Source organism: Vibrio alfacsensis, assembly GCF_019670485.1.
GTDB lineage: Bacteria > Pseudomonadota > Gammaproteobacteria > Enterobacterales > Vibrionaceae > Vibrio > Vibrio alfacsensis.
In genome coordinates this window covers 228,070-285,740 of record NZ_AP024167.1, presented here as the reverse complement: position 1 = coordinate 285,740, position 57,671 = coordinate 228,070, and the positions used below count along the sequence as shown (strand labels likewise).

Annotated in this window: 53 protein-coding genes and 2 pseudogenes (2 of these 55 only partly in view); 32 read left to right on the top strand and 23 right to left on the bottom strand. The window is 41.0% G+C overall.

Translation table 11 applies throughout. From position 1 onward, the window contains the following. A protein-coding gene (locus VA249_RS22930; protein ID WP_221072336.1) for an ERCC4 domain-containing protein crosses the window boundary here: on the top strand, window positions 1-1,122 show its 3' portion. It extends 30 nt beyond the left edge of the window; the window shows 1,122 of its 1,152 coding nt (coding positions 31-1,152); the start codon falls outside the window, past its left edge; the stop codon is at window positions 1,120-1,122. Window positions 1,123-1,175: 53 nt separating this feature from the next. Here the strand turns inward: VA249_RS22930 and VA249_RS22925 are convergent, their stop codons facing one another. The 4 genes from VA249_RS22925 to VA249_RS22910 form a co-directional block, all read right to left on the bottom strand. Further along, window positions 1,176-1,976 (bottom strand): hypothetical protein, encoded by an 801-nt coding sequence (locus VA249_RS22925; protein WP_221072331.1) that lies wholly within the window; start codon window positions 1,974-1,976, stop codon window positions 1,176-1,178. 4 nt (window positions 1,977-1,980) lie between these two features. Then, window positions 1,981-2,874, bottom strand: coding sequence for a hypothetical protein (locus VA249_RS22920; RefSeq protein ID WP_176703879.1), 894 nt, complete (start codon window positions 2,872-2,874; stop codon window positions 1,981-1,983). An 88-nt stretch (window positions 2,875-2,962) separates the two neighbouring features. Continuing rightward, on the bottom strand, window positions 2,963-4,093 hold the full coding sequence (locus tag VA249_RS22915) for a phosphoadenosine phosphosulfate reductase domain-containing protein (protein ID WP_176703880.1): 1,131 nt from the start codon (window positions 4,091-4,093) through the stop codon (window positions 2,963-2,965). Continuing rightward, window positions 4,086-4,286: a hypothetical protein gene (locus tag VA249_RS22910; RefSeq protein WP_176703881.1), complete on the bottom strand. Its 201-nt coding sequence runs from the start codon at window positions 4,284-4,286 to the stop codon at window positions 4,086-4,088. Before VA249_RS22910 ends, VA249_RS22915 begins: the two co-directional genes overlap by 8 nt. 116 nt (window positions 4,287-4,402) lie before the next feature. Here VA249_RS22910 and VA249_RS22905 point away from each other — a divergent pair, with 116 nt between their 5' ends. The 5 genes from VA249_RS22905 (at window position 4,403) to VA249_RS22885 (ending at window position 10,332) form a co-directional block, all read left to right on the top strand. Next, window positions 4,403-6,565 carry a hypothetical protein gene (locus VA249_RS22905; RefSeq protein ID WP_176703882.1) on the top strand — a complete coding sequence of 721 codons (2,163 nt, stop codon included), beginning with the start codon at window positions 4,403-4,405 and terminating at the stop codon, window positions 6,563-6,565. Window positions 6,566-6,649: 84 nt separating this feature from the next. Then, window positions 6,650-8,092, top strand: coding sequence for a GlyGly-CTERM sorting domain-containing protein (locus VA249_RS22900; RefSeq protein ID WP_176703883.1), 1,443 nt, complete (start codon window positions 6,650-6,652; stop codon window positions 8,090-8,092). Beyond that, entirely contained in the window at window positions 8,085-8,468 is a 384-nt protein-coding gene (locus VA249_RS22895; protein ID WP_176703884.1) for a hypothetical protein, read from the top strand. Before VA249_RS22900 ends, VA249_RS22895 begins: the two co-directional genes overlap by 8 nt. Window positions 8,469-8,526: 58 nt before the next feature. Beyond that, the gene (locus VA249_RS22890; protein WP_176703885.1) at window positions 8,527-8,988 is read left to right on the top strand and encodes a hypothetical protein; all 462 of its coding nucleotides are present in this window, start codon (window positions 8,527-8,529) and stop codon (window positions 8,986-8,988) included. Between the two features lie 495 nt (window positions 8,989-9,483). Further along, a complete protein-coding gene (locus VA249_RS22885) occupies window positions 9,484-10,332 on the top strand; it encodes a GMA family class A beta-lactamase GMA-1 (RefSeq protein ID WP_012774820.1) in 849 nt (282 codons plus the stop codon). Window positions 10,333-10,489: 157 nt separating this feature from the next. Here the strand turns inward: VA249_RS22885 and VA249_RS22880 are convergent, their stop codons facing one another. The 4 genes from VA249_RS22880 to VA249_RS22865 are packed head-to-tail and all read right to left on the bottom strand — an operon-like array spanning window position 10,490 to window position 16,030. Next, a complete protein-coding gene (locus VA249_RS22880) occupies window positions 10,490-10,897 on the bottom strand; it encodes a hypothetical protein (protein WP_176703886.1) in 408 nt (135 codons plus the stop codon). After that, on the bottom strand, window positions 10,897-13,059 hold the full coding sequence (locus VA249_RS22875) for a site-specific integrase (protein WP_176703887.1): 2,163 nt from the start codon (window positions 13,057-13,059) through the stop codon (window positions 10,897-10,899). The genes VA249_RS22880 and VA249_RS22875 overlap by 1 nt, the downstream gene beginning before the upstream one ends. A gap of 2 nt (window positions 13,060-13,061) precedes the next feature. Next, a complete protein-coding gene (locus tag VA249_RS22870) occupies window positions 13,062-14,807 on the bottom strand; it encodes a hypothetical protein (RefSeq protein WP_176703888.1) in 1,746 nt (581 codons plus the stop codon). Beyond that, window positions 14,804-16,030 (bottom strand): site-specific integrase, encoded by a 1,227-nt coding sequence (locus VA249_RS22865; RefSeq protein ID WP_176703889.1) that lies wholly within the window; start codon window positions 16,028-16,030, stop codon window positions 14,804-14,806. Before VA249_RS22865 ends, VA249_RS22870 begins: the two co-directional genes overlap by 4 nt. A gap of 234 nt (window positions 16,031-16,264) precedes the next feature. Here VA249_RS22865 and VA249_RS22860 point away from each other — a divergent pair, with 234 nt between their 5' ends. The 7 genes from VA249_RS22860 (at window position 16,265) to VA249_RS22830 (ending at window position 24,859) form a co-directional block, all read left to right on the top strand. Further along, complete coding sequence (locus tag VA249_RS22860; protein ID WP_176703890.1) at window positions 16,265-16,882, top strand: hypothetical protein; 618 nt, start codon at window positions 16,265-16,267, stop codon at window positions 16,880-16,882. Between the two features lie 84 nt (window positions 16,883-16,966). Then, window positions 16,967-17,563 carry a hypothetical protein gene (locus VA249_RS22855; RefSeq protein ID WP_176703891.1) on the top strand — a complete coding sequence of 199 codons (597 nt, stop codon included), beginning with the start codon at window positions 16,967-16,969 and terminating at the stop codon, window positions 17,561-17,563. A 29-nt stretch (window positions 17,564-17,592) separates the two neighbouring features. Further along, entirely contained in the window at window positions 17,593-17,925 is a 333-nt protein-coding gene (locus VA249_RS22850; RefSeq protein ID WP_176703892.1) for a hypothetical protein, read from the top strand. A gap of 275 nt (window positions 17,926-18,200) precedes the next feature. Continuing rightward, window positions 18,201-20,873 (top strand): DNA methyltransferase, encoded by a 2,673-nt coding sequence (locus tag VA249_RS22845; protein ID WP_176703893.1) that lies wholly within the window; start codon window positions 18,201-18,203, stop codon window positions 20,871-20,873. A gap of 28 nt (window positions 20,874-20,901) precedes the next feature. Further along, the gene (locus VA249_RS22840; RefSeq protein WP_176703894.1) at window positions 20,902-22,926 is read left to right on the top strand and encodes a DEAD/DEAH box helicase; all 2,025 of its coding nucleotides are present in this window, start codon (window positions 20,902-20,904) and stop codon (window positions 22,924-22,926) included. 4 nt (window positions 22,927-22,930) lie between these two features. Next, window positions 22,931-24,178, top strand: a complete 1,248-nt coding sequence (locus VA249_RS22835; RefSeq protein ID WP_176703895.1) for a GIY-YIG nuclease family protein — start codon at window positions 22,931-22,933, stop codon at window positions 24,176-24,178. A gap of 141 nt (window positions 24,179-24,319) precedes the next feature. Beyond that, a complete protein-coding gene (locus tag VA249_RS22830) occupies window positions 24,320-24,859 on the top strand; it encodes a hypothetical protein (RefSeq protein WP_176703896.1) in 540 nt (179 codons plus the stop codon). A 176-nt stretch (window positions 24,860-25,035) separates the two neighbouring features. Here the strand turns inward: VA249_RS22830 and VA249_RS22825 are convergent. Then, window positions 25,036-26,213, bottom strand: a protein-coding gene (locus VA249_RS22825) for an IS3 family transposase (RefSeq protein ID WP_176703897.1) whose coding sequence is annotated in 2 segments (ribosomal slippage) — window positions 25,036-25,946 and window positions 25,946-26,213 — 1,179 coding nt in all. Because the reading frame shifts where the segments join, the coding sequence is not laid out codon by codon here. 101 nt (window positions 26,214-26,314) lie between these two features. On the opposite strand from VA249_RS22825, the gene VA249_RS22820 reads away from it, so the two are divergent. Further along, window positions 26,315-26,752 carry a hypothetical protein gene (locus tag VA249_RS22820; protein WP_221072330.1) on the top strand — a complete coding sequence of 146 codons (438 nt, stop codon included), beginning with the start codon at window positions 26,315-26,317 and terminating at the stop codon, window positions 26,750-26,752. An 18-nt stretch (window positions 26,753-26,770) separates the two neighbouring features. Here the strand turns inward: VA249_RS22820 and VA249_RS22815 are convergent, their stop codons facing one another. Both VA249_RS22815 and VA249_RS22810 read right to left on the bottom strand, forming a co-directional pair. Further along, window positions 26,771-28,051 (bottom strand): Y-family DNA polymerase, encoded by a 1,281-nt coding sequence (locus VA249_RS22815; protein WP_176703899.1) that lies wholly within the window; start codon window positions 28,049-28,051, stop codon window positions 26,771-26,773. Next, entirely contained in the window at window positions 28,045-28,749 is a 705-nt protein-coding gene (locus VA249_RS22810) for a S24 family peptidase (RefSeq protein WP_176703900.1), read from the bottom strand. Before VA249_RS22810 ends, VA249_RS22815 begins: the two co-directional genes overlap by 7 nt. 279 nt (window positions 28,750-29,028) lie before the next feature. Here VA249_RS22810 and VA249_RS22805 point away from each other — a divergent pair, with 279 nt between their 5' ends. Continuing rightward, a complete protein-coding gene (locus VA249_RS22805; protein ID WP_221072329.1) occupies window positions 29,029-29,550 on the top strand; it encodes a hypothetical protein in 522 nt (173 codons plus the stop codon). A gap of 757 nt (window positions 29,551-30,307) precedes the next feature. Here the strand turns inward: VA249_RS22805 and VA249_RS22800 are convergent. The 6 genes from VA249_RS22800 to VA249_RS22775 all read right to left on the bottom strand — a co-directional run bounded on the left by VA249_RS22800 (window position 30,308) and on the right by VA249_RS22775 (window position 35,960). Continuing rightward, window positions 30,308-30,613 (bottom strand): hypothetical protein, encoded by a 306-nt coding sequence (locus tag VA249_RS22800; protein ID WP_176703902.1) that lies wholly within the window; start codon window positions 30,611-30,613, stop codon window positions 30,308-30,310. Window positions 30,614-31,118: 505 nt separating this feature from the next. After that, a complete protein-coding gene (locus tag VA249_RS22795) occupies window positions 31,119-32,762 on the bottom strand; it encodes an ankyrin repeat domain-containing protein (protein ID WP_221072328.1) in 1,644 nt (547 codons plus the stop codon). A 240-nt stretch (window positions 32,763-33,002) separates the two neighbouring features. Next, window positions 33,003-33,455 (bottom strand): hypothetical protein, encoded by a 453-nt coding sequence (locus VA249_RS22790; protein WP_221072326.1) that lies wholly within the window; start codon window positions 33,453-33,455, stop codon window positions 33,003-33,005. Beyond that, the gene (locus tag VA249_RS22785; protein ID WP_176703905.1) at window positions 33,442-34,437 is read right to left on the bottom strand and encodes a DNA replication terminus site-binding protein; all 996 of its coding nucleotides are present in this window, start codon (window positions 34,435-34,437) and stop codon (window positions 33,442-33,444) included. Before VA249_RS22785 ends, VA249_RS22790 begins: the two co-directional genes overlap by 14 nt. Before the next feature lie 84 nt (window positions 34,438-34,521). Next, window positions 34,522-34,719 (bottom strand): hypothetical protein, encoded by a 198-nt coding sequence (locus VA249_RS22780; protein ID WP_176703906.1) that lies wholly within the window; start codon window positions 34,717-34,719, stop codon window positions 34,522-34,524. A gap of 455 nt (window positions 34,720-35,174) precedes the next feature. Continuing rightward, window positions 35,175-35,960 carry a tyrosine-type recombinase/integrase gene (locus tag VA249_RS22775; protein WP_176703907.1) on the bottom strand — a complete coding sequence of 262 codons (786 nt, stop codon included), beginning with the start codon at window positions 35,958-35,960 and terminating at the stop codon, window positions 35,175-35,177. Window positions 35,961-36,270: 310 nt separating this feature from the next. Between VA249_RS22775 and VA249_RS22770 the strand changes: the two genes are divergently transcribed. The 7 genes from VA249_RS22770 (at window position 36,271) to bcp (ending at window position 44,786) form a co-directional block, all read left to right on the top strand. Further along, complete coding sequence (locus VA249_RS22770) at window positions 36,271-37,098, top strand: regulatory protein RecX (protein WP_176703908.1); 828 nt, start codon at window positions 36,271-36,273, stop codon at window positions 37,096-37,098. Window positions 37,099-37,225: 127 nt separating this feature from the next. After that, window positions 37,226-37,696, top strand: a complete 471-nt coding sequence (locus tag VA249_RS22765) for a porin (protein ID WP_176703909.1) — start codon at window positions 37,226-37,228, stop codon at window positions 37,694-37,696. Between the two features lie 70 nt (window positions 37,697-37,766). Continuing rightward, window positions 37,767-39,170 (top strand): tyrosine-type recombinase/integrase, encoded by a 1,404-nt coding sequence (locus VA249_RS22760; protein WP_176703594.1) that lies wholly within the window; start codon window positions 37,767-37,769, stop codon window positions 39,168-39,170. Beyond that, window positions 39,170-41,491 (top strand): hypothetical protein, encoded by a 2,322-nt coding sequence (locus VA249_RS22755; protein WP_176703595.1) that lies wholly within the window; start codon window positions 39,170-39,172, stop codon window positions 41,489-41,491. The genes VA249_RS22760 and VA249_RS22755 overlap by 1 nt, the downstream gene beginning before the upstream one ends. A 14-nt stretch (window positions 41,492-41,505) precedes the next feature. Next, on the top strand, window positions 41,506-43,701 hold the full coding sequence (locus VA249_RS22750; protein ID WP_176703596.1) for a site-specific integrase: 2,196 nt from the start codon (window positions 41,506-41,508) through the stop codon (window positions 43,699-43,701). Further along, window positions 43,701-44,198 carry a bacterioferritin comigratory protein gene (locus tag VA249_RS22745; RefSeq protein ID WP_176703597.1) on the top strand — a complete coding sequence of 166 codons (498 nt, stop codon included), beginning with the start codon at window positions 43,701-43,703 and terminating at the stop codon, window positions 44,196-44,198. Before VA249_RS22750 ends, VA249_RS22745 begins: the two co-directional genes overlap by 1 nt. Window positions 44,199-44,312: 114 nt before the next feature. Continuing rightward, on the top strand, window positions 44,313-44,786 hold the full coding sequence (bcp, locus tag VA249_RS22740) for a thioredoxin-dependent thiol peroxidase (protein ID WP_176703599.1): 474 nt from the start codon (window positions 44,313-44,315) through the stop codon (window positions 44,784-44,786). Window positions 44,787-44,829: 43 nt separating this feature from the next. On the opposite strand, the gene VA249_RS22735 is transcribed toward bcp, so the two are convergent. Then, on the bottom strand, window positions 44,830-45,390 hold the full coding sequence (locus VA249_RS22735; protein ID WP_176703601.1) for a hypothetical protein: 561 nt from the start codon (window positions 45,388-45,390) through the stop codon (window positions 44,830-44,832). Window positions 45,391-45,473: 83 nt separating this feature from the next. Here VA249_RS22735 and VA249_RS22730 point away from each other — a divergent pair, with 83 nt between their 5' ends. Further along, on the top strand, window positions 45,474-45,704 hold the full coding sequence (locus VA249_RS22730) for a helix-turn-helix domain-containing protein (protein ID WP_176703603.1): 231 nt from the start codon (window positions 45,474-45,476) through the stop codon (window positions 45,702-45,704). 219 nt (window positions 45,705-45,923) lie between these two features. On the opposite strand, the gene VA249_RS22725 is transcribed toward VA249_RS22730, so the two are convergent. The 4 genes and pseudogenes from VA249_RS22725 to VA249_RS22715 all read right to left on the bottom strand — a co-directional run bounded on the left by VA249_RS22725 (window position 45,924) and on the right by VA249_RS22715 (window position 47,636). Beyond that, window positions 45,924-46,319 carry a hypothetical protein gene (locus VA249_RS22725; RefSeq protein ID WP_176703605.1) on the bottom strand — a complete coding sequence of 132 codons (396 nt, stop codon included), beginning with the start codon at window positions 46,317-46,319 and terminating at the stop codon, window positions 45,924-45,926. A 376-nt stretch (window positions 46,320-46,695) separates the two neighbouring features. Further along, entirely contained in the window at window positions 46,696-47,067 is a 372-nt protein-coding gene (locus VA249_RS22720; RefSeq protein ID WP_176703606.1) for a hypothetical protein, read from the bottom strand. A gap of 125 nt (window positions 47,068-47,192) precedes the next feature. Then, a pseudogene (locus VA249_RS24180) lies at window positions 47,193-47,375 on the bottom strand (hypothetical protein); the annotation flags it as partial. 24 nt (window positions 47,376-47,399) lie between these two features. Beyond that, complete coding sequence (locus VA249_RS22715) at window positions 47,400-47,636, bottom strand: hypothetical protein (RefSeq protein ID WP_176703608.1); 237 nt, start codon at window positions 47,634-47,636, stop codon at window positions 47,400-47,402. 235 nt (window positions 47,637-47,871) lie between these two features. Between VA249_RS22715 and VA249_RS22710 the strand changes: the two are divergent. The 5 genes and pseudogenes from VA249_RS22710 to VA249_RS22690 all read left to right on the top strand — a co-directional run. Next, window positions 47,872-48,087 (top strand): annotated as a pseudogene (locus tag VA249_RS22710) (transposase); the annotation flags it as partial. 593 nt (window positions 48,088-48,680) lie between these two features. After that, window positions 48,681-50,153 (top strand): group II intron reverse transcriptase/maturase, encoded by a 1,473-nt coding sequence (ltrA, locus tag VA249_RS22705; RefSeq protein WP_176703910.1) that lies wholly within the window; start codon window positions 48,681-48,683, stop codon window positions 50,151-50,153. A gap of 192 nt (window positions 50,154-50,345) precedes the next feature. Continuing rightward, a complete protein-coding gene (locus VA249_RS22700; protein ID WP_176703610.1) occupies window positions 50,346-50,972 on the top strand; it encodes a hypothetical protein in 627 nt (208 codons plus the stop codon). A 588-nt stretch (window positions 50,973-51,560) separates the two neighbouring features. Beyond that, entirely contained in the window at window positions 51,561-52,025 is a 465-nt protein-coding gene (locus tag VA249_RS22695; protein ID WP_176703611.1) for a porin, read from the top strand. A 155-nt stretch (window positions 52,026-52,180) separates the two neighbouring features. Then, window positions 52,181-52,411, top strand: a complete 231-nt coding sequence (locus tag VA249_RS22690) for a hypothetical protein (protein ID WP_176703613.1) — start codon at window positions 52,181-52,183, stop codon at window positions 52,409-52,411. 60 nt (window positions 52,412-52,471) lie between these two features. Here the strand turns inward: VA249_RS22690 and VA249_RS22685 are convergent, their stop codons facing one another. After that, window positions 52,472-53,287 (bottom strand): SPFH domain-containing protein, encoded by an 816-nt coding sequence (locus VA249_RS22685; RefSeq protein WP_176703615.1) that lies wholly within the window; start codon window positions 53,285-53,287, stop codon window positions 52,472-52,474. 353 nt (window positions 53,288-53,640) lie between these two features. Between VA249_RS22685 and VA249_RS22680 the strand changes: the two genes are divergently transcribed. The 4 genes from VA249_RS22680 to VA249_RS22665 all read left to right on the top strand — a co-directional run. Further along, window positions 53,641-55,140 (top strand): hypothetical protein, encoded by a 1,500-nt coding sequence (locus VA249_RS22680; protein WP_221072323.1) that lies wholly within the window; start codon window positions 53,641-53,643, stop codon window positions 55,138-55,140. Between the two features lie 276 nt (window positions 55,141-55,416). After that, window positions 55,417-57,138 (top strand): hypothetical protein, encoded by a 1,722-nt coding sequence (locus VA249_RS22675; RefSeq protein ID WP_176703621.1) that lies wholly within the window; start codon window positions 55,417-55,419, stop codon window positions 57,136-57,138. A gap of 226 nt (window positions 57,139-57,364) precedes the next feature. Continuing rightward, complete coding sequence (locus VA249_RS22670) at window positions 57,365-57,637, top strand: hypothetical protein (protein WP_176703622.1); 273 nt, start codon at window positions 57,365-57,367, stop codon at window positions 57,635-57,637. After that, window positions 57,637-57,671: the beginning of a hypothetical protein gene (locus VA249_RS22665; RefSeq protein WP_221072321.1), read on the top strand. Its footprint extends 193 nt past the window's final position; only the first 35 of its 228 coding nucleotides appear in the window; it begins with the start codon at window positions 57,637-57,639; the stop codon falls past the right edge of the window. Before VA249_RS22670 ends, VA249_RS22665 begins: the two co-directional genes overlap by 1 nt.

Sequence of the window (57,671 nt, the reverse complement as noted above, 5' to 3'; positions counted from 1 at the left end):
AGCAAAGGTCAAACGTTCAGAGTTTATGTGAAAGGCGGACAGCAACCAGCTGTGCTTACGATTGGTCGAGACAAAAAGCTAAAGTGTGACTGTGATGATGATCTGTTTGCGAAGCGAGTCTTGATGGAATTAGAGCAGGGAGGAGTTGACGTTGCCGAGTCAGTAACTACGACGCAACTCATTGAGCGATTTAAGTCATCCTCTTTGCAGTATCAGTTTTCCGGTGACTTGAAAGACGTTCATTCTTCACCAAAGAAACGAGCCATCCAACCGGAAGTAAGATTTGATGGGGTCGAGTTTAAGACGCCCAAACAACTTCACGATGAATCTTTGTTTTACGACCTCTACAAGATCCCTTACCGAGATAGAAAGCTGCTCGCTGATCTTGAACTGATATGTGATAGCCGAGAGCCTGAATCGCTACAGGAGATGTTGCAGAACTGCATTATCGACAATGTAAAAGTGAGCGCCCTTGAAATTGGGGATGTGATGATCTCGAACCCCGGTAATAACGACACCATCATTTTTGAAAGAAAGACTGCAACTGACTTAGTTAACTCCATTAAGAGCGGTCATCTACACGACCAAGCGGAGCGACTTTTTGATTACCAACATGCATTGATGAGCAATGGAATCCGATGTCGGGTTATTTGGATAATTGAGGCGGATCACAATGGCAACCACAGTTATTACAACTCATTACCAGATTTGGTCAACCTAGATGGCGTCAGCAATTACCTGATAGGCATTCTCAATCAACATATCCTCCATACGTTTTCGACAAAGCACACAGCTTACGCCATCAACAAAATTGCTTCAGGGTTCTTCGAACAAGCCCTGTTTTATCGAGTGAACACGGCTCGAACTAAAACTCAAAGACCATCTGAAGTGTTGCAAGCCACAACAACCAAATCAGAGCATGGTGTGAGTGTATCAAAGCGAGAGGGTGCAGGGCTCTTATCTCAGATTAATGGCATTAATCAAACAGTAGCGGAGGCTTTAGCCAATCAAGGCGTCACGATTGCGAAGCTGTGCAAAATGAGCCACAAAGAGTTATGCGGCATCAACGGGGTGGGGCCTAAAGGCGCAGACAAAATCATGTTGGCTTTAGGATCTAATTAGGGCGATTTCCATAATCGCCTATACTAGGAAAGTGATGAATAACAATAATGGGCTTATAGGTATATCCACGGAGATGACAGATACTGTGAGTGAACTTTAATATCTTTGACTGCATTATTCGCAGATTCTACACTGTATTCAGCCTCGTCACTCGCTATATCAAATCGATACAGGTTTTTGTTTTCTTTCCACATACTCTCAATCTTCTGATTTATCCAGTCGAGGTTTGGCAAGTTATCATAAGAACCCCACTGATCGTTTTCTGGATCGGATTTGTCTAAACCATTCCACCAATCATCACATTGCTGGTTACTCATTGTTGCTCCTCCAACGTCATAGTGCCACTCATTCAACTCAAGAATGCTACAAAGGTTCAAAAGTACTTTTAAGTCATCTGAGTACGTTAGAGTATAATATTTACTAGGGGATCTTTTGAGTTCATGCAATATTTCAGAATCAGTCAATTCAATAAGCGATTTGAATATGTCTCTGCGATGCTCAGCCTGTAAAGTTTCCCCGTGCAGATAGCGATCGCAAAACCAACCGGTCATTAATGCGTTGTTTTTGGTATCAAGCAGAACCACACCTGACACTTCAATGTTTGTGTCACTCAAATCTTCATCTGTTGGGAGCGATAGCGTTATGGGTAAAATTTTCTCTTTTGCTAGAGCCAGTTTTGCGAAGATTTCAATCGGAAACCTGGAAATAAACCGATAGCGACCCGTTCTTGCGCCATCGTAGATATCCGTAAAATCGACTATGCCTAAGTTGCTAAGAGCTAACTTGGTTAGCTTTTTACCATCAACTTCAAGTGTGGTTACTGTTACTTGAGAATCTGAAGTTTCTATATCCATTTTATTACTCATTTACTAACTTGCCATCTTCAATCGATTTTCGTTCTTTTGCATACCTTTCGACGTCTTCAGTGAAAGTTGTCGGTTCAGCGATTTCCACTTTTATGCTCGGGAGTGTCGTGACCATAAGCTGCTTATCAGTACGCTTATTTATGCACTCAACGAGTGATTGGATGGTATTGGCATCTGCAACTACTTTTAATGGCTCAGGCGTAGGACAAATAAAACCATATTCATCAGGTCCATTTGAAATTTGCTGGATATCAAGCTCTCGTATTTGATGACAGTTCCGAGTCATACGAATCGTAGATAGGACGTTAAGCTCGCCCCTAAAGTCGATGGCGATGCTACCCTCTCCATAACTAAAGAGCATCATATCAACTGGTAAGCGGCCATTATCAGACATAATGGCTTGTTGAGCTTGAGCAATACTCATGCCTCTGAGTGGATAGATGGTGCAGCCGCCGAAGATGCATGGATTCATCTCGTTAAATTGAAAATTCGCATCTGACAGCAGAAACAATATCATCGTGTAAGGCAGTTCAATACCCTCGAGCAGTAACTTGTCTAAGCTGGATTCATTATATACATCCCGCAGCATTCCTTGAGCGATAGGGTGCTCTACCTTACCACCTTTGCTCGTGTAACTTAGAAAATCGCTTACATCTTGCTTATATAAATACTCGACCGAACTGTTAAGCATGCGAGCTTCGTTCTCTACGATTTCAAGCAGTGTAGAGGCTATTGGATCATCATCAATGCAATACCAATCGTCGTGAGGCTGTGTTGCCAAAAAAGCGGCTCTAAGTGTTTTGTAATCAAGTGACAGTATTTCTTCTTGCTCAACCCACTCATCATTGCACTTTGTAACATACTCGTGTCTGTATCGATGTTCCATGGTTTTCTCCAGTGCCCGTTCGATAGTAGCACTTTAAACTATAACCAACTCAAACAGTTTTAGTTAAAAGTGCCTCGATTTATGTGACTTATATTGCGCCTGCGCTTTCACTTGCGAACGCCCCGGGCGGCAGTTCCCAGTTCTCTTCTGGCTTATTGAACAATGGAAGCTTGTACTCAGTATCCATAGCCTGCGCCAACGCCTCACTGTCATCGATCTCAAGTGGACTGGTTGATAAAGCGCGCTCTAATATATTTTGACCTGTTCTGCAGATGGTCACGCCAAACTCTTTCTCGTATTCGGCTATTTCATGCACTCTGTCTGGCCAGTGGTGGTATATCGTTGACCAAATTTTAGGCCCGTTGAAAATACAAGTCATGCATGACGACCTTGGCCAAGAAAGGCGGTATGGTACTGGACTGATAAATCGCCAATCAGCCAATATTTGCCACACATCTTCTTCGCTTAAATGCAGGATAGGACGCCATTGGTCAACGATTCGCGGCTTACGTGGATTCTTTGATCCTCGCATTGTATCTGCACTGTGTCTTATCAGCTGTTGAAACTTAGCACGACCAGGAGATTCTTCACGCCTTTCACCCGTGCACATTAAAACGTTTTTACCTAGAAACCTGTCTTGGTGTGTGATGTGCTTGTTGCCAACTTCAATTTTGCACGCACTTGAGCACCAACGTGTTAGAAGCGATCCTGAAGTTTGTGGGAACATTCTTCTTGTGCCAGGCTTCTGTCTGACTCGATTAATGGTTTTAAACCCCTCTGGCGTCTCAATGACAATAGGTTTGGATTGGCAGTTTTCCTTGAGCATTTCTTGTTTAAAACCACCGTCTAACCAGCTGAAATAGGTCTTAATGCCTAACGCCTCACCAATCTTCTTGGTCATGTCCTCAATGAACGGCCAATCCATGAAGTGCGGATTTCCTCGACCATCCACGATGTGATGGATAATCTCGATCTTCTCTTTTGGGAAACCCAAATCAAGTAAGCGCTTAATCATGCAAAGCGAGTCTTTGCCACTTGAGCTGGCTACCACAGCCACATCGTATTGGCTCAAGTCAATGTCTTTTGCCGAGTAGAAATTAAAAGGGTCAGCCGGCTGCTGGTGGATGATGCCTCCTTTCTTAACTTGAAGCAGCTGCTCTGCTAGCGACGGGATGACGGTCAAATCATCAAACATATCGACCTGATAACCGCTACCCATTGTTGGCACGCTCTTCGTGACGACGCAAAGCCACAATACCTGTAAGAGTGAGATTGCCGCTTTTATTAAGTTTCGCCTTAACCATATCAATCTGTTTTTGATGTTGAGGGTCGACGTTAGTCTTGTTCAGTTCCGTTTGGGCTTTCTGGATCAGTTCGTATGCATAAGCCATTTTTTCGATGCTTGTTTTCATTATTTCTCCATGTGTCTGTGAGTGACATGGATAAAGTAACCCTCAATATTAAGCCGACAAATGCTGAGCAACTTTTCGCTTATTAGGAGGCAATATAAATAGAAAGGAGCATCGCTATGACGAAAAGCATCAACAACAATTCAACACAAAACTCTGGTGAAAACTGTCCTTTAAGTGATTATTGTCGAATCATGGGCGTGGATATGGAAGCATTATCAGCGATATTGCGTAGCAAAAATGAGCTTGATGAGTCATTCATTGCCCCTCTGTTATCTTCGCCAAAAGCGAGTTTTACTTATCAACACTTGCTGGGAAATTATTCATTTACCAATGAAGAATTTCAATTGCCACATGAGTACCCAACGTTAAGTATGTTGAACTTTAGAAACATTCAGGGCTCATTTTCAGATTTGTTATTGAAGTTAAAAGTGATAGACAAACGCTCACTTACCTATGTTCAAGAAAAGTTTAGCAACGTGATTAAGCCTTACACTCGTATCAAGATGGCTTCCGCTATAGAAATCGAATTAGTTAGAAGATTTGGGTTATTGCAAAGGCATAATATCAATACGATATTCAACAATAACCTAGAACTACGAGTGTTTAAAAAAACAGCTCAGACATTTGGTTTACCTGCGTTTAACTCAGCAGTTGAATTTTATGAACTTTACAACACAAGCAACGATCTCGAGAGAGATAATTCCCTTACAAACCTAGTGAGTTCACTATCTAACATCAGAGTGATTTACCCAACGGTCTGCTTTTATATTCAATTATGCAAGGTCGTCCATTCAAAGCATTCCGAGTTAAAAACCATGACGACAGCGGAAAATGACCTTTTTGAATTATGTTCTTACGTTATGGCGACGATGACGGAAAACCATTTGCTTTCTTATCAACTTTCCCTAATTGTCAATGAGCCCAATTTAACAAAGCTTATAAACACGGAATACCTAGAAACCTTGCCGTCCTTTAGAAGAACGAGAGCTATCGTTCAAAGCCCATGGTTGCAAAAGAAAGTGTCGGAAGCAGAGGCTTTGATGCCTTTACTAGAGCCCTATTTTCAAGATGAGTTTGAAAGAAATGAAGTTAGGGCAATATACAAGGATTTTGCAATAAATTATCTAAGTACACTTCTACAAGATGTGACACCAGATGATGCTATTGAATCGCTTCTTTCTCTTCAGAAGATGGATTCAAAAGAGCAAGCGACATCTTGGATTGCAGAGGTGAACACCAAAACTAAACTTTATGACCTACTCTGCCGGACGGATTATGACCTTGTTTCTGGTGAGCAGCGTTCTCTCGCCAGTCAGCTTAAAACGATTAGAGATTTGTTGATGCAGAGGTTGTTGAACACGCCGGAAAAGTACACGCCTCTGATGAAAGGTGACGGTGGCCAGGCAATGCTAGAAAAGGTAAGTGATTTGCATGAAGTCATTGCCAACGCCGTCGACCAAACCAATGAAATGCTCGAAAAAATTGTCAATTTGGCCAATAAGCAAGATGTCACGCAACTAATGCAGGTAACCTCTGACTTAGTTAAAACGAAAGAGTCTTTTAATAAAGAGTTTTCGGAGTTGGGAGTATTGACCTGCAAACGCGTTACCGCCTTTTTTGAAGATGTTCAGCACCTCGATAGAGCACGGCAAACATCTCTAACCGAGGAGGAGATTAACTCATTACTTGAGATGGCAGAGCAAGATATATCTGTGCTTAAGGATAAGGTCCAAAAACTCAACCGAACAAACCTTGCATTGCATCAGGAGACCTTATCACTCAAATCGAAACTGTCTTTAAATACCGATGGTATATCCAACGATATGGCAGAGTGCTTATTCGGGCATCCAACGGTTATTCATATCGTGGATGTGATTAAGCAGCAATACCCATTCGTTGTCTTTGCAGATGATTTTGATGACACCATCGCGCAGTGCCAGTATGAGAATCCTAATAAGCTGTTCGAGATGTTATATCGACTGTGTAGTGAGTATTTCCCTGCCATTCTATCAGGTCAACCTGATTCCGTTAGTAAAGAGATTTTTCATGGTTGTTACGCTTCTCGTGAAAGCAATTTTACGTCGAATAATAAACGTTTTGCGCAAGAGCGAGAGTTTAAGTTCAACGGTGAAACGGTTATGCAGCTCAAACATTTAACATTGGGCTCTGCTATAGATGCGCGTAAGACGGTGCAAGTATTCTTTGATATTAGCGATGAAAAGCAACTTCGCATTGGTTACATTGGTGCCCACTTAAGCACCAGTTCAATCAAACCATAATCGGTTATTTGGCGGGGTAATGCCCCGCTTATCTCCAATCCCTTTTTCGCTTGTATAGAAGCAACGTAGAAAAAGGAATGTTATATGAAGCTTCAAAAATCAATAATCGCAATGCTTTGCCTTGGCGCATTGCCGTTTACGTCCCAAGCAGTCGTTGACTCTGCCCCAACTCCTTTAGTGTCAAACGGCGAAGATACGCCAGCCTCGGAGTATCGTGACTACTTGATTCATTTTATTGCTAACGATATTTCCTATTGTACTGGTCAGTTAATTCACCCTCGATTCATCTTAACCAATGTTCATTGTATGGATTACCCAGATCCATATGCCGACCAAGCATTGACTATGCATATTGAGCTTTTCGGCGGCATGACAAAATTCAATAGCGATCATGTTCTTGCGACGGGTGTTGTTGGTGTTCATCGTTTGGTGCATGGTGATTTGGATATAACAGGGGAGTACCTAAGTTATTTGAATCAAAACATTCAAACCAAAATTAATGAATGGACAGAGGCTTTATATGGGTCCTCATTTACAGGGAAGTTACTATTTGAAAATCTGGCCCCTGAGCTTGAAGAGGGGGCGGCAGATTTAGCGTTAATTGAATTAAACCAGTCGATAAAATTAAGCAGTATCGCTTTACCACAGCGCACACTTAAGCTGCAAGATGATATGACGTTTGATGAGTTTGCCTTTGAGCATACGTTCGCAACCCGTGATTGGGTAATGCGTGGTTTCGGATCTTCCGGCTATGATGACGTCCCAGATCCCACCGTACTCCAACAATTCTACCCAAAATTTGTCGTTGAATCGCATCAGGTGGACTGCACGTTTTACGAAGATGACCTCGAAGATCAAGCGCGCTTGTGCGAGGGTGGTGTGCCGATGGTAAATGAAAACTTGGGTGTGCGTATAACCCCTAGAATTGAAGCTTTTACTTTCAATGAGCAGCTACCTGTTACTGCTGCGCAACCTGGAGACTCTGGAAGTGGCGTGTACGAACTAGGCACGGATAATGTCTATTCGATAGCGACTCATCGTTACAATGGTATTGATAGCTTTGGTAATGTCGTTTGGGCTAACGGTATGATCACGCTTGATCATGTGTTGTATGAAATGGCTCGTCGTATTGACGATATAGCCGCCCCAACCGATGTGTACCTGAATGGTCAAACTCAATCGTCTATTTCGTTTTCCATTCAAAATCACACAATGGAGCCGGTCACCATTTCGGAGATGCTTGGTAACCGTGAGGTTACTTCAGATTGTGGTGAAAGCATTGCACCAACAGAATCATGCTTAATCACGGTGGATTATTCAAATGAACTCGAAAACGCTTCAATCGACTTTACAGAGACATTCCACTTTACTGATACCGCTTACACGACGGTTCACGTACAAGTCACGCCACCAACGATTAACTATGGGGAGAAAAGTGGCGGCTCTACCGGTCTTTTAAGCCTGCTCGGTTTGCTTGTGTTTGTTTTTCGCCGTTCATTTAAAAAGCAGGAGCCATGCCATGCGTAACAATAAAGTTGTGTCTTATTTCATATTTTGGTCAATGTGCTTGTTTTACTACAGCGTGCTTTATTCGGCTATCGCAAACCAGAACACCGATGTCGGTGATATGAGCGAGGGATTGGTATCTATTTTGATCTTTCTCGCCACTTTTTTAACGGTTTGCGTTACGTATGGTGACACGACTGAGTATGAAAAGTATGCCACTCCCCGAGTTGTTCCAATTTGGCTCGATATTGTCTTCATTCTGATAAATGCATTTGCTGGATGGTATTTAAGTAATTTCATCATTGTTTTTGCAAGCCTGGTCATTCTGCTGACTTACAAAAAAACGGAAGCAGTCCGTACCAGAATTCTCTCAGATTCTAACCACATCAATGACTGAAATTATTCATGCGGCACTCACTCTCGATGTGCCGCTTTTCTTCTCCAAGGAGGTCGTCATGTTTAATTTTGAAACTCGTGAAGTCGTTTTTAATTATGACAAGGAAGAAACGGTTTTTACTGGCATTACCCTTAAAGGACTTGCTCTTGAGTCTAATGAATACGAGCCCGATGTTCAGATCCATTTCGTTTATCCAGACGATTGTGATGAACATGCTTACATACTGGTAACGGAATTATCATTGCCGGACTTTATCAGCATCAAACTCCTTATCATTGACGAGCAGCCACGCTTTGCTATTTCAATGTTCGGCAGTGATATGGGATACATCATTACGGACTCGTTTTTTTGGAATGGTAGCACGCTTCGTTTTCAATCGAATTTTGGTTCGGATGATACGGCCAAGTTCACCGAGATCATTAATAACCAGTGTACATTCGATTCACTCGGTACCGCTTATGTTGATGTTCTTCGTAAGCTCAATAGTGACATCGAAAACAAAAAAATACCCTTAACATAAAGTTAGATAAAAAAGTTAGGAATCCCTTTACGCACAAGGGCTACACACAAAATATCTAACTTTTCCCTCCTAAATCTAACTTCTTGCATTTTTCTTACTCACAAACGGAAAAAATTAGATCGGTTTATTTTGTAATTCTGTTTAATAGCTTATCTAAATTTTTTCCATTGGGAAGTCATTCCGTGGGTATCAAGTTCTGTTGCTAGATACGACAGAATCGCTTGGTGATCACAAGTCTAAGTAGGCCACCTGTCTAAGTAGGCCACCCGTAACACGCTTTTGGACAGAAATGAGTTATTCACAACTTATAGTTGACTTATGCGTATGAGATTCAGATAGCGCTTCCTTCATCCTAAGTCGAGCAGAAAATAACGCTCCATAAACACACTCATCTTTTCATACAAACTTAATATGACCCGCTGTTGATTTATATCTTTCGGGCTGTATTATTACGCTCCGTAAATTCAGTCTTATTACATAAATAGTCGAGTTATCATGAAAAAATCAATCTTACTTTCGAGCTGTTTGTTCATTTCTTTTTTATCGACCGCTTCAACATTGAACGACTCGCTCTATTCTATAGAACAACGCACCTTGGGACGCATAGGCGTATCAGTTTTAGATTCAACGGATCAACAATGGCACTATAAAGGGAATGAAAGGTTCCCTATGATGAGTACATTCAAGACATTAGCATGTGCAAAAATGCTACAGGACTCTGATAGAGACATTTTAGATATAAGTACAATGGCGCCAGTAAAATCCGATGAACTAATCGCTTGGTCACCAATAACAAAAAACATGGTTGGCAGTTCAATTACCATTGAAAATGCTTGTGAAGCTACGATGAAGACTAGTGATAATACTGCTGCAAACATAGTCTTAAAGCACATCGGAGGCCCACAGGGTGTCACTGCTTTTCTACGTTTGATCGGAGATAAAGTAACTCAATTAGATCGTTTTGAACCTGAACTAAACCAAGCCAAAGCTGATGACCTACGTGATACAACGACGCCAAATGCGATGAATAAGACCCTATATCATATTTTATTCGAAGATGTATTAGCTCAAAATTCAAAAAAACAACTTAAGGAATGGATGCAAGGGAACACTGTTTCCGATTCTTTACTCCGTTCTGTTTTACCAAAAGGGTGGTCTATTGCAGATCGTTCTGGTGCAGGAGCTAACGGTTCGCGCGGTATTACAGCAGCAATTTGGACTGACGAGCGCGAGCCATTAATCATTAGCATCTACCTGACACAAACCAACCTTTCTATGCCAGAACGTAATCAAGTTATTAATGAAATTGGTAAGGCTATTTTCGAAGAGTATGCTGTAAAATAACTAGATGAGATTGTCATACTGTTGACAATAGATATGCCGTAGAGAACAAAATGGGGTTGTACGGCATATTGACCACCTTCGTTGCTTGGCTATAACTCATTTTGGGGCAATTCCGTGTTACATGCCCCGCAAACACACCTACTAGTCGCTCTTCAATTTATGCTTTCAAGTTATGTACGTTTGTTGAGTCTTTGCGTGTTTTGGTTTTGTAGCGGTGCAACTCCCAAGTCATCTGAGCGACTTTATCTGCCATTACCTTCAGTTCACCTTTGAACTGCTCGTTCTCAGCTCGAAGTTTTTCGTTTTTATCCAAAACCTCTTGGTACTTATCCTTTGAAACCTTTGCCTTAGCTTTATTAGCTCTAGCCTTTACAACCCCTACATTGGTTGGGTCAGTGGCATACTTCTCTTTCTCTGCTAACACCTTCTCAAGCAGAACAATATGATTCTTCAACGACCCATTAGAAACTCCTGCTCGCCTTTCAACAGCATAAGGACTGATTTTCTTGCCCTCTTTCAAAAGAGCCTTAAACGCATTCTCTAGCTTTGTTGCCACCGTCGCCATTACAGAGCCTCTACTCGATATTTTTCAAATTGAATGTTATGGTCAGCCATCACTTTTTCCGCAGTCCTTATATCACTTAGTTGCGTAGCGAGTGAACTGCGGTTGAACATTCCCATTTCTTTCATTTTTTCAATTTTTTCAATACATCTCTCTCGCCTTATCACCCAGTTTTCAGCTTCAACCTTGTTTACATTTAAGTTCTCACAGTCTCTGCCTACGCATTTAGAAGGCTCAAACAAATGCCCCATGCTACATAGCTCACCAGAAAAACAAGTTCCAAACCCTGTCGATTTGTTTGCACCTTTCGTGTCTTCAACCAACTGATTAAACCTAGCGTCACCAACCACCATAGGCTCTCCACTCATGAACTTCATGAAGCCACCTGACTGCTCTTCTGGATGCTCAATCATGTCCTTAAGGTACTCAGCGTGAGACTCTATTTCTTGCTCTTGGATTTTCTCTTTAATTTTGGCTGGGTTTTGAATGCCTAGTAACGTCAGAACCTCAGAATGACTCGCATAAATGGCTGTCATCGCAAGGTGTATATGCTTAAATTGATGCTTCAACGAGGCTAATGACACTAGCCCATGACCGACCACAAAATGAGCAAACGTCCGTCTTAAAGAGTGAGTATTAAAGCGCCAATACAGCTCTCCACGCTCATTTTCCTTTATTGGGCTAAGCTTCTCGTGGACGATGGGGTTTAGCAGGTTAAAAATCTCATCCATTTCTTCTGGAAGGTAGCGAATATCGATATGAAGACTGTAATCGTAGAAAATTTGGCGTAAATTCTTAGTATGGAGTTGGGCATCTTTTAACTGACGATGAATAGTGTCGCCTGTCCATCCCTTTCCTTCACCTTTGAGCGAAAACCGTGGCGAGAGGTGAATATCACCTGAAACAGAACGATATTTATCATTGAGTACCGTTAGTATTAATAACGCTTTCTCACAAATTGGCGCACACGCCCATGCATCCTCACGACTTAGCTTATCCAACTTATCCGTCCACGAACGCATTGTGCAAAGCTTTACGCCATCAATATCAACCTCTTTGTATGAGTCACCCTCAATCTGGGTTAATTCACTTATCCTCATTCCCGTGAATGCCGAACAAGCGCCAAAACACGCTCCTTCAATCATTCTAAAAGCATCAATGGCTTGCTTTTCAGTCACCCCTTTTAATTGGGCATACGCTTTCACATCCAATAAAACATTATCTTTCTTATAGGCATCAATAACGCCTCTATGAGCTTTACTGCGATAGATAGACTCAACTTCGTCCTTAGCTTTATCTCGATAGTCATCAAGTACCTCTTGAGGGAAAATGCCGCTGTTTTTTGCTTTTTCCTCAACCTCAATATCGACAATGAGTTCCTGATACAGAGTTTCGATTTCTTGTTCGATATCATGCTCAGTCTGCAATGAGCGATACTCCGCCTCGACTTCCGATTCGAGGTCTCGACCGCCCAAAAAGTCTCGGTAAGCAGACTCTACATCTTGAATTAAACGAGAAAGGTATTGCTCATAAATAACGGGGATGACTGTCGGAAAATGCCCTTTACCATGAGCGGCATATTTCTTGGAAACTTTTCTTGCAGTCTCACCCTCTTGGTAGGGAATGTGAAATCTAGCCCTCTCTGGAAAATGTAAATTAACTTGAACGAGTACACTGAGAGCATTCAGTCTCGTAGCACAGGACTTTTCACTCCATCCACGTAACGACTCTTTGATTTGCGAAAATACGATGTCATTTGAAATATAAGAAAAAGCGTTATTGGCAGTATTCGCAAACACTCTCAGTAGTAAATCGACATGAACCTGTATATCTTTAACCTGCTCAATCTTCCTGAAGGTTTTCCCCTCCATACTCAGCAAAGTGTCTTTGCCGCCCCATATCAACCAATACATTCGCTGCTTAAACTCTAAAAGCAGTTTGGGGTTATGCTTTTGGGCTTGGAACGTTAAGGTGTAGTTCGATTTTTTCTCATTCTTGGTGTTGAACAGGTCGTTAAAATCCCAAGCATCATCTTCAAAGTAAGAAGCTGGACTGCCATCTCGCTTTACGCTGACTACAGTTCTTGCAGTCGGCATAGGGTAAGCTTCGTCAATAGGCAAAGCGTATTTTTTAAACAGTGCGTGGTCATGGCTAATACTGTACATGCTTACCCCTTAAAAATATCTTGAATAGAATCTTCGTCCCAAAGAGGATGGCAACCTTGCCGCTCTAGGTATTTTTCCGCTGCCTTGAGGTTTCTTTTCTTGAAGCGTTTCTTTATGTCTCGAATCGCTGATTTCACCTCACTGAAATTCTTAATGAAGTGGTCAAGGCTTTTATGGGCGGCTACCGCCTCATTGAGACGAAACTCAAACGACAGCAAACGCCAAATGTCATGAACCTCATCAACAACAGCAAAATTTCGGCACATAAAGCATTTGATGACATAGCCACAAGCAGTATTTTTCACATCGTCATCATCTAACAATCCCGTTTCTAGATTGCTTTTTTGAAACTCACGTTTTTGCGGCACATCTTCACCTTTACATACCCCTCCGTTAGCGATGGCGTCCACAGGCTCGCTAGAAGACGCTCTAAGGGCATCGACTTCTTCACTAGACAAAACCTCACAATGTTGTGCCTTCGTGGTTGCTATCGCGGCAGTAACCCCTCCAGTTGGGTTACTGCCCAACGCAAAGAGTGTGGCTGTTCCAAAAGCCAATTCACGATGTGCTAAGGCTTTTGAGTTCTTACTGTAGTCTGAATTATTCCATGTGCTTTCAGATGTATTACGATTGCTCTCCATCGCGCCTTGTCGCCCCAGCTTTTCTTCGGCGTACTGCTTAATGGATGACTTCAAGCGTTCGCAGGTTAAAGAAAAATCTGGATTTGCCGCTTTCATTGTTTGCAGTAAAACCGAGCGTGTCATTAGACTTGCAATATAGGTATTGAGATTCATAGGCGTTGGCTGATTACCATTTCGCCGTGTAAAAAGATAATGCTTATCTAACCCCAAATCGACAGCATTAAGCTTCGACAATTCGAAGTGTTCTTCAAAAAAAGTTTTAGATACCGCTCTTGGAGCAAAGGTACGAGATTCTTCTTTATAGCCACGAGTTTTCAAGCCTTTTACCGATATTCGGTTCCCTCCTGCCTTATCAATACTCCAACTGTCTTCCACCACAAAGGTGTTCAGCGCCTCTGCTTGTCCCACTGCGGTGTAATACACATAGAGGAACACCGCATTGCATATCAGACGATTAAATGCAATTTCACGCTTATATTCGCTGATGGTCTTATCTAAATACTCTTTGTAAAGTAATTTTCTATCCGATAACAGCGCACGAGCGATACGCTTTAACTCTTTCTTTGTGTAGTTATTGGAATCTAACGATGCACTCGCGGTATCTAGATTGCGAGTTGCTTTAGGTATATCTCCAAAACCAAACTTCTTTAAGATTGAATTGTAGTTTGAAGCCAACCATCCCAACGTTTTGGCTTTTATCGGCTTACCATGCAATCCGACACCTGTTGTTCGCTGAGATAGCCATACAGCCTGAATATAGTTCACACACGATTCTGGTGAGAACTCGACCTTAGACTTACGCTTTTGAGATTGACTAGTGAAGTTATGCTTTAAAATGTTATCAATATGCTGAAAGTTTCTGACTTTACTCGCCTCTGCCCAACCTGATTGTTCAAACTTGGAAATAAGCAAAGACACATGCTCTTTGGTGCTGTATTTAAGCCACCCTTTGAAGTCGCATGTGCGGTTTCCCCCATTCCCTGATACCCAAATATATTTCCATTGATGAATCTTGGACAGTGGGTTATCTGATTGCATTTCATCGGTCGGAATGGAGCGATAGGTACGAACGTTATCAGGCTTATCTGAGTCGAAGTTCTCCGTCATATGATGTGTTCCTCTTCCAATAACGCCATCATTAACTCAGGCACTTGGTTCTTGGTTGGGTTACCTTCCCAATGCGTTAAATAACGCATGGTCACAGATAAGTCCTTGTGTCCAAGTTCATCTTTCAGTAGTTTCAGCGCCTGTGTCGTGCTCAAGTCGGGTATATTGAGCAACAGGTCGAGCTTATTAGCCGCATAAGTCGCTCTCGTATCATGGAAATCGTGGTCGAAGTGAGGGTTGCTGTTTTCCTTAATCGCATTTCTTAACCGCCCCCATAGCGTATCAATGGAATTTGACCGTTGCCCCTCTTCTTTAAATCGATTCCCCTCCTTTGTAATAAATACAGGCGCATCTTCATCACCCGTATTGAAAAAGTAGAGCCGTTTACGCTCCTTGTACCGCTCACTTTCGCAGTATTGAGTGACTTGCTCCATTAACCAAACAGGCATCGAAATTGTGCGGTTCTTGCTGTATTTGGTGTAGCAGCCATGAGAAGGGCCAATCTTGATATCGGTGTAGGTTTTGCCCTTAAAACCTTTGGGTACTTTAAAATGGCGAGGCTTTATATCAGCGACCTCAATCGCTCTTAGACCTGAATTAATTACAGTCGCTACCAACAGTCGAAACTCACCAGAGATCCCCGCTCGATGCCAATTGTCTCGAATGTGCCTTATGTCCAAGTCATTCATTGGGGTGAGTTCGGTTTCTTGCTTCGGACTTTTGATGGTAATGTCCGTCAGCATTTGGCCGTACTTATTGTGACCATGCACCTCAAACGGCAACTTCTCCACATAACCATGACGGTAGCAAAACACATAGAATCTTCGGATCACAGATAAGGTCGATGCCCCGACACTTCGGCGCATGTTTCCTTTAGCAATCTGTTTGTCTAAATAATTTCTGAAGAGATAAATGGGGTAACGCTCAAGTTCTTCATTCTCATCATTCCAATTGAGATTGTTCTTTCCTAAATATCGAAAAAAGCGAAGCAGAGCATACGAAGTTGGCTCCGTATCTTTAACCCCTTCTACAATGCGACGGCTCATAATAAACGCATTGGCATAGAACTCTGGCTCACCGTTAGAGGTAAACAACAGATTAACGCCATCAAAGTGCATGGGTTTACTCACGGTGAAGTCTGATGAACCTGGTGGATCACCTAACTCAATGTCACCAATTTCTATTGATCGACTAGTTGCTACAAGATGGTAAAAGTGTTCCATACAATACCCAATTAACTTATCTAAATTAAAGTTAGACTATCAATCTAAACAAATCAAATAAAAACACAGATACTGTTATCTATGTCAAACAACTATTTAGATATGTTGGCTGTAAGAAAAACATGGCGATATGCCAATATGAAAAGGCGCACCATGGGTTGCATTAGATGGTTCACTTGTCGGGTTTCTTTATCAGGCTTTAATGAATTGGCCACATAAACCGCAGGTAACCTTATGAAATTCTCGAATGAAAATTTTTATAGCGATGGCTATTACAAAAGAGTCCTGAAAGCGCTTTACACGCAATCCTTTTTTCAAGACATCAATTACCTACCACTGTTTCAAATCGGTGTGTGGGTAGTCGAGCGCGCAGATATGGTGCTTAAAAACGAATTAGACCATGACGGTGCATTAAGTGAAGTGTCAAAACTTGCTCTTGAAGCCGTTAGAGCAGCATGCCTGCGAGATCCAGATTTTGTTTCTACGCATCTTCAGTGCACCATTGGCGCATTTACCTACGATGGATTATTGAATACCAAATGTGCCGAGGTAAAACACCTGTGGGATCGTGTCAGAGCGTCGTGCGATCCCAATACATGGCTGGGTGTTTTCGCGCACTATGTCAGTGTCGATCCCGATTTTGGGCAAAAGGTCAGGGAGTATGTTGAGCTCAATCGCGACGGAAGAAGTGACATGATTTGTTATGCGGAGATCACGAAAACTTCAATTCAAAAAAATCGCCCTATACCTACCGCTGAACCCTTAGTTCATTTGGGTATTATAGATATTCCAATGGTATGCCCCGAAGATAGCCACAAATACAAGTACCATTTTGATGACCTCCAGTATTGAGGGTTTTGGGTGAAAAGCTGAGTAACGTTGTCCCAAATAGTTTCGCTTATAAAAGCATCTACCACTACAGTACGGTGCTTCTATATGATGACTGACCTAGACCTTTTATTGGCCGAGCTGGATTCCATTTCACAAACCTCACTCGTTCGCGGTTATTTTCACCCTGCCTATCCAGACTTTGTTGTTGAGCGCGCCACCAGCGCTAAAAACCCACAACTTTTTATGCGTTGCATCAGCAGTATTGAGCAAGTGGTTAAACTTCCTACTCTTGGAATGGTTAAGCTCATAGAAGCTCAAATTCAATCACCAAGTGTAATGTCGGTGTCTTTAAGTAATTACCATGCACAATTGACTGATTGTGCCATTTTAGACCGTTGCCCTGTCTTTCACCTTATCAATGCGTTAAAAGAGTTGCCATTTCAAATGGAGGCTCCAGAAGAGCTTGTTGTACTAACAAAGCACTTAGCTAAAGATCGTAATAAGGGTATCTACTTTGAATATTTTTTTATGGGCAATTATCAATTGAACAAGACAATTAGCGTTGGTGAGTTGAATCAATGGACCTTGATGAACCTAACGAATCTGTCAGTCAATGACATTGCATTAGGCGAAAGTAAATGCCTCCAAGTTGGTCATTGGGGTACAGGCCATAACCGAAGCCAAAGAACATCAGTAGACTAGAACGAATAATCAATTTCTTGGAAGAATTCATGACGGTGAAATGCCGAGGTTACGATACCCGAAAGCGTTTAGTTAATGCTTATTTCATACAACCCGTTGCTCACGTTAAGCTACTTTCTGGTCAAAAGAAAGCAAGTTGTACCAAGGATATCCTGACCGATTCCTACTATTGCTTTTCGTATCAGGGAAGAGAAGATGAGGAAGACACGGGTACGTTCTTTTGTGGTATTCACGCTGCCCGTGATTTCTTATCGCTGACTGGCCATGAACCAATCAAGCTTTTTAACCCTTTAAAAACTACTCCACCTGTCGTAAGACAATATTGTTTGTCGATTCCAATAATGCCTGATCATTTACAATAAAGTTTAATCATTTTTGACCTTTAAAGGCGTGACTTGCGAGACATGAGCTACCTCGGAACTGCCCCAAAATTGGTTTGGTCTCTAATGTGAGCTACGTAATCTGATGACAATTCATTGTGCACCATAATGAAGTTTTATGCAATTTTGCGACATTTTCATTAACCAAGTAGGTAATAGATTGACATGCAAAAATATTGTATGCAAATCAATGAGCATTCTGGATTTCAAGGGTATAATCCAGCTCATTATTAGAGTTCCCTTACCTAGGAAAAATCATGACCGTCAATCAAGCCAAGATTTTTGAACAGCTTGAGCAGCTCGTTGAAGCTTCAGAACCTAGCGAATTCATCTATGGATTCCTTACTGCATTCAAATTTCCTAAAGCCACAATTACTCAGCTTCGACAAGGTGGAAACCGCAATGTTGCTAAGATTGAAGGTCATACTGGACTAAAGAACAAGCTTTACTATTTCCCGGTTAATGCATCGAAAGATATCGATGCGGCTTTAGATGATGTCATCGCTCATCCAATGATCGCTAAGAATAAGATCCGCTATATCATCACTACTGATTTTGAACGCTTTTTAGCGTGGGACAGTGCAACTGGCGAACGACTAGATATCGACTTTGAAGTTCTTCACCGAAATTACAGTTTCTTTTTGCCTCTAGTGGGGCTTGAGAAAGCCATCTTAAATAGTGAAAAGCCAGCAGACGTAAAAGCGGCTGTAAAAATGGGTAAGCTGTTTGACCTGATCCGTGTTAACAACGACTTGAATACTCCTGAAGATATTCACGCGTTAAACGTTTTTCTTACTCGTTTGTTGTTCTGCTTGTTTGCAGAAGATACAGGAATCTTCCCTCAGAAGAGTCAATTCACCTCAGCGATTAAGAGTGTGACGTCTGAAGATGGCAGCGACTTAGATCAGTTTCTTCATGACTTATTCTTAGTTCTAAATAGTCCCGACGGTAGTGACCTTCGCAAGCGCCTACCTCAGCATTTAACTGATTTCCCATACGTTAATGGTGGTTTGTTTGAAAGCGACGAACCAATTCCTGAACTGGGGAAAAAAGGTCGTCGTATTTTAATTGAGTGTGGTCTTGAAGATTGGAGTGCCATTAATCCAGATATTTTCGGTAGCATGTTTCAAGCGGTTATAGATGTCGATCAGCGAGCACGTTTGGGTCAGCACTATACCTCTTACAGCAATATTATGAAGGTGATCCAGCCTCTATTTTTAGACCCCTTACGAGCTGAACTAGAGAAACAACGCAACAGTGTTAATGGCCTTAAGCGTCTGCTTGTGAGACTCGGTGAAATCAAGGTATTTGATCCCGCTTGTGGCTCGGGTAACTTTCTCATCATAGCCTACAAAGAGCTGCGCCTTCTAGAGATTGAAGTGATTCAAGCATTGATGAAGATTGATCAAGGTTTCTTTATCAGTAACATTCACTTAGATCAGTTTTATGGGATTGAGATTGATGATTTTGCATGTGAAATTGCACGCCTTTCTCTTTGGCTAGCAGAGCATCAGGTTAATAAGCAATGGGAAGAGCATATTGGCCCCGCAGAGCCTGCATTACCTTTGAAAGCAACGGGTAAGATTGTTAGCGGTAATAGTTTAGCAATGGATTGGGAAAAGGTTTGCCCTAAATCATCAGATGATGAAGTGTATGTAATAGGGAACCCACCTTTCCTTGGAACTCCCGGGCGAACAGAACAACAAAAAATGGATATGTGTACTGTTTTTTCGGAACTGAAATCAACAGGTACATTAGACTACGTGGCGTGCTGGTTCTGGAAAGGGGCTAAGTACATTCATAATAGCAAAGCTGAATTAGCTTTTGTGTCAACGAACTCAATAACTCAAGGTGAGCAGGTTGCAGCTATTTGGCCATTGGTATTTAGCCTCGGCTTATCAATACATTTTGCGTATCCAACTTTTGTGTGGGCAAATAACGCAAGAGATAAAGCGGCTGTTCATGTAGTTATTATCGGTCTCACTGGTGCATCTAAAAATCGTCATTTATACCAACTTATTGGCAATGAATGGCATTGCCATAACGTGGATGGAATTAGTCCGTACTTAGTCGAAGGCAAAAAAACAGCCGTGTTAGCAAGAGGTAAACCACTTAGTCATGAATGTCCAATAATGATTCGTGGCAATATGCCTTACGAGTTTGGTCATCTATTACTTACTCCGTGTGAAAAAGAAGAGCTCTTGCTAAAGGAGCCTAAATCGCAAAAATGGATGAAGAAAGTCGTGGGGGCTGATGAGTTCCTAAATTCTAAAGAGCGTTGGTGTTTGTGGTTAGCTGATGTCTCTGACCGTGAATTGAAAGAAATGCCTCTAGTTTTGGAGCGAGTGAATAAGGTTGCAGAGGTGCGCGGAAGCAGCAGTGATAAATCTGTTCGCAAGCTTGCTGAGAGACCACACCAGTTTAGAGATTTAAATAACCCTGATAAGTACATTTTAATTCCCGGAGTGTCTTCCCAAAGAAGGACATACTTACCGATAGGTTTCTTTGGTGGTGATGTTATTAGCACCAACAAAAACTTTATCCTACCGAATGGTGGATTGTATGAGTTTGGGGTACTGACGTCGCTTCAACATAATGAGTGGATGAGATTAGTTGCTATGCGCCTAAAAAGCGATTACAGCTATGGTAACAAAGTGGTTTACAACACTTTTCCTTGGCCAAATAGTACTGACCAGCAAAAATCAGTGATAGCTAGTTTGGCCGAGAATATATTGCTTGTTAGGGAAGATTACCCCGGCAAAACACTTGCTGAACTATATAACCCAGATTCGATGCCAATAGAGTTATTAGAGGCACATAAAGAGTTGGATATGGCGGTAGATAAGCTATACAGGTCGAAGCCATTTAACGATGTTTCGGAGCGCTTAAGTTTTCTTTTAGCACGCTATGAAGAAATGATAACAAGTTAAAAGAATGAAGTTGGCAAAGGTTTAAACAATGGAAAATAATATCTTACAAGTTAGCTACAACCAGACAGGCCAAAGTGCTGCACATAATGATATGGGCATGCGCGAAATGCAGGCTCGTGCATTCGCTGAGCGTGCAAGTCAGTACTTGCTAATCAAAGCGCCCCCAGCTTCAGGAAAGTCTCGTGCACTAATGTTTCTTGGGTTAGACAAGCTTGTTAACCAAGGCATTCGTAAGGTCATTGTTGCTGTACCTGAAATGTCTATTGGTGGCTCTTTCAAAGATACTGACTTAATGCAGTTTGGTTTCTTTGCCAATTGGGCAGTAAAACCTGAAAACAATTTGTGTATTAATGGAAGTGAAAGCGGAAAAAGTAATGCATTCAAACGCTTTATGGAAAGTGATGATCAAACATTAGTTTGTACTCATTCAACACTTCGCAGTGTTTTCGATAAGTTATCCCCTACCGATTTTGATAATTGCCTTATTGCTATTGATGAGTTTCATCATGTATCCGCCGATGAAAACAGTCGATTAGGTAGCCTAATTGATAACTTAATGAAACAGTCGTCAGCCCATGTTCTTGCAATGACTGGGTCGTATTTTCGAGGTGATACAGTTCCTATCTTGCTCCCAGAAGATGAGGCTCTTTTTACCAAGGTTACATACACCTATTATGAACAGTTAAACGGCTATAAGCATCTGAAGACGCTAGGTATCGGCTATCATTTCTATCAAGGTGCTTACATTGGTGCTCTACCATCAGTTTTAGACCCGACGAAGAAGACGATTGTTCATATCCCGAACGTTAATTCTGGTGAGTCCACAAAGGACAAATACACTGAGGTAGACTCAATTCTTGAAGTGCTTGGTGATGTCATTATGCAAGACCCTGACACTGGCATTTATCAAGTTAAATGCAAGAAAACAGGGAAAACCTTGTTGGTTGCAAACTTAGTTGATGACAGCGATATGCGACCTAAGGTTCAGGCGTATTTGCGTGATATTAACTCACCAGAGCAGATGGACGTCATTATTGCGCTAGGTATGGCGAAAGAAGGTTTTGATTGGCCCTACTGTGAACATGTTCTGACTATCGGTTACCGAAGTTCGATGACTGAAATTGTTCAGATTATCGGTCGTGCTACTCGTGATAGTGCAGGAAAAAGTCATGCTCAATTTACAAACCTTATCGCTCAACCTGATGCGCAAGATGACGATGTTAAGGTGTCTGTAAATAATATGCTTAAAGCGATTACTACTTCGCTTTTGATGGAGCAAATACTAGCGCCAAGCATTCAGTTTAAGCCGCGATCTCAATGGGATGGCAAAAACTTACCAGCTAATACTGTTATTGTTGATGATACAACAACCCCTGTTTCACAGAAGGTGTTAGATATCCTTAATGGTGACAAAGGTGAGATCCTAACAGCTTTGCTTGCTAAAGAATCTGTGGCCAAGGGGGCGATAACGGAAACGATCCCTGCTGAAGTTATTAATGAAATTGAGCTTCCATCAGTCATTCAGACTTTATATCCAGATCTTGAAGAGCATGAGGTAGAACAAGTCAGAACAGGAGTATTACAAAGCCTGTATATTGGGCAGCACGGCGGTCTAATTGATGGTAAAGATCTTCCAGATGATGCCGTAATTGAAGATGGTGGCGCTTCTTATAGCAAAGAAAATCGCTCAAATGAGAACGGAGATTCTGGGCTGAATAATCAGTTCATAAAATTGGGTGATAAGTTCATTAATATTGAGAATTTAGATATTGACTTGATTGACTCGGTAAACCCTTTCCATGGTGCTTACGAAATTTTGTCTAAATCTGTTGATGCTGCGGTTTTGAAAACCATTCAGCAAGCAGTACGAGCTAGTCAAGCAAAGGTTTCTGAAGAAGAAGCCGTCATGCTTTGGCCTCGAATTAAAGCTTTTAAGGCGGAGTTTCAACGTGAACCGTCACTTAACTCATCAGACCCGATAGAGATACGTTATGCAGAGGTGCTCGCTTACATTCGAAAAATGAAACAACAACGAATGGCAAAGCAAGGGTAACTAAATGATTCGATTACGTTCTTCTAAGGCGGTAGAAAAGATCAATCTGGATGACATCTTTTCTGAAGAGGATGATTTGGGGTTACTCGATGTAACCCCTCTGAAAGTCAAAGCACCTGCTGGAAATATATTAGCGAGTCAGTTTGAAGAAGTTGCTCATTTTTACGAGCTAAACGGTCGTCTGCCGAGCGTTGATGCTTCAATATTTGATGAGAAGCGCCTTGCCCGCCGTTTAAAAGCATTTCAATCGAATCCCGACCAATGTAAGGCATTGATCCAATTTGATGTACATGGCTTATTGCAGGGCGAAACTACCGCAGCAATAAATGAGTTCGCTGAAGAAGTTGCTGATCAGCCCCTATCTGTTAAACCTGATAAATCTGAGTTAGTCACATCTCTTGACGATATTTTTGAGGATGATGACGATCTTTTGGATTTTGAGGCCCCAGATCTATTTACAATGCGTCATGTCCCAGCGGAAAAGAAAGTGCAACCAGACGAAATCGCGAAACGTCAGCCATGCGCAGATTTTTACCGTTATTCATCGATATTCGATACGGTACAGCAAGAGCTAAAATCTGGTTTATCGTCTTTAGAGAGATTTCGCCATGAGCTAAAGATCCATGTTGGGGATGCTTTTATTCTTAACGGGGTTATGGGGTATGTTCATTCCGCGGGAGAAAGATTGGAGGGGTATAGTACTTATAATGCTCGATTGCATCTAATCTTCGAAAATGGCACTGAGATGCACATGTTGTTTCAGTCGTTGACACATGGTTTGGTTCGCGATGAACAGGGTTCTAAAGTTTTGCGCGAGGGGTTACCTCTGACTCCTGATGATACTCCCACTCCAGCTGGGCTTGTCTATGTATTAGCAACAAAGAGTACGGATAGTGCTTTAGCTGAATATAAGTCGAACCTTTATAAGGTTGGTTTTACAGATGGTACGGTGGATGAGCGTATCAAATATGCAGAGAAAGATAAGACGTTCTTAGAAGCGCCAGTGCGTGTGGTTATGACAACAGAGTGCTACAACATTGATGCTCATAAACTCGAAACGCTTATTCATGGTTTCTTAGGGCACAGACGGTTAAACATCACGCTCAAAGGGCACTCTGGGCAAACGTACAGCCCCAAAGAATGGTTTTATGTGCCATTAACTACTGTCTTAGAGGTCATCAAATATATTCTTGATGGGACGATTTCGTTGTACAGGATGGATAATACCACTGGTAGGGTTGTTAAAAAGTAATCAAGGGTATTATCGCAGATCTTGAAAGTCACCAAATTATAAAAGTGGGCGATCATTGAATAAATATTCATACTGATGTGAATGCTCAATGCCAATAAATCAGCCTAATCTAGATTTTGGACTGATTACTCTAACTGATTTATGTCCAAAAACTTGCTAGAAATTGATCAGACTTTATTGTCATTCACAATGGGTATTGAAGAATCTGCAAAGCCGAAAATGATCAAACTTTATGACTATGCCACCCCAAAAGTATCTCAATATCCGATATTTCTGATCAAACTTTATTGTTTGCCGACACCACCTGAAACGCGAGCGGCTTCTGACAAGATGACAGAGCCAAAAACTAATGAGTCGGCTGTTGATGAAGATATGTTGTCAAAGCCTGACTCGAATCCACGGCCGAAAGTAGACTGGAACCCGTTAGCACTAGAGCTTCATACGGCAATCAAATTGCTGGTTATTTGCTGGGATATCCTACCTGGCGGGCTATTAGCTAATATTCAAATTGACCTAGAAAAGTACCCTCATATCGAACCGTTTGATTGGAAAATTAAGATCGTCAATTCAATCATTGGGAAAGGTAAGCGACCGTTGCCTAAGATGCTTTCAACGCTACGCAAAGACAACCCTGACTTACAATACTACCAATTCCCTTATTTCGGCGGTTGGTCTAAATAATGACCTTAAATTCGCCTAATATAATTATATTCATCTTAATCATTATAGGGATTGTATGTATTTAGAGTTCATACCCACACGAAGAGGCGGCGGTGTAAAAATAAGAGGTGACGACAACACATTGCATTTAATTGAGCGCCTCCTCACTAAACATGCAATGAGTTCCCATGTAGTGGTCAACTAAAATTGGCCACGGTTTTAGAGTTTTCCCAATACAGTCGTTCAGACTCATTGGGTGTTAGGCCACCATTATATTGATGTGGCCTGAGTTGGCTGTAATAACCTGTGATGTATCGAGTTATATGTTCTCTCGCTTCGCTAAAACTCCGATAACCCGACACTGGTATCCATTCTGTCTTTAGGCTTCTGAAGAATCGCTCCATAGGACTATTATCCCAGCAATTTCCTCGCCGAGATAAGCTTTGCTTGATTTGGTAGCGCCACAACAGTTGCCGATAAGAACGACTGGTGTAATGACTTCCTTGGTCGCTGTGGAACATCACGCCTTTGGGCTTACCTCGTGATTCAAACGCCATAGAGAGGGCTTTTCCCGTCAACTTGCTATCGGGTGATACTGACATCGCCCAACCAATTGGCTTTCTCGCGAACAGGTCGATGACAACAGCAAGATACATCCAGCGCTGTCCCGTCCAGACATACGTCACATCACCGACCCAGACTTGGTTGGGAGCGGTAACGGCAAATTGTCGAGACAGATGGTTTGGGATCTCTACGTGCTCTTGTGATGCCTTTCGATAACGGTGCTTCGGTGTTTGGCAACTTACCAACCCTAATAATTTCATAAACTTAGATGCTCGATAACGTGTCAGTCTTATACCTTGAGCCGTTACCATATCGGCAATGCTTCTCGCACCCGCAGAGCCGTTGCTTGCCGTATGAACTTCTTTAATCAGACTTTTTAGCTTCACCAACTCTGGAGAAACACGCTTAAGGCGACGACGCCAGTATTTGTAACTGCTGCGGTGGACACTGAACACATGACACAGGGTGGTTACGCTAAAGCTCTGCCTGAGTTTCTCGATTATCGAGAGTTGTTCAGTGAGTCCGACATCAAGAGAGCTGTAGCCTTTTTTAATATTTCATTGTGCTCTTCAAGGCGAGCAAGTTTCTTCTTCAGCTCCCGTATCTCAATTTGCTCTGGCGTCATTGGTGAGGCTTGAGGAGTTACCCCCTTTCTTTCTTGCTTGAGCTGCCTCACCCACTTATCCATTGTCGATTTACCCACCCCCATGGCTTTGGCGGCTTCAACAACGGTGTAGTTTTGGTCGAGAACAAGTTGAGCTGCTTCGAGTTTGAATTCCGCACTGAAAGTACGTCTGGTACGCTTGGTCATAGTTTCACCCATCATGCTATGAGGTGTATCTTAACACCTCTAATCAGGTGGCCAAATTCACTATGCCACTACACCATTGCTGCTTTGAAGATGGTGTTTGCATGACTCTGTCTAGATACTTTGAGAAGATGCGTCAAAAGGACGTCGATTGGGTTACGTTATATTTTGGTATTACGACCCTACGAACCAGTCTAGGGTACAACTGTAGCAAGCAAGAACATGCTTTGATTGCTTTGTTGGAGTACCAGTTAGAAAATGCCCTTACCACTTTCTTAAAACTTAAGAATCAAGACTTAGAGCCTCTTTTCTTTGCTCATAAAGGCTATAACGACTACATCCTAAATGGTTGGGAATCAAGAATGGTCTATCTCTACTTGCTGAAAACTGCTGCTAAGCGACGCAAAGAACTTTTGTTTATTCTAAAATCTTTTGACCCCTACCACATAGTCAAAAACAAAGAATACACAGAACAGTTTAATGACTATCACATTAGCGACCTCGATTATGACGTTGGAAAAAAGTTCGAATATGAACTTTAGCTATACCACACCGATGGTTTAGACACACTGTACCTCAATCAGATCTTGTATATCTGTGAAATAATTTTCCAATCTTTCAAAGTTGATGCTTCCTTGCTTCTCTTTATACAGAACTTTCTCAGAGGCAAATTTGATGGCACTAGCCCCAAATCGTAGCCTTAAGCTATCCATCGCAGCGTTCAACTCCGGCTTGTTGTCACGTTCATCAAAGAGGCTAAATTGTTTGTTCTCTATGTCGACCAAAGCCGGTGTACCTACGCCAACCTTATAAATAGGTTGGTCGACGAGAGATACTGGTACCAACTTTGAGTACTGCTCACGAATCAGTTTTAGTGCAGCAGAGGTATCACTAAGCCCACACTCTAGTGGGATTTCTATATTTGCGTAGAAAGGCTTGCAGCTCTCATGGCGGCTGGTGGCAACAAAGGCGGAAAGTACCAGGGCCTCACTCTTTTGACTTCTAACTTTACGGAACACCTCAGCCGTATGATGCGCTATCTCACTAAACAACACGTCTTGGCTTCTCAAACGGTCACGATAACTGGAAGTTGACCATATTTGCTTCTTCTTCTCTCTAGCTTGTGATATGTCGTAAACGCTAATTCCATTCAACTCATGTATCAGGTTAGCTATGTTTATTCCATATTTGCGTTGATATTTCTTAGCATCACACATCTTGAGTTGATAGGCAGTCGTCAGTCCCTCCATGGTTAGATGCTTATTAAAGCGTGAGCCGATCCCCCACACTTTACCGACCGGCATCGCTTTTAATGTTTTGTCTATTTGAGCTTGACTTGAGAGCACGCATTGGCCGTTATAACCATCAAGGTTTTTCGCGGCCCAGCTTGCCGCCTTTGTTAAGACCAGAGTTGAGGCTACCCCAACGCCAGTGGCCACGCCTGTCTCACGATATACTTTCCGACGTAGTTCATGCATGAACGGATCCAAAGGTACACCCATCGATACGAAGCGTTCGCAATTTACAAAAATCTCATCCACTGAATATCGTAGGTTAGGGCAAGGGAACGTTTCTTCTTCAATCACTGACATGAACCGGTCGCTCAAAAAGCTGTAAGTATTGAAGTTAGCTTTGAACACTGCGCCGCGGTGTAGTTTTAATCGATCAATGGACTCCCAGATTGGCGTGAATTTCTCGATACTAAGCTCTGATGCACGCCGAGAGTTGGCTATGCTTATCCCTTGTCCTGCTGTCACAAGAACAGGCGAATGAGCTAAATGCGGTTTGTATATCGTCGAAGAGGACGCGTAAAACCGAGAACCATCTAGAATAGCTAACACGAAGTGATCTCTCGATGTAAACGCAATGAGTATCGAACGACGCCATGCATCCTTAAATAATCGGAATTGGCATCGACCTTGTGCGTTTTAAATTTTGGGTTATCTGAATAAAGCAGACCGCGTTCAATATCTATTCGCTTGCAAACGAGGTCGTGATTTAGAGCCAGAACTGCAATATCACCGCTGCATGGTTTCAGGTGACGCTCAAGCACCATAATGTCGGAATCATGGATGTAGGGAAGCATCGATTCACCACGGGCACGGCAAAAGATAGTGGCTATTTCTCGGTCAACTAGCAATTGATGTAAAGACAGCTCATTCATTGAAGTATGACAGGGCAGCGATTTCGGGCAGCGATAATGGTGTACAGATACGGTTATAACACCTACCACCATTAAATCATTGCTATCTCCTTGCACGTAATGCCGTTTTAATTCACTGAAGCGGATAATGTACTGTTCATCGTATTTTTGTACTAAGACTACATCGTTAAGCAGTGGCTGCAGAGCTTCATCCACTAGAAGCCAATCACCTTTTTGAATGCCCTGTTTTCGATAGCTGACCGGACTCTCAATCAATCTCATTGATGACGGAGAATGGACAAATACTTTGTCAAGATTAATTAAATTTCTACGGTGCACTAACGTAGGATTTTCAAACGCTGAAATGCCGGCGCTAACATTCAATACAGCTTTCATATGTTGCTCGCATACTGTTTACATATACAGTATTGTAGCGATAGGCCCTCAGCTCGTCTATATCACCTTTTCTGTTTGATCAAATTTATAGCAAAGCGGAAGCATGCACCGCAAAGCTCAAGCTCTCGAAATCAGCTAAGACTTAAAGTGTAGGCTATAATTGATGTACAAAGAAAATTTTGGTGATCTATGAACTGTTTAAATAGGTTGCTTGTTATGACCATAGGATTACTCATATTTTGTACTGTGAATATAGACGTGGGTTCACAGGGCAACCCCATGCTTCTTGAAATAATAAGCACAGCTCAAGCAAGGAGCAGTGCTAGGCCCAAATATCAAAGACCAATATATAAACCAACTTATCCCACAAAAAGGGATGAATGGATTGTAGAACCCTTAACAATCAAACCTAGTGATCTTGATTTGCTGAATCAAATTCGGTCAAAAAACAAGGACATCAAATCTATCAAAACGCCAAATTTTAAGCCATTTCCTAATAGGATTGCAGATTCATCACTTATCAACACTGCATATGCAATGTTGACTCGACGTCAAAACCATGACTCAGAAATCAGCATCAGTACGTGTGAGGTTGTCGTTGAGCAATTTTTCTCCGGCAAAAAAAACATGCCAAACTATACAATTGATAACAGCTACACTGAGCCGTTTTTCTACGCATCTATGGATATTTACTTTAAAACTCATTTCAAGACACTGGGAAAATTTATTGATCTTCTGTCACTTTGTGCACCAAGCGGAGCTAACTCATATGGAATTGGTGTCTGCAAATCGAAAAATTGAGTCGGCTCTTAACTCATCTAAACTAATACCGTCTAAGTTTTGCCAAACCGAGTACTCTTCCTCTATCGACAAACCGTGGTTGGTCCAGGCTTACCATCATATTTACCTAATACTTGAACTGTACCACCGCCACTTGAAAATTGAATAACGCCATTTTAATTGTTTGAAAAGTCGTTAAAAACAGTCAAGATTGCACCATTTTCACTATTGTTCCGTGCGTAATCATCATTTTTCGACACTCCTGATTTTGTTAACTTGCTGTCTCAGCATAGACTCTACTAATTAAAAGAAATCATACTAACCTCAATTAAATTAAGGTGCGTAGTACCCATATCCTATGTATCTATAAGCCAAGAAAATATAGATAACGCACCAAAGTGCTTAAGAACAAGCCAAGTAGCCCTTACGCTATGACCTTATTTCAGCTAAGTGAAGCAGTGCAACTTCCGTGTGATAGTCGAAACCTTTATCCATTACGGCTCCATTTTCATCCCATGATACGTACTTAATTAGACTGGAGAAGTCTTCAGTGATATTTATCTGAGACAGTAAATCTGGTCTATTCCCCCAATCTGGATATCAAAACAGCGCAAGGTGGGATTTACATCGCTTAGTCGATGCAAGAAACGACTCTATCGCTTCTGATTCTGAATTAGCTTTTAGGAATGAGCGTGGTTTGAGGCCCCACGCTAAAGCCCACAGTCCAGTGCCAGAGTCTCTTCGCCAAATTTAGAGACCCGCTTGAGACTTAGCTGGTCTATGAAGAACTGATTAAGCCATCAATATATGCTTTTTCGTTTAATCCTGCATAACCTGACGCAATGAAGATCGCTAGTAAAACCCAAAGTATAGATGTTGCCCATTTATACCTCTGTAAAACCCAAATCAAAAAAAATAGATAGACCACTAAGGACAGGCTAAAAGCAATACCTGGTCCTGTGTAAAAAACCAAGTCAACTAAGCACCAACTCTCATTTTGAGACGCTGTTAGCTGTTCAAAAGTAGGGCAGTTTTCAGGGATAGGTCGCCAAAATGTGTCGATTAAAAACTGAATGTCATTCATAGTAAAACCTGTATGTTTAAGTCACCAAATCGGTACTACAGCTGGACAAGCGGCATTTCAAACCCACATAAGGTTTGCTTACCAACCAGACAAAACACTCTCTCTGAATCAAAAGAGTCAACATATACAGGTGTGCCTGGCTCTATGTAGTCAAGTAGAAATGGTAAGCCAAACTTTTCGATTTCCGTTTCAATAATCACCCCTCTAATCACGGCAAAACGAAAATTATTTCTAACAAGAGGAGCAGAGCCAGTGACCTTTGAAAATTTAGGTAGTGAGTGGATTTTTTTTTCGTTGTTAACAAGTTCGAGCAGATAGCTTGCTCTGGCCTGTTCATTAAAGAAAGACTCGAAGCTTTCATATAAGCCAAGAGTGAATAGAGATATAAAGCCAAGAACGAATATTTTGGTAAATATATCGGTAAGTTTGGTTTCGATTTTTCATAACGAGTTTCCGCTTGTAGTGGTAGGAACACCATTACAAGCGAAAACAATGTCGAGACTCATTATTCACCATGCAAGATATCGTAGAGCTCTCCAGCAGATTGCCCGTTGTTATCTTTAATGCAGAAATTTGCAGCATGTTCGATGAGAAAGGTTGTGACTTCCAGACTGTTAGAAAGTACGGCGCAATGTGCTGGCGTAAACCCACCTTGTTTTGATGGCGTGTTGAGACAGTGGTGACAAAGATTATTAGAATGTATGAAATGGCAAACATCAATTGAATCATATTGACTGACGCTGTGCCAGACAGTGTAACCGTCATCATCAAATGCATTGAAATCGACTTCATTGATGCGAGCTATTTGTGCTAAATGACAGTTGTTTGTCAGCGCCGCAATATGAGCTAGGTTTCGGTGGCACTCGTCAGTAAATGACTGTAGTGCCGTTTTACACATTAGCTCAAGAGGTTCAAGATCATTATTCTTAATTGCCTCAATGATTCGTTGCTCGTCATTGCTTACCACTTTTGGCTGGTGGTCACTAACCTTTAAGATGAAATCCTCTACATTCATTTCAAATAAATCACCAAGCGCTCCATCTATATCGACTTGAGGATCTTTCCCGTACTCCTCGAACCAAGGTTCTGAATACCAATATTCTTCGTGATGATCGCGAATAACCTGAGCACGAATCAGATAGTTGTTATAAGGCAAATCAATTGCGGTTTGAATGTTGTACTCAAGATCGATTTGTACATCTTCCACTAATATCTTGTCGTTTAGCTCATTGAAAAGCTCGTAGGAAGTGAGGTTCAGGGTAATCGGACCAAAGATACGTAAGCAATCATCGCCTCTTGAGTTAATATATCTCTGATTCAGAAGCACATTGATTGAAGAACATTTCCCGAACTGAAACATGTAGGTGTTCACGCTCAGATTTCCTGATGATCCAATGTCGAATAACTCAACCAGTTCGTTATTTACCCCCTCATCATTAAGGGATAGTGACCAAAGAGTGCCAGCCCATACCAATAAACCGCTATCTAAAATGTCTTTCATATCACCGCGGCTTAATTCCACTTCATTATTTGAAGCAAAGGGGTTAGGCATGGGTGTCAAGTCCACTCCTACTCCCTTAAAGCCGAGCTGGTCGATTTTATATTGGTCTCCCCCAAACGATGCACCAACGACAGGAACGCCATTAAGCAAACACTTCTTCATAGATTCATCTTCGACAAATCGTTCACAAAGGTAGTATTCATTATCAGGATGCATAAGTACCAGAAGATCGGGTTGGTAAGCGTCGACCGCATCACTAAGGCAAATATCGGTCAAACTAACGCTAGTCTGTTTTTTGTTAGTAAATAGGTCTGGATTCAAGGCGACGTCAAAATTTATCACCTCTAAATCTATATCTGACTGTATGACTATTTTGAATGTAATATTGGTGGCTAAAATCGTATTCAGTAGTTCAAAAAAATGCCCAAAATTTGGACATAAAATGGGATCGCTATAAGCCATGATTATAGTGACCTCCTTTTTTTCTAACAGTGCAGGGGCATAGGTTTGAATCTGGTAACCAAGGGTCATCACTGGTCCTAGTAAGGAGCAAAGTGATTCGTCGTAAGGCTGATTATCGAAAATGGGTTGAGCTTCATTTAGCGCTTCAACAGCACTTTTTAGGCAGGAGACTTTAGATAATTCCATTGGCACGGCCCTAATCAGTAGTGGGTTCATTACTATTAGCGAAAACTGAATAACGCAGCGATACCGATGCAGTATTTGGCTCTATGTTTTCTCTAAGGAGTCTTGTGACGACAAAAACTCAAAATCTTCCCTATGCTCGTCTAACCTTTTAGCGATGTTGGGTGCAAACTTTGAATTGATTCTAATGTAACCTATTCTATTTAATAGATTTTATAGTATAAGCTTGCTCCTTAAGTATCTTTAGAGCCCATTCTTAATCATGGTCATTGTGGTTATTGAATCTAACATTTCTCTGCGCGCTAACGTACTTAACGCGATACCAGTTACCGAAAAAAGTTCATCATTAGGCACCATGAATGAGGCTACTTTCCCTTTCTCGATAATCTGCACATTCAGACCAGTTTCAGGGTTGGCTTCTAATTTCAGGGTTTTCCCATTGTGAAATGGAAATTCCAGCTGTGTGGCTGTTCTTAATAAAAGAAAGCGGCATAATTGCGTAAGTTCTTTGGAACTTAACTGAAATATTGACGTACCAGTGAAAACGACTTTGCCATTTAGGATAGGAGCAATCTGAAACCGGAGCGTCAACACATCACCACTTTTCTTAGTGCAAGTTTGGATGTGTAAACAGTAGTTACGATTGAAAAAACGACGGAAATTTTCTTCGCAAAAATCTTTCTTAGTTTGATACATATCTTCTGAAATCCTTTCTCTTTTCATGTTCACCTGCATGGCCATGAACGCTTCGGTAAAATATGTTTACCCCAGGCGCAATGATCGTGTGCTTTTCTGTTTTGGTTTTATCACCGTCAGCTGCCTTGCTCGGCTTACGTTCATCATTATCAACGGAAATATCAATACTTGTTTTTGGTACAAATCCAGATTTCTTGACTTGCTTGTTAATGACGAACAATGGGGAATGAGCCCTTAAATTCTTGCGTTTAATCGCGTCGCTGCTGTCTCGCCAACGAACGCTTTGTACCGGCTGAATTTTGCTGCACTTTATAACAACGTACTGAATGTTTGGGGTGTCATTCTTTTTGAGAAGCTCTATATAGTTCTCTCTTACATCTACTGAGCAGTCCGATTTTTCGACGTACTTCACAGCATCATCGACCGTTTCAAATGGGTGATATGAAAACGCAAAAGGGCTCCAACTGAATGTCGTAGAGGCAATATCGAACGCACTGTAGTTGATTTGACGTTCAATGGTCTTTATCCAGAACTGCTTCAAGACTGGGTGTTTACGATAAAACTCACGACGCTTTGATTCTGACTTGAAATGTTTGTCTATAAGTTTTCGGTAATGATTTTTTAAGGTTCTAATTAGCTCAAACTGATCAAATAGCAACTTTTCAACCTCTTCAGTTGCTTTGACCTCAACCCAGCCAAATAATCGGTTATTACCCTCATAGCTATTAATGCGTTCCAATGGAAGAAGATTAGTCTCGATGGCTTTCAAAACTTCAGCTTTATCATTGCTAGGAACTGTCACGGGTGAGAGATCAACTTTCATAACCGGAGAGCCATGTTCATCATAGAGAGGTGGTACAGTAGCGGTCTGTAATTGAGTTTTGAGATCACACCTTTCAAGCAGGTAAATCAACTGCTTAACAGCATCTTGGATATTTTTAACCGAAGTGCTAAAACTGTCGTCTGTTGTATAAATTAACATAGCATTACCTAAATTTTCCTCTTGGAATCATTATGTCATGCTTTGAACGCCCGACAACAGTTACCGGGCGTCGACGCATTAGAGCTAACTCATTAAACCCGTTATGCGATGTGAAATGTCATTTGCTTGTTTAGTTTCTTGCTCGCCTGCAAGCCAGCCATTTAACCAATCTTTGCGTGCCCATTGTAAGCTCTCAATATGCTTAGGGTAGGGGTTATGTGTTTTGTCCAGATTGATTGAGTGAACCAAATAGCCATTTTGATAAGGAATTGAGTTATTCATGCCTTGTTCTCCTTTGGTTTGTTCACACTAATAAGCGAAACCTTTATTCAGGGATCGTTTGCCAGAAGCGGTGGATCAACTGGCTATTTATATTGAGGTAAACAATAGCTACAAAGGTGCAAGTAATGTCTGATTCGACAGATATAAGAGAAAAGCTAGAAAACTACTGTGTTGCACATGGCATAACGGTATCTCTAAATACGACTTTGATACTTGTATCATTGTTGTTGATGACTCAGACCTCGAAAATGAAGTGGGTGTATATTATGAAGAGAAAATTCTTGAATACCTGACCTCTTCGATGGTGACTCTGATGATGCTTTAGAGTGGTATCACTATAACGTAATCGAGGTCAAGATTAAGATTAATCCCAAATTATCAAATACCTATACGATTTGTCGTTACTCCATAGACAGTTAATGAAGCACCAAACACTCTTTATGCGGCAAGAGACCTTACGCGGCTTCGGTTTTCATTTCTTTGATCAGTTTCTGCAGGTCTTCTTTCTTTTTGCTTACGTATTTCACAGTTGTCTCAACACTCTTGTGACCAAGTAAGGCTTGCACTTGAACAATATTTGCATCGTTAAGCTCTACCATCGAAGTAGCAAAGTACTTACGGAAACTGTGCGTGCCTGTCTCATCGAACCCCAAGTTAGGATGGCTTTTGTGTAGTTTTTTCAATAGTCGATTTGCGTACTGAATCGACGGTGGGTTGCCGGCGCTAAACCGATGCTCAGATGCAAACAAGAACTCGGACGAAATATGACCATTCAGACTCTCAACTTCATCGATCACCTCGCGAATTCGATCATTAGTAAAAATCGTTAACATCGCTTCGGTTCTGGCCAAAGAATCGATTTCATCATGCGTTTTCGTTTTTCCTTTCTCACTATTTGCAATTTTCGAGTAAGCCAGGCTATAGGTCTTCAGAGGCGTGAAATCAAAGTATGGTTTGAACCGATTTGTGTCTTCGTCATAAAAATCTGATCTGATCAGCGTGGAGGCGTCACTAAAGCGCAAACCAGTTAAAGACTGCATTTCAAACAAAAGAGATAAGATAGGATTCTGTAGATAAACAGTGTCGAGCAGCTTTCTGTAGTTTGTGAAGCTTGGAGCTTCCGATTTTGCATTACGCTTTTTGATCTGCTGATTGGTCGAATCTTTAGTTATTCTATCAACACGCTGGACTTTGCGGTTTACAAAAGGATTCATACCCATATTTTTGTTTGAAGTAGCCATTTTGCGTCCTCCAGAAACCAAACATATTTCATTTGTATAAAATCAATTAAAACAACAACTTAACAAAAGGTTACCATTTCAACTTTGGGTCTATTTAGTTTCAAAAAGGAGTATTTTTGAAACTAACTATCGCTGTAAGTCTATACAGTATAGGGATTGTATTCAACTCCTATTTATTTGAAACAATTACAGTGTCACTTTGATCAATTTTGATCATTAACGGATGAAGTGTCGTGACCATGTAACTTCTAAAAACTTGTCGGCTTATGGTTGTGAAGTATAAAAGTAGAAATTGAAACAGGAGGTCTATATGACTCAACAGAGATGCACCATACGACAGGCAAAAAATGAATCTTCCGTCTGGAACTCTGCAATTTGGCACTTGGAGAATAAAGGCTACTTCTTAACCATACCAGAGTTGCGTCAGAAGTTAGAAAAGAAAACGGATAACTCACAGTGGATAGATAACACAATTAACAAGTTACTCGACCAATTTATAATTAAATCAGACTATGAATTTTGCTTAGAATATATTGAACGATCATTTTTCTCTGATTATGGATCAATCAAAATCAGAGAGGTATTAAGTAAAAAGCTCATTTCTGACAGAAATATAGACGAGGCACTAAACGAGATTGTCACTAATAAGAGTATTGATGAACAAGCTATAATTAACGCTTATGTAAACAGCTATTATTCAGAATTTAAAGTGACAAAAGAAAAGCTTACCAGAATATTAAAGAAACGTGGATTTACCTACACACAAGTTAAAGCAGCTATTGACCAACATCCAGACAACCACACTCTAAAGACCGATCGCCAAGTAAAGGCAGAGAAAACCGATTTAGACATAGAGTTAGTCAAGCATTGCAAGCGGGGAAAGGGGCTTCGTTGGATCAAATTTCACTTAAGATCCAAAGGTGTGGATATTACCGAAATTGATCAAAGATCCGAAATTCTGACAAATAAAGGAGATATAGACTTCTACACGGCATGTATTAATGCACTAGTTAAAAAGAAGTATGACGTAAAAGATATAGGAGGTAAGAGAAAAGCATTTGCTTATTTATCTGGTCGTGGATTTAATTCAGACGAAATTAGTAATGCAATTGACTCACTTTTAATAAATTTCAACTAATCTTTATAAAAATACTTGTCGGCTCTTCATTAAAGTTTAATTTTTGGGTAGCTTAACTTTTCGCAAGTGAAAGCATTTAGAGGTTCAGAGTCACTTAATATATGAGCAAAAATTACAGGGAGTTATTATGTTGAAAACCAAACATGTTGTGTTGTGTATGTTAGTTGCATTTCAGTCTAACGCTGAAATTGAGTTATATGCTGACGAAACGAAATCGGTATTACTGACTGGTGGCATAGATACCTATGCTGATCTGTTCCGAGAGTCTGAGTCCGATAATCCAGAGCAAGAAAAAAGTGAAGACTTCGATCTTTACATTGAGGCTTATGCTGAATTCCAATTTTCGCACCAACTAACGGAGGGGTTGATGACCTTTGGTGCGTTTGAGATCTACAGCTTTGAAGATGAATTTGAAGAACGCACAACTGAGTTAGACGATGTTTATGTAGGCGTTAGCGGTCAATATGGCACCTTTTATTTAGGAGAAGCCGAAGACTCGGTTGACGTTGTTGGTTTGCTAACTGATATCTCAAACGATGGCGTCTATGCTATTGATTCTCTTTATGAAGAAGAGGGCACCCTTAGAAATTTTTTATGACATAAAACCTTGGATTTTTTTTATGACAAAACTATCTTTGATATGTGGCTAACATATCGAGGGTTGTCTTGTGATAGGAACGCATGAAAAACAGAGTTTTGATATTTACGACGACTATTGGCTTCTTTCCATAGAGGTGGATACATTAGCGAAGCTACAAAACTATGCAAATATCGATATCGACACTGGAGAAGTGACGCATTCCCCTTACCTTTCTCCTTCCAACCTGAAATCACGCCTAAAGAAAACAGATATCATCATTGCCCCTGATGGGACTATTGTTTATCCACAATCTCTGTACCTCGTATCCAAATTGCGTGGGGAAGCTGCAGTCAAAGACACTGGCTCAATCGCGAAAGGCTTGTTAGCTTTTACTCGTTATCTAGACTCCACCCACTACTCACAAGTGGATGAAGATGGTTATGAAATACCGCCTGAATACCTAACCTATAAAACTCTGTCCAAGTATGAAGAAGAAGGTGTACCTTGGCGGTTTGCCGAGTTCTTACTTGCAAACTGCAAAAATATTGAAGGTTCTAATGGCGACGAGGCTTTAAGCCTATCTACCGCTAAGAGTTATATGAGTGCAGTGATTGGGTTCTATAAATGGATGCAAAAATACGGCTACATCCCAAATAATGATCAGAATGTTGTAACCCACTACACAACCAGGACAAGGCATTATGAGTTAAATCATCACGATATGTTGGCTCATACAAAGCCAGGCTCTGAACATTCTAATGAAACCTCCAACATTATGAGAATGTTTCCTAAAAAAGATACTACTCCCGCTTATAAAAAGCTTAAGCCGATGCACCCCGAGCACAAGGCTATATTTAATGAGCATGCAACTTCACTCCCAAAAGCGGCAAATTTAATCTTTCGCCTATGTCTCGAGGCAGGGCTTAGAATTGATGAAGCCACTCACTTCCCCTCCAGTGACATCGGGATAGCAGACTGCAGTGATTTAGATGTAGTACCGTTCAAAATTACTCGTACGAAAGGCAGTAAACCTCGTATCGTTGAAGTTCCAATTACACTGTACGAAGAGCTAGAGATATATAAAGAGAGTCATGCACGGCTTAAAAAGCTAAACAAACGTAATGACCTTATTCAATCAGGCAAAGAAACAGATACCATAGAATACCTATTTCTTTCAAATAAAGGGAAACCTTACTCGGTCAATACTTTAGAAACGGATTTTTCGAAGCTGCGAAGACGCATACGCGAAGTGGATCGTTCTTGGTATTACCGTATTCACGATTTACGCTCAACCTTTGCAACCCATTGGCTCTGGAATGAGTCAAAAGAACGTGATGTTGGCTATGACTACCTTATGGATGAGCTGAAGGAGTTAATGGGGCACTCAAGCACCTCAATAACAGAAAAGTACATTAAGTATATGAACAAGCTGGACGACCAAATCAACATGGCTAAAGCCAAAAACCTCAAAATCAACGGAGGTTGGTCGTAATGGCGAAAAGTAAAATCGCAAAACAGTCCAAAGCCGTCAAGCATGTGCGGAACAATCAAAATGTTGTTCCTTTGAATCTTGATATTCCTTATAAAGGTACTAGAGAAACTAGAGTAAAGCTGTTCGATGTTTCTCACCTATTGTATTTTGGGAGTAACAAAGAAAACAAAAAAATAGGCAACCGAACCGTATTTATCAGGTCTTTTTGCAAAAAAGCTCATCAATATGTCAGCAATGGCAAGTCAGCAACAAGCGTCACAGGATGCTACGAGAGTTTACGCGCCTACGTTGCTTTTTGTGATGCACTAAAAGTTGACCCATTCTCCGAAAGTGGCTATTTGAAGTATGCAGGCAACGATGGCGAGTTAAGACATCGTATCAAGATGTTTACCCCTTCAAAACGCCTGTGGGAATACAATCATGGTGATGAGTTAAGCAAGAAAGAGTCAAGCGCTTCAACTGTACTTTCAACCCTTCGCACAGCGCTTGAATGGTGCGGTTTGCCGGTTTCCGATTGGGCTAGGCATCATCGAGGGTTTGCAAGAGAAAATGAGCCATTTAAGGGGTACTCAGATGATGAAGAAACGCTTCTGGTCACTCGATTAGATACATTATTTTTCACTCTCGCGCCACAACTCATTGCTGCTAAAGAAAACAATACGCTTTTACCCGAAACTCTGCCGCTTATCATTAGTCTTGGCTTGCATGAGGAAACTCTCCATATCCCGACATCATTGGAAACGCGATTTGCAAGCAAAAATGGCACCGCTGTTAATGCTGGCGCGGCCTTCAACCTTACGATGGGTGCCGCATATCATTTAATGTGCTTTTTTACCTCACAGAACGACAGCAACATTCGAAACATTGCCCACCCAATTCATGTTCATACCGAAGATCGAGATAAGAGCCTGCAAGTAGTCAAGGTTTCAAGCTATAAGCCTCGATCAAGCAACGAAGTCGATGCCCTATTAGTGGGTGAGTCATTTGACGTTAATAAGCGTGATGGCGTAAAGTTTATAAAACTATTAGAACGATTATCCAAGCTCTACGGCAACAGTGAAGATGGCTCTGAACTGCTTTTCACTCTCAATAATAACTCAGAAGTCAGTAATGCCTTTAATTTGCGAGAACTAAATAAGGCTCTCGTCAACAAACTACACCTGTTATCTCCCCACCGGGCGGGTAATCTACCTTGGTTTAAAGAGTTGTTTTACACCTACCGAAATCAGCAATCCATCACGTTAAAAAAGGTTACGAATCATTTAGGTCGCACGGTTGTTCATAAAGAAGTGCAGGAAGTTTCCAAAACTAAGGCAGGACAAGGAGCAACCAACAGCGCCTACTGCATTTTATCTTGCTACACAGACTTACCGTATAAAGGGGTTTTACTTCCGCTCACCTATTCCGAGATTGATAGCGATGGCAATGTTACCGTTTCTTTTAAGTATAGAAGTGGCGAAACAGGATACTTCAAAGCCCCTGCTTGTGATTTAACGCTTATTAAAGATATAGAGCGGTATGCGAAAGAAAAAGCAAACAAACAGGCTAAGAAATACAAACGACTACTTTTAACAAGATCCTCCAATAATATTCCTTATGATTGGGAAGGTATTAGCCCTATTTCAGCCAACCTCATGAAACGTTGGTCTGTTGAACCCAACCATTACTACCTCTCTCTTCAATCAAGTCGCTGGCGAGAAATGAGCAGTAATCAAGCCTATGCGGAGGGAGGGGTTCAAGCCGTTCAAAGCTTGCTCCAAAACAAGCGAGACACAATAGAGAGAAGTTACATAAATGGGCTTCCATCACTTAATAAAGTCATTCTCTCTCAGGGTATCGAAGTTATCGAAAACCTCTTTGATAATGACTTAGAGAAAGCAAAAGATGCTGTTGCTAAAAGGCGCGGCATTCCGATGCTGACATACGAGGAAAGTGAGAAAAAGCGTAAAACCAACCCCAACGGAATAGTTTGTGATGGGAAGCAAGCTATGATTGACGGTAAGAATACACAGCGAGAAACGAACTATGCGCTAGACGCAGACTTACCTTGCGCCGAGTTTGATATGTGCCACAAGTGCCAATCTGCCAAAGCGTTAGATGAAGTTGACGCTATCTATAAACTCATTTCATACATCGATGTTTTGAAGGAAGGGCTTGATATGTTCCCTGACTCGAAAGGGGATGCACTAGAAAAAATCAAAGCGTTTGAGTGTACGCTAGATGAGGCAAGTAACGATGTATTCGATGAAGCCATGAAAAAATTCAATACCCAAGGTCGTCATCCAAGAGTATCCATCGACCATGCAATTCTATCTATGTAGTTACGGAGGCTCACATGATAAAAATCTCTGACCTAGAGCACCAAAACAAGCTTCTTAAAGCGCAACAAAACATTGGCGCTCATACTAATTACTTAATAGATGTGTTAAAGCCAGCGATTGAGCGCGGCGATTGGGATGAACTCGAAGCTCTTGATATAGGCTTTACGGTGACTGGTGAATCATTAGGTAAAATTGCCGATGATGAGGCATGGAGAAACTTGCAGTCTCACATTGAGCCGCAACCAAAGAAGTTCTACACACTAGAGTTTACTAACGATGGTAGAGTGGTTGAGCGCAACCTAAAAAATGAACTTAAAGTGCTCATACTTAAAATGATGTGGCTTTCACCTCATGACCATTCCTTTTGCACTCTTTATGAGGCGCTAAATGATCTAAAAAAAGTCATCAACCCGCTCTTAAATGAAGGGATTAATACGTTGTCTGCGCTTGACTTTGACCAACTCGAAACCTGGGTGCTAACAGACTTTACCGATATCGACTTTGAAAGAGAAAAAATTTACAACGGGTTAAATCGCCTTTATTTAGAAGCTAGGGGGTTGCCCTTTAAGGTTAACCTAAATAAAAAACTTACCGCCTCAGATTTTGGTTTAACTCTTAAAGAAGCTAAGCAATATACCGTCATTCCACAAAGGCTCTACTATATGGGGCTTCAAAAGTCAGAGGAGGTGATAAATGAAGCTTACGCTCTTCGTCATGAGCTAGAGCAACTGGCAGATTACATTACCACCTATTTTGAAAAAGCCTATGTAGGTTATGCTAAGTATCTGGTCAGTGGTGACGCTAGACAAAAAAACGGTGGTATTACATGGTATTTAGTCAAATCGGGAGAAAGAAATAAAAAGCGCACCACGGCTTTTCAACAAGCCTTCACTGCACTTCGCTCTCCAAATGAAGAAGAAGTACTGGCTCTCGCACAACTTCATAAGCCACAGATAAAAAGCGAATATATAGATAAATTCCACAGCGAACGACAGCTAACGATTGGGCAGTGGACAATCACCAATCGAACAGAGGCTCAATCACTTTTTAAAATGCTTAATGGTGGCTGCTTATGGGGATTAATGGCTCGTACAGGAATGAGAGGCGATGAAATGTATAGTCTGAACACGGTTCAGGGCTGCACGAAAGATATCATTGACCGCCAAAATATATACGTTATCCATGCAAACCTATCAAAGACAGTGAAAGGCTCTCAATCAATACAAGATGAGTTTGTCACCACTGAAATTGGTATGAAAGCTTATGAAGTCCTGCAAGCGCTGCATACGCCACTTAGAAAAAGGGACTCAAGCTCACAATCTTTCTTTCATAAAACAACAGAAGATTTCAGTAAAGTAGGCAAAGCATCAATAGGAAAATACTCTATGGCTTGGTTCAAAAATGCTTTGCGTGAAGAGCTTGCGCTAACCAATGAAGACCTAACTGACCTAAAAGTATCTGACCCCAATTTATCGTTTGAATTGGGTAGCAATTACGAGTTTACGCCACACCAACTTCGCCGCTCTTTTGCTTACTATTTAATTGGTTACGAGCTTTGTAACTTTCCACAACTCAAACAACAGTTCAGTCATGTATCTATGGCAATGACGCGGCATTACGCTAAAAATGCCAGTAAGTTTCAAAAAATCAGACAAAAGAAAAAGACACTTGCGAACGAAATTGATGAGGAACGAATCGACCAAAAAGCCCGTGTCTATTTGAGTATCTATGAAAAATTGGCAAACAAGGAAAAAATTGCAGGCGGTAAAGGCAAAGAGTTTGCTAAAAGCATAACCAAAACAAACCGTAACTTATTCACAGACAAAGTGGATAATGACATGCTTACTCTTAACTTCTGGAAAAAGCAAATTCGAAATAAAAAACGGCACCTTCATGCCGTAGCGCCTGGGATATATTGCACTTCAACCACATGTGGCTTAAGAACACTTATTAACCTAATTGAGTGCGTAGATTGCAAGAATGACTACATCGTGGATGCCGTATTTGCTGAAGCAAAGCGTAAAGAAGCTGAAATTCACATGCTTTACGATATTGAAAATAATGAACTCACTCCTCAAACTGCCTCTGAGTCTTATATTAAAGTTCAAGCGGCAGAACGTATTATGAGTGATTTAGGTATCGACTATGAGCCTGTCGTTTTTCCTAATGAAGTTAGGGACTTACTCATCCCATTTGGAGTTTTTTCATAATGTCACAGACAACAAAAAAGAAGCTAATTGACGCATTAGAAAGGCTGCTGAGCGGTGATGTAGCAAAGTTAACATCGAGAGAGCTGCGTAATAAAGCGCGAAAGGGCAAGCTTAAAATCAACAATAGCAATGTTGAAAAAGAAGCAGGCCTTTCCGTTGGCGCACTCAGAAGACACAACGACGTCATTCTGATGATAAAAAACAAATCATTAGAAGTACAGGTTGCTCAGGATGAAACAAGTGATTCCCCTATTGAAATACTTCTAAAAGAAATAAAGTCAATCAGAAGCGAGAAAATAAGAGAGAAGAATTTAAAAGAAGAGTATTACGGCGAAGCACAAAACCATCAGGATGCGTTAGCTGCTCAAGCAGCCACTCACGTAAAAGTCGTTCAAGAGCTTATGGATATGTTACATGAAAGTGAACGAGAGAAAGCGATGGATAAGGTGGTTAATGCCAGACCAGATAACATCGTCGAAGGTCATTTTAGAAAGTAACTAAACCTCGTTTGCCGTTACCACTAGACAACACTATCAAGCATAGATCAAACTAGACGTTAAGATAATAAGAAAACTCATTTCAGAGTAAATTAAAGAAAGTAAGGATAATCCATGGCTATCGAAGCAGGGCAAATCGCTCCAGATTTCACATTAAACGACCAAGACAGCAACCCAATTACGCTCTCCGAGTTAAGAGGAAAGAAAGTTCTGCTCTACTTTTACCCACGCGCTTCGACGCCTGGCTGTACTGTCCAAGCTCAGGGTCTTCGTGACACTAAAACTGAACTAGATGCTCATAACGTTGTTGTTCTGGGTCTCAGCCCTGACACACCCAAAAAACTTACTAATTTTATCAATAAACAAGAGCTCAACTTCACGCTGTTAGCCGATGAAAATCACACTGTATGTGAAAAGTACGGTGTTTGGCAGCTCAAAAAGTTCATGGGTCGAGAGAATATGGGCGTGGTTCGTACAAGCTTCCTTATCGATGAGTCTGGTAATCTCGAACATGTATTCAACAAGTTCAAAACCAAAGATCATCATGAAGTCGTTCTAAACTACTTAAATGGACAACAAAAATCGTAAACCGAATTAAAATCTAACACAGCCCAACTGGTAAGAGGTAAAGTCAAACAGTTGGGCTTTCTCGTTTCATTTCCGTTATAAGATTAATCGCTTGAGTTCTAACATTTAGCCGCGTAACTATTCCTGACAACTTGTCTTGAGCTGTTTGCAACAAAGGTGACAGTAAGACTCCCAACTCTTCACTTCGCTCGATCAGAAGTTGATACTCTTCAACTTCAGTTTCAATGGTAGAGCGCTCCCGTTCCAGGTTATTTTTCTCATACTGAAGCAACTCGATAACCGCTTCTTTCTCTGCCCCACCGCTTTTCTTTTTGCGATATCTTCTCTGTGTCAGATAGAAGTCGATCTCATAAAACAGAGGCGTTTTATGATAAATACGATTCCGCTGGTTCCCTAAGCCAATCACAACACCTGCATCTACTAGTTTTTTAACTTCTCGCGCAACAAACACCCTCAACGACAAAGGATCAGAATATTCAGCTGAGGTATTACGTAGTGAGTTACGAACGTCATTTACTGTAAAGCTTTGAAGCTCTTTAGGAGCAAGGGCCTCATAAACATCCCTATTGATGCGGTGTTTTTTAGTATTTGTCATTTTCATCATAAAAATCAGCACTTTTGAGGATTATAGTCCGTGGCTATATCTGCATCAAGATCAGATAGTCTTCCATTTGAAGCTGAACAAAAATGAAAGACTTAGCAAAGAAACTTGGTATCAATTTGGTAGCTATGAGAAAGCAAAAGCATATTTCTCAAGACAAGCTCGCATTGCTCGCAAATATTGATAGAAGTTATGTGGGGAGGATTGAGCGCGGTGAAGTGAATATCACTCTAGAGAAACTGTACCAAATAGCTGAAGCATTAGAGTGTGATGCTAGAGATCTCCTGCCAAGTATGCGAAAGAGCGATACACCATAGTCTTGTCGAACCTAACAAGGTTATGCCCCTTTACTCGTTAGAGTAAAAGCTCATTTCTGCCCCATTTCACGTTAGAGTTAAAGCTCATTTGCAATACATGAGTGATAATTTGCTATATTTTTTCTAATATCAATTTCTGGGCTGAACAACGAAGAAGATCTGCAACTGGCAAGCCTTCATTCGTGGTGTATAGAACGAGTGTCGAGTAAGTTGGGGCTATTAATCAGGTTTTTCACCTATGTCTGTCCGCTTATAAATGGCCTTATTATCTACTGTCTTATGTGATAACAGACCAATTTCCAGTGATTCTAACTCTTTCCTGAAACTACGCCCAAAAGCTCTAGGGCTCTCTACTTGAGCCCACGCTTCACCAAGGAGTTCCGTAAGAGAAAACTCCGTGCCTTCATCTAACATAAATGCATTATGCAATGCTGTGTTCATTAAGCGACTTTGATCCACCTTTTTTACCTCCTCATCTTTCGCGATTTGTGCTTTAACCTGATTTTGAAGAGACAAACTTAATGCCTCTTCAATAGATACTCCTTGCTTATTAGCGATCAGCGTAACATGAGATAAATCTTCATCAGTGAGCCTAATGAGTAGTTCTATAGCCATACAACCTCCTATAATATGAAAAATGGCCCTGCATATAGCATAGAAGCAACTTCTATACTCAATCTATACACTTCTATTTTTTCAACAGTACAATAGCTTTAAAAAGGTGTCAAATGGAGAATAGATTTGGCTTCTACTTATTTTCTATGTGCTTTTAAGTTATAAAAGTGACTTGTGTCGAGGTTGCAAAAAGGCATTGATGTCATACCTGACGAAGCTTTGAAAGACTTGTTAGCTCTGCCTTAGCTTACAATGCTGTAGAGGACGGTACGGTTCGTGACAATTTAGATCAGATCATGAAATGTAAAATTAGTTCAAAAAAAATCCCCAAGCTGTAGCTTAGGGATTTGTGTGTAAGAGACAGATTAACAGGATCTTAAAATTTTGAACCAAGCCCGCTTCTACTAAAATCTATAGCATCAGATACAGATTCATCCCAATATTCACTCGAATCATCATTGTAATAAGAAGTTTCTTCTTCGATATCTTCTTCATTAACAAATACATTATCATCGAGTGATTTTTTAAATGTATATGAAAAAATATTATTAGACATAGGCAAAATAGATATAAGCTCCCAACCTTTTATACCTATATAATCAAGTATGGTTTGCACCATTTGATCTTCATAATATTCTTCTTCGGTTATAGATGATATTCTTTCTGGTATTTTTTCTATAGAGATCATCGTGTCGAGCTCATCATCTAAATAGACTTCGAAATTAACGACTAAATATTCCCAAGACATAATTGTTCTCCAGGCACAATAAAAGCATTAGAATGTAATAATAATTACTGTTTTATTAAATTACTCATAATGACTATTTAAATAACTGATTATTTATTTCACATAAAATTACAGAAATCATTGCTTCATATAGTAATAATCCCGAACTCAAGTCCGAAGTGCGACACTTCCAAATTTAGCAGCCATGCATATTTTTTGAATATCACAGCTGGCTGTTTAAAGCCTAAACACTTCTTTGGTCTGTAATTTATTCTCGCCATAGCGAGGGATATCTCGTCATCACTAACTTCACGTAAATCAGAACCTTTCACAAATTTTTAATTGGTATTAGTCTATTTCGCCTGTCTGATGAATGCAGGAATGTCCAGGTAATTATCAGATTGCTCACTTACCTTACTGTGAGTATTCACTATGGTGTTTAGTTCATCGTAGCTAACACCAAAAAAACGAGATGCCTTCATTAATCCATTGATAAACTGTTTTTTTTCCTTGCGGCTACAATCGTCTGTTAAATTTTGGTAGTGTAAAAATTCACACTCTAAATAATTTATAAAATCTCTTTTACTCATATATAAATGACCTCAGTTAAACTTTGTTCGGATGTTCAACTTTACGTTGAGTACAAACTAATTAATTTAGCTTTTTATTTTACCTGTCATTTCTCTTTTAGAAAAATATTTTCGATGGAGTAATTGGATTTAACGTAAGGCTCGTTGCACGAATCTAACATAAGCTAAGTGGCTTTGTTGCTTAAATCGATGGAACTAAATCAAGAAGACTATCCCCATCAGTCGTCGTAGCCTCATGCCTAAACCTCGTTACAAAACAACTAACTGGAAGCAGTACAATAAAGCCTTAATCAACCATGGTTCTCTGACCTTTTGGATTGATGAGGAAGCGATCGCTGAGTGGAAGCAAAACAAACAAAGCAAGCGTGGTAGACCTCGTCGATTTAGCGACTTAGCCATTACTACCGCACTTATGGTGAAACGCATTTTTTCTATGCCATTGAGAGCACTGATCTAAATGATTTCTGTTCGTGCGACGTGAGGTTGCATGAAGCGTTGTTCACCGCCTAATGAGTGAACCAACTGTATCACCAGTTGACCCTAGGGCTCTGAATAAAGCAGCGAGCCTGACAATGTAACGAAGACGGGCCTGACAGTCTGTCGGGGACTAAATCGTGAGACAAGGTCCTTCCTGATAACCACAAATTGGGTGAGTGCTAGGGAGTTGGTATGATGAACACACGTGAATCCGTATAAGGTGCGTTATATTATGAGCAGCGGAAGTGGTTTATACGCTGTGGCCAAAAGGCATCGAGAGTAGGAAAGAGGTTGGACAGTACTCTTTCGTGATCAATATACTCTCCGCATCATAGCGGGCATCTAACCCAACATCACGCAACATGTGAAACACGGTAAGCCTGTATCACTCCCTATGGGAAAGCCGCAGTGGCCGATAGTGATGCAGGTAGAGGAGGTTGGAAAAAGCAAAGGCTGCATTGTAACGATGCAGATACAGACTTGTGTCTGGTCACGAAAGTGAGCCCACTTCCAACTGGTCTCTCGTTGCGAGAGAGTTTGAAGAACTTTATTAAGGAAGAAAAGCAAATGATGATTTCGAATGAGATTAGTGCATCTTCTGACAGTGCACAGTGGCAATCCATTAACTGGAAGGCCGTAGAGGCAAACGTCTTAAAGCTTCAAATGCGTATCGCAAAGGCAACTAGAGACGGTAAGCACGGCAAAGCAAAAGCATTGCAGTGGATACTGACTCACTCTCGCTCAGCAAAACTTCTTGCTGTTAAGCGAGTCTCTCAAAATAAAGGCAGTAAAACGCCTGGAATAGACGGCGTTGTCTGGAACACAGACACGCGTCGTATGAAAGCAGCAAATCAACTGAGTCGGAAAGCTTATCAAGCAAAACCACTCAAGCGTATCTACATCCCCAAAAAGAACGGTAAACTCAGGCCACTGGGTATTCCATGCATGATTGACAGAGCCCAACAAGCTCTTCATCTTCTAGCATTAGAACCTGTGTCCGAAACGCTTGCCGACCCTAATAGTTATGGTTTTAGACCAAATCGCAGCACGGCTGACGCTGTCAGTCAATGTTTCAAATGTTTGGCCCTAAAGCGATCTGCTAAATGGGTTCTTGAAGGAGACATCAAAGCTTGCTTCGATAAAATCGGGCATCAGTGGCTGATGGATAACATCGCCATCGATAAACGGATGTTGGAGCAATGGCTTAAGTCAGGCTTTGTAAACAAAGGGCTGTTTTACGACACCGACGAAGGCACGCCTCAAGGCGGGATTATATCCCCCACCTTGATGCTGATGACGTTATCGGGTCTCGAACAGCGCATTAAGTCTACTGCGCTTAAGAAAGGCGCAAGAGCTAACTTTATTGGATATGCCGACGATTTCGTCGTCACCTGCGCTTCAAAGGAAGTGTTGGAGAACGATATCAAACCATTGATTGCTGACTTTTTAGCGGTACGAGGCTTAACGTTATCCGAAGAGAAAACGCATATTACTCACATCAACGACGGTTTTGACTTTCTTGGGTTCAACCATAGGAAGTACAAAGGAAAACTGCTCATCAAACCGAGCAAGGCCAACACGTTGACGTTCCTAAGTAACTTGCGCGGACTCATCAAAAAGCACGTTACCCTACCGGTGAACGACCTTATCAAACTGATTAACCCAAAGCTTAGAGGGTGGTCGAACTATTATCGCCACTGCGTAGCTAAGCAGGTATTCAGATATGTCGGTCACGGACTATTTCAAGCGTTATGGCATTGGGCTAAAAGGCGACATCCAACAAAATCTAGATCTTGGATCGCCTTGAAATACTTCATCAACCGAAAAGGCCAATGGCAGTTTCACGGTTGGCAGAAGATAAAGGATATGGATTGCCAGTTTAATCTTTTCCAGATAGCTAAAGTGCCAATAGAAAGACATGTGAAAATCCGAAGCGCAGCGACTCCTTTTGACCCTCAATACCAAGAATACTTGGGAAAGAGAAAACACAAAAGGCTAGCTCGTAATTCTTGGATTGAACCTGCTCTCACTGCTTTATAAGTTGCTGGGTATCATTTGATGCCTTTGTAGAGGCTTGAGCCTAGTGCAGTGAAAGTTGCACGCTGGGTTCTCAGGGAGACGGCACTTGGTAACAAGTGTCGTCCACCCGACAACAATGAGCTATCATGACTAGCTCATTGTGTGTGATATAAGTTAATAATGGTTTGGGTATAGGCGATAATTAGGGTTAGTATGAGCAATAAAAAAAATTTAGATATACCAGTGTTTATCCATAAAACACCAACGCCACCAAAAAACCACAACATAGTTTATTCGAGTAAATGGGGAACATGCCCAAGAGCGAGAGCCTCAAGTGCACAGGAGAGAGCGAGGGTGGCAATAGAGGAATTTAACGCGAAAAATAGATATGCGTTATACAATCTTAAAAAATGCTGTTCTGATGGGCTTTTTAAAATTGGTAAGGGGTTGGATAGTGTAGACAATGTCAGAGCTGAAATGATTTCCTGCATCGATTTTGCGCTGTCTCAAGACAATTTCATGTTTTCTGATACAACTAAAGCTGAGTTTAAGGAGGCTATAGAAGCATCAAAGCTTAATTCCATCATCAAAGTTAATGGCTCGAAAGTTTCTGGAATTGACGAAGCTTTGCGCATTGCAATTTGTGCCGTTAATAAGGAATTAAAATGGTTGCCGTTTGAGGGCTACGAGGTAAAAATCACAACAATCAGGATTGATGATGATGATTTTAACAACACTTTTATTGGTTCCATGACTGGCGTAATTGAGGGTGGAAAGATAAATGGATATCAACTGCCGCGGGATTGTTTAATTACATTTTCAGACTTTGAGCTCACGTAATGTAGTAGCGCGGGGCATCAAATAGGTTTGTTTGCTATTAAATACGATGAAGTGAGAAATTCACTCTGTTGTAGAGTCTGCTTTAATTGAATTGAATACTAATACGTAACACTGATTTGCATCATCAATACTGAACTCTGAATATAATGACCTAGACTGTCCAGACTCTTCAAGACGCTTACCGCCTATTCTTTTTCCTTTGCAATACCAGTTGTTATTCATGGATCGTTAACATTCGATTTTCCGTAACGCACTTTTGTCCAAAAGTGAGCTGGGTGGCAATTGTATATGTGTGTGATCACCAAGCGATCCCATCGCATTGACTATCACTTCACCTTATAGCAACACCTTAGCTTTTATGACAAATTTGCACTTGGAAAATCATCAAAATCAGCCCGATTTACAAAAAATTATGACAACTGCTATGCTTGAGATTCAAAATGAGAAACTATTACCCTAAAATACTGTTAGAGATAGATTTTTCTGCAAATTGTCATAAATTTAGTCTTAAAGAATTTCCAAGGGTAGAAGTTCAAAGGCGTCAAATATGAGTTCGTATACAACGATACTTTCCTCTTTAGCGCTGATATGCAGGATTCAGGTGAGGACGATATTGACCGTGAATATTCGACCGCCATTTCATATCAGACCGACAATTTTAACGTGTCTGCAATGTATACCGATGCAGGGGACTTCATGGGATTTGATCTAAATGCTTATGCCGTTGGTGCCGCGTATCGCAATGAAACATTTTACGTTGGTGCTATCTACTCCGACTATAACGGCCCATATAGCCAGGGCAATGGTTACTTTATGAGTGGTCAATCATGGAGCTTTGCTGGCAGCTACACGATGAATGGTATTCGAGGCTATACCACAGTTCTTCTTGATAACGATGAAGACTCCAACGCGTCAGCCACGGCATACACCATCGGGGTAGATTATCTGGTTCACGATGATATGTTGATCTTTGCTGAGTACACAGGTTCAAGCCATGACGTCGATGATTGGACTACGTCTTCTGGAGTAGTCGGTGTTTTTTATAAGTTCTAAACGATTACCAATCTTAAGTGAAAAGGGGGCATTGCCCCATTTTTATGTTAGGTAACTGCGTGACGAAATTTGCTTATAACTACTGAGCATTACTAGTGGGCAATCAGGAGTGCGCTCTCAGTCTAAGTTCGCTTTCTAGCAATTAAGGGGGCTGTATGAACACTATCATTTGGACTACTGCTGGTTACTTACTTATTTCTCTTTTTTATTTTATTAAAGTATTTAGAGAGGGTGATAGTGGCAGGGTGACCTTGCATTGGTGGGAATGGTTGCTTCTATTGCCATTTTTAACTGTTGGGCTGCTTTTAAACATTCAACTTAGATTCGAGCAGGGAATGCATACTGTGTACATCTTCTTAAAACGCAAGTTAAAAAAAAGCATGTAGCGACCCGATGAGTCGGTGTCGCTACTTAGATTTTTAGTAAACAAAAACTTCAGTGCTCTATTACTTCACGTTGAACACTGGTGTTGCGTTAGATGCATTAATTATCAAGTCCGTCTTACCTTTTTGAACAGCTATCGACATAATTTCCAATTCTTTGTTGCGCAGAAATTGTTCCGTCGTCATGCTAAATTCAGCGGCATAAGCTTTGTCAGCCTGAGCCGATGCTATTTCAGCTTTTTTGCGTGATAGTTCTGCTTGCTCCCGTTCATTTTGTGTTTTTACACGTTGTTTTTGGGCCGCGGTTCTTGCCGCTTCAGCTAACACTTCTTTAGGTGGAATTACTTTACCAATTATCACTTTTACAATATCTACAGGGAGATCTACTGCAAGTACCTCACCCCTCATTTCTTCAAGAATCGATGCTTGCAGATTGGTAATTACGTTACTGTCTGTGCGAAGCTCAGAAGATGTTTTATTTCGTGCTTGGTTCCTCACTTCCGTTCTAAACACATCTTTTAACTTGTTTTCATACCAATTTTTCCCAGAAAGCTCATGTAGTTTTGGTGTCATCCCTGCTTGTTGCTTTAAGGTGATGTACGAACAAAAGTCTACTGGTACATTATCTGCTGTTGATAAGTCCTCAAAGCATTCTTCAATCTTGTATGGTTTGATGTTATAGCCAACAACCGACGTGCTCATTGCAGTCCAAGTTAGTCCCGTTTGTAACGGTTTAGATTCAACACCACCGGTACCAAAAAACCACGGTTTCTTGATTAAAACTCCCTCCACTCCAGCGTCAATAGATGTTGGTTTAACGCAGCCCGATAGTGCCGACATTACAGAAACGGCCACTAACACTTTAATAGATTTCAACATATAGATTTCCTTGTTTATCGTCGCTCAGAAACTCTGAGCTCAAATCTATAAGCGAAAAATAATTTATGGCTTAGGGTAGCGTATGAGGTTGTTGTAGCTACCTACTTCTTTTATCTACTCCCATACGTATATAAACATACAATCCTGATAATAGGGTTATATGAAATATCGGGCCAAACATGAAGATTCCAAGAAAATATCCTAACTTGTACCCTCCGCCGCTGTAGTTAAAGGCGTAGAAAGTTACGTTGTCCGAAAATATCATGCCAATAAGAGCCATGGGGAATATGGCTCCATGCCAAAAGCCGTGCCAAAACCCAACAGTTTCGATTTCAGCCGCTTGAATGATAGAAATGTTGTCCGCACAACCAGATAGACTGAAAAAAACGAGAAAAGCACAGAGCACCTTGAATGCGCTTCTTTGCTTACAAACTTGGTATAGCAACGCCACACCAGTATTGCTACAAATCATAATTAATCTCCGTGGTAGGTTCATATCAATAAGCGAAATTACAAGTTTCCTTTTCGCTTTTGTTGATGAACCTACTAACAAAGGCACGGCAATTATGAAAAACTCAATCAGTATTCTATCGCTCTCAGATACTCCTGAGCTAGACAGTTCAATTTCACCGATTTTTTACAGGCATAAAATCCCTTACGATGCGACCTGTAGGTATTCAATTCATTATCTTAACGACGTATATCCCGACTTAAGTTTTACTGACTTTTCATCAATTAGGGTTGTGGAGCACAACGATGAGTTGTTTGATAGATCTGAGGTAATTGCTGAGGTTCTTGACGAATTGAGATTTGATTTAAGCTCGGTTCCAGATGAGCGCCATCAGCTGCTTTACTGGATAGACCGTAGTGATCCGAAAAATTGGTTAGCGGTTGCTTCACTCTCCTATAACAACAAAGCATCGTATTCTGAAGTAGGTAATGAGCAGGTACAGATAAATGCTCTGTATGTCAGAAAACGGGAAAGAGACCAACACCATTTTGAGCAATTTGTTGGCAACTATTTGGGCCAATTGTATGCGCGTTCTGTTTATTACGATGACATGGGCAGTCACTCGAATTTTATTGTGACGGTGTGCCTCGACCAACAAGCCATTCGTCCTCACGCTTACCGTGCTTTAAAAGCTGGTATCAATAGTATCTTTCCAAGTAGTAAGGACGATTATCATCACCCATTTGTGAAAGTCAGTCCTAAACTCACGGTGACGGTTGATTACAACGTATGTATTTATGTTGGTGACTTGTCGCTTGACATTAAGACAATAAAAGTCAAACCCGAAATTAAAGGCGTTGATAGTTGGTTCAAGCGACTAGTTCTGGTTAGTCATCAAGGAGAGGTTATTGCTTTTTCACTCCTAGAGCACTTGAATTGCACAACAATACTGCGCGAAAAGATCAAGACAATTAAATCGGGAAAAGAAAACGATTGGGATGTGATTGCCATGCACTACGGCAGTCTGAACAAACAAATGCTGGGACTAGTAAAAGTAATCGCGGTGAAAGAAGCATTTCGTGGTAAGAAACTAGCCCAAGAGCTTATCAAGTTCTTTAAATCTGAATATTTTGAAACACCTTGCAAGCGAATTTTTACTGTTTTGTACGATCCAAAAAAGGTGTTCTCGCGCTTTAACCCCACAAAAGCGGAGTCCCTAAACATCTCTGGGTTGTATAGCCAGTTGATGCTTGATTTTAATGTTCCTGACTCCCAAATAGATGACCGAGATCTACTGTCCTTTGGTCAAAAGATTGGGTTTTCAGACGCTCCGATTGCAACAGAGCGTATGCGTATAAAAGGACGATATTGCAACCTTGTTACGACAGAGTACATCGGTTAAATGTAAATTAACTATGGCAGTCCATAGTGTGGCTGCCCACTTGGTGAATTCGCTGTATTAACTTATTTTACGATGACTGTTGACAAATATTTATAGTTATATACTATAAATTCAAAGACTTGTTGGCTCAATGCTGCAAGTGGGTTAATCACCTCTGTCCACACAGCAAGATTAAACTTAGTACAAAGAAAGAAAATTCTACATGTTACCCAATGGTGAGTGAGTAGTTAAATGTGGCTGAAAAGACTCTAGTAGCTCACCTTGGAGAACGTTTTTATGGCATATACCATTTGTCATCGGTCATTAGAGCAAGCCAATCATGCGGTCGCTGTATGGGCTGCAGCAAGTCCATTTAAGTTGTCGAGATTTAAAGAGGTTCACGCACAAGCTCTTGGTTTTAAATCATACAATGCGCTAGTCGCAATGTTAAAGTCCCGCCCTCTTATATTTACGCCTCAAAGTTATATAGACTCCATTGAAACCATAGTTAAAAGTAAGTTTGGCTATGACCATACTAAACACTTAGATGACTGGAATTGTTTTGTAGATAATGTATACAGTTGTTCAAGCGTACATGATCACCTCACTACCGCAAGGTTTGTTAGATTAGATTTTCAGGTGTTACACATCCCGTCTAATGGCTTTCAGTTCCCGTCTATTATAAATTTATCACAATGCTTTGATAAAGCAGCCTTTTGTAACATAAATGATTTTCTCAGTGAAGTGATTGGTAACTCTAGTCATCCGCAAGTTTGCTGGGAAAAAACGCCTCGTTCAATTCAAGACAATACCACTTGGTATGATGCCGGTTTTTACGACCATGATAGTGAGCGAGAATCGGGTGTTAGTTTAGCCGACCCCAACTACGCAAATCACGACGCAGTACTATATTTCACAACAACAACTGGAGTGGTGGAATCTACCGAGTATAGGTTTAGTAAAACACTCAGCACAGGCTATGGCTCTCTATTTATAAAAATTAATAAGGATGCCGAGATTGCACTCAATAGCAAGCACAGAGAACTGCTTGTTGGGCTAAGTTCTGACCAAAATATTGAGAATAGACTTCTTTCTCCAGTTGTGAGTTTTCTAGGCGAGCCTAAGTATTATGATGTCGATTTGCTTCCATCTGAAATGGATGGCCACTTTTGTCATGAGATTAACATGGAAATGCTGACAGAATATGAGCCTCTATCTTATATGCCAGGACTTACAACAAAAGAGGCAATCAATAATTATTTAGATTCAGTAATACACATTGGTAATTATATTGTGCCTATTAACGAAAATGTTGAGGTGGATTTTGGTTTGGACTTCAAATGGCATGATGGGCTGCATATTGAAGACCAAGAAAACGGCATCTTAATAAACAGACCGTCTGGGGCGCAAGTATTGAATGTGTTTGGGTGGCCCATGGTAGAGAAAATTGACAGCATTTACACAATGCTCGAAAACGCTTACATGTCGAGCGAACGATACAAAGACTGCGTAATACAGAATACTTCAGCTCATCGACTTTCTTGTTCTGATACAATTCACCTGACAGCCAGGACATACGTTGAAATACTAAATATTGACTTCACCGCTCAAAATATCAAGGCAATATGCAGCGAAGATTTTGTGCAGGATATTAATCAGTTGCTAAGTACGATTGATTCTATCGATGATTTTGCTGCTTTACTTAAGTCTATTAAAACCTGTTTTCTTTTATACAATGAACAGGTTGATTTTAAAGGAAAGGCTTATTCAAGCGTTTGGTGCGCCTACGATGAAAATGGAAAAGAAATGGTAGTGTTTGAGATGCGAAGCTTTGAGAGTTCACTAGAACAACTGGCAGAATCGCTCAGAGTGCTACTTGGGTTATCAAAAAAGTGTGTCAGCATTCAACGTAGCTTAGAGCCTAATGTGCAAGTCAAAAGTTACCATGGAGATTCAGATTGGTGTGGGAAATATTATTCTATCATTAAACCATTAGCCCCTGACCTCAAGAGCATGTAATTTAAGTTGAAATCAGTTAATTAAAGCCTCGTCGATGAGTAAGCGGGGCTTTAATAGAGGTTGACACAACAACTTTGAACACCTAAGTTTACAACTAACCCTCCGAAATAGCCTACTGGCCTATAAACAATGACCTGAGCAATGCTCAGTTTTTCGTTTGCCTGCAGCATCCTGTATTGAATTACCAACCCGCCAATCTCGGCTATTATTCAACAGGAGAAACCCCATGCCTAAATACCAACCAACACTCAACGATCGTAAAGTGATCTCGTTATACCTCCGAGAGAAACCCCTTTATGGTTACAACCTTGGTTCGTCTATGCAACTCGACCATGTACCTGCCATTGAAAAGGCGACTTTTATTGTCGAAAAACCAGTCAATCTTGCAAACCTGACTTCTTCTGTTTTTTCAACCGAAGACGGTTTTTCCGCTTGCCTTGATAAATTGACGTTATCAGAGCTTGGCATTAATCCGCTTACGATGGAGTTGGAGGATTAATGATGTTTGAAAGAATCGACCAAATAGCTAGACA

Bases quoted from the DNA above. Each gene is read 5' to 3' on its own strand.
- VA249_RS22925 (WP_221072331.1), bottom strand. From the start codon at position 1,976: ATGGATATAGAAACTTCAGATTCTCAAGTAACAGTAACCACACTTGAA.
- VA249_RS22920 (WP_176703879.1), bottom strand. From the start codon at position 2,874: ATGGAACATCGATACAGACACGAGTATGTTACAAAGTGCAATGATGAG.
- VA249_RS22915 (WP_176703880.1), bottom strand. From the start codon at position 4,093: ATGGGTAGCGGTTATCAGGTCGATATGTTTGATGATTTGACCGTCATC.
- VA249_RS22910 (WP_176703881.1), bottom strand. From the start codon at position 4,286: ATGAAAACAAGCATCGAAAAAATGGCTTATGCATACGAACTGATCCAG.
- VA249_RS22905 (WP_176703882.1), top strand. From the start codon at position 4,403: ATGACGAAAAGCATCAACAACAATTCAACACAAAACTCTGGTGAAAAC.
- VA249_RS22900 (WP_176703883.1), top strand. From the start codon at position 6,650: ATGAAGCTTCAAAAATCAATAATCGCAATGCTTTGCCTTGGCGCATTG.
- VA249_RS22895 (WP_176703884.1), top strand. From the start codon at position 8,085: ATGCGTAACAATAAAGTTGTGTCTTATTTCATATTTTGGTCAATGTGC.
- VA249_RS22890 (WP_176703885.1), top strand. From the start codon at position 8,527: ATGTTTAATTTTGAAACTCGTGAAGTCGTTTTTAATTATGACAAGGAA.
- VA249_RS22885 (WP_012774820.1), top strand. From the start codon at position 9,484: ATGAAAAAATCAATCTTACTTTCGAGCTGTTTGTTCATTTCTTTTTTA.
- VA249_RS22880 (WP_176703886.1), bottom strand. From the start codon at position 10,897: ATGGCGACGGTGGCAACAAAGCTAGAGAATGCGTTTAAGGCTCTTTTG.
- VA249_RS22875 (WP_176703887.1), bottom strand. From the start codon at position 13,059: ATGTACAGTATTAGCCATGACCACGCACTGTTTAAAAAATACGCTTTG.
- VA249_RS22870 (WP_176703888.1), bottom strand. From the start codon at position 14,807: ATGACGGAGAACTTCGACTCAGATAAGCCTGATAACGTTCGTACCTAT.
- VA249_RS22865 (WP_176703889.1), bottom strand. From the start codon at position 16,030: ATGGAACACTTTTACCATCTTGTAGCAACTAGTCGATCAATAGAAATT.
- VA249_RS22860 (WP_176703890.1), top strand. From the start codon at position 16,265: ATGAAATTCTCGAATGAAAATTTTTATAGCGATGGCTATTACAAAAGA.
- VA249_RS22855 (WP_176703891.1), top strand. From the start codon at position 16,967: ATGATGACTGACCTAGACCTTTTATTGGCCGAGCTGGATTCCATTTCA.
- VA249_RS22850 (WP_176703892.1), top strand. From the start codon at position 17,593: ATGACGGTGAAATGCCGAGGTTACGATACCCGAAAGCGTTTAGTTAAT.
- VA249_RS22845 (WP_176703893.1), top strand. From the start codon at position 18,201: ATGACCGTCAATCAAGCCAAGATTTTTGAACAGCTTGAGCAGCTCGTT.
- VA249_RS22840 (WP_176703894.1), top strand. From the start codon at position 20,902: ATGGAAAATAATATCTTACAAGTTAGCTACAACCAGACAGGCCAAAGT.
- VA249_RS22835 (WP_176703895.1), top strand. From the start codon at position 22,931: ATGATTCGATTACGTTCTTCTAAGGCGGTAGAAAAGATCAATCTGGAT.
- VA249_RS22830 (WP_176703896.1), top strand. From the start codon at position 24,320: ATGTCCAAAAACTTGCTAGAAATTGATCAGACTTTATTGTCATTCACA.
- VA249_RS22820 (WP_221072330.1), top strand. From the start codon at position 26,315: ATGACTCTGTCTAGATACTTTGAGAAGATGCGTCAAAAGGACGTCGAT.
- VA249_RS22810 (WP_176703900.1), bottom strand. From the start codon at position 28,749: ATGAAAGCTGTATTGAATGTTAGCGCCGGCATTTCAGCGTTTGAAAAT.
- VA249_RS22805 (WP_221072329.1), top strand. From the start codon at position 29,029: ATGCTTCTTGAAATAATAAGCACAGCTCAAGCAAGGAGCAGTGCTAGG.
- VA249_RS22800 (WP_176703902.1), bottom strand. From the start codon at position 30,613: ATGAATGACATTCAGTTTTTAATCGACACATTTTGGCGACCTATCCCT.
- VA249_RS22795 (WP_221072328.1), bottom strand. From the start codon at position 32,762: ATGGAATTATCTAAAGTCTCCTGCCTAAAAAGTGCTGTTGAAGCGCTA.
- VA249_RS22790 (WP_221072326.1), bottom strand. From the start codon at position 33,455: ATGTATCAAACTAAGAAAGATTTTTGCGAAGAAAATTTCCGTCGTTTT.
- VA249_RS22785 (WP_176703905.1), bottom strand. From the start codon at position 34,437: ATGTTAATTTATACAACAGACGACAGTTTTAGCACTTCGGTTAAAAAT.
- VA249_RS22780 (WP_176703906.1), bottom strand. From the start codon at position 34,719: ATGAATAACTCAATTCCTTATCAAAATGGCTATTTGGTTCACTCAATC.
- VA249_RS22775 (WP_176703907.1), bottom strand. From the start codon at position 35,960: ATGGCTACTTCAAACAAAAATATGGGTATGAATCCTTTTGTAAACCGC.
- VA249_RS22770 (WP_176703908.1), top strand. From the start codon at position 36,271: ATGACTCAACAGAGATGCACCATACGACAGGCAAAAAATGAATCTTCC.
- VA249_RS22765 (WP_176703909.1), top strand. From the start codon at position 37,226: ATGTTGAAAACCAAACATGTTGTGTTGTGTATGTTAGTTGCATTTCAG.
- VA249_RS22755 (WP_176703595.1), top strand. From the start codon at position 39,170: ATGGCGAAAAGTAAAATCGCAAAACAGTCCAAAGCCGTCAAGCATGTG.
- VA249_RS22750 (WP_176703596.1), top strand. From the start codon at position 41,506: ATGATAAAAATCTCTGACCTAGAGCACCAAAACAAGCTTCTTAAAGCG.
- VA249_RS22745 (WP_176703597.1), top strand. From the start codon at position 43,701: ATGTCACAGACAACAAAAAAGAAGCTAATTGACGCATTAGAAAGGCTG.
- bcp (WP_176703599.1), top strand. From the start codon at position 44,313: ATGGCTATCGAAGCAGGGCAAATCGCTCCAGATTTCACATTAAACGAC.
- VA249_RS22735 (WP_176703601.1), bottom strand. From the start codon at position 45,390: ATGATGAAAATGACAAATACTAAAAAACACCGCATCAATAGGGATGTT.
- VA249_RS22730 (WP_176703603.1), top strand. From the start codon at position 45,474: ATGAAAGACTTAGCAAAGAAACTTGGTATCAATTTGGTAGCTATGAGA.
- VA249_RS22725 (WP_176703605.1), bottom strand. From the start codon at position 46,319: ATGGCTATAGAACTACTCATTAGGCTCACTGATGAAGATTTATCTCAT.
- VA249_RS22720 (WP_176703606.1), bottom strand. From the start codon at position 47,067: ATGTCTTGGGAATATTTAGTCGTTAATTTCGAAGTCTATTTAGATGAT.
- VA249_RS22715 (WP_176703608.1), bottom strand. From the start codon at position 47,636: ATGAGTAAAAGAGATTTTATAAATTATTTAGAGTGTGAATTTTTACAC.
- ltrA (WP_176703910.1), top strand. From the start codon at position 48,681: ATGATGATTTCGAATGAGATTAGTGCATCTTCTGACAGTGCACAGTGG.
- VA249_RS22700 (WP_176703610.1), top strand. From the start codon at position 50,346: ATGAGCAATAAAAAAAATTTAGATATACCAGTGTTTATCCATAAAACA.
- VA249_RS22695 (WP_176703611.1), top strand. From the start codon at position 51,561: ATGCAGGATTCAGGTGAGGACGATATTGACCGTGAATATTCGACCGCC.
- VA249_RS22690 (WP_176703613.1), top strand. From the start codon at position 52,181: ATGAACACTATCATTTGGACTACTGCTGGTTACTTACTTATTTCTCTT.
- VA249_RS22685 (WP_176703615.1), bottom strand. From the start codon at position 53,287: ATGTTGAAATCTATTAAAGTGTTAGTGGCCGTTTCTGTAATGTCGGCA.
- VA249_RS22680 (WP_221072323.1), top strand. From the start codon at position 53,641: ATGTTGTCCGCACAACCAGATAGACTGAAAAAAACGAGAAAAGCACAG.
- VA249_RS22675 (WP_176703621.1), top strand. From the start codon at position 55,417: ATGGCATATACCATTTGTCATCGGTCATTAGAGCAAGCCAATCATGCG.
- VA249_RS22670 (WP_176703622.1), top strand. From the start codon at position 57,365: ATGCCTAAATACCAACCAACACTCAACGATCGTAAAGTGATCTCGTTA.